The following is a 57,671-nucleotide window of genomic DNA, read 5'->3' as shown; positions in this document are numbered from 1 at the left end:
TTGAACAGATTGTACAGCCTGAACCCTATGGTTTTGTACCAAATTAGTTATTTCAACTAAAAAGGATTCATATTGGGAAGCTATGATCTGATCGTTAATTTCCATGAAATTTGAAAAATTATTTTTTTAGAGATTCTTTAATAGATGCCATCAATTGGGCCCCGCCATTGTTCAGGATTTCCTGAGCAGCGAAGAAACCTAGTTTTTTCCATTCTGAAATATCAACAGTTTTGTCAATTTCGAGTTTTTGTTTACCATCAACAGAAAGCAAAACACCCTGAAAATGTAAAGTGTCAGCGTCTTCATTATAATTTACCAAAGCCCCGATTGGTGCTGTACAGCCACCTTCCAGTGTTCGTAGAAACTGACGTTCGATATAAGTACAAATTTCAGTTTCGATATGATTCAATTGCGAAAGTGCATCCAGCGTATAATTGTCGTTTTCCATTGCTACAACCAGCATTGCACCTTGAGCTGGTGCCGGAATCATCCAATCTAAATCTATATAATTTCCGGGTTTCAGGTTAATGCGCTCCAAACCTGCAGCGGCAAAAACAGCTCCGTCCCAGTTATTGTCTTGTAGCTTTTGCATACGCGTGTTTACGTTTCCGCGTAAATCAACCACGGTATGATTAGGGTATTTGTTAAACCATTGTGCCTGACGACGTAAACTTCCGGTTGCAATAGTGCTTGGATTAGTAAAATCAGGATTTCCTTTATGTACTAAAATGTCTAAAACATTGGCTCTCTCCAAAACTGCCGCCTGAACAATACCTTTGGGCAAAGCCGTAGGAACATCTTTCATAGAATGAACGGCAATATCAATATCGCCATTAAGCATAGCGATATCAAGTGTTTTAGTAAAAATTCCGGTAATACCAAGTTCGTACAGCGGTTTGTCAAGAATAATATCGCCTTGGGATTTTACGGCAACAATTGAAGTTTTATACCCTAAGTCGTTTAGTTTTTTTTCGACAGTATGTGCTTGCCAAAGTGCTAGTTCGCTATCGCGAGTTCCAATTCTGATTGTTTTTTTAGCCATTTTTTGTTTCTTGAACCATATAAGTTATATAAGTAAATTTAAGCAGTTTGCGTAAAAACATCAGTTTTATTAAATGAACTTATATAACTTATATGGTTTAAAATTTGATTTTATTAAGATGCTTTTATCTTAAAGACTTTCTCAATCCATTCGATGCTTTCATCTACCATGGTGTCGTCGTCTTTTAAGTGATTAGCAAAATGTGTAGTGATTTTCTGGATGATTCTGTTGCTGATGATTTCAGCCTGAGCCTCATTGAAATCTACAATTTTTCTACTTTGAAAATCTAACTCTGATACTTTGATAGCGTTTAGTTTTTCTTTTAAAGCATTAATCGTTGGAGCAAATTTGCGTCCTTTTGTCCAGGTAACAAATTCCTCTTTTACTTCTTCAATAATAGCTTCGGCAGCAGGAATGTGTAATTTTCTGTTTTCAAGAGTTTCATCTGTCAATTGAGACAAATAATCCATGTGGATCAACGTTACGCCTTCTAATTCCTCTACATTTTCATGAACGTTTTTAGGAATCGATAAATCTAAGATCAATAAAGGTTTCTTTAGATTTAGGATGGCTTTATCAACTGTTGGGTTTTGAGCACCTGTAGCGACAACAACAACATCGGCTTTTTGAAGTTCCAGATGTAACTCGGAATAATCTTTAACAATCAAATTTAGTTTTCCGGCTAATTTCTCTGCCTTGTCCTTAGTTCGGTTGATTAAAGTAATATGCTCATTTTTAGTATGTTTTACAAGATTTTCGCAAGTATTTCTTCCAATTTTTCCTGTTCCAAAAAGTAAAATATTTTTATTGCCAATATCTTCTACATTTTTCATAATGTATTGTACGGATGCAAAAGAAACAGATGTTGCGCCTGAGCTAATCTCAGTTTCGTTTTTGATTTTTTTGCTTGCCTGGATTACGGCATTTACCAATCTTTCTAAGAAAGCGTTTGCTAAACCAAAAGATTTTGAATGAGCAAAACTGGTTTTTATTTGGGAAATTATCTCAAAATCGCCTAAGATCTGACTGTCTAAGCCAGTTCCTACACGAAAAAGATGATTTATTGCTTCTTGATTTTTGTAGACAAAACCAACTTTTTGAAAAGCATCGACAGAACCGTTGCTGTTATCACAAATTAGCTTTATTAATTGAAATGGGTGTTCTGCAAAACCATAGATCTCGGTTCTGTTGCAGGTCGAAGTGACAATTAAACTTTCTATTCCTTCACTTTTAGCTTGTTCCAGCAAACGCGTTTTTGCAATTGCATCCAAACTAAATTTACCTCTTACCTCAGCATCAGCTTTTTTATAACTCAGACCAACTGAATAAAAATAAAGGTGTTTCGGTACATTATTGTTTTCCATAAATTCACTTTCATAAGAGTGCAACAAAATTATTACTATAGTCGTTATAAAAGTAACGCTCAAAGTGCTTTTTGTATCGCTACATGTTTTTTTGTTTCTAAACAGCTGTATTTATGCAAAAATAAGTACTTTTGTAGCAAAATCAGCTTGTTAGAAATGATTTGTTTAGAGTGATTCTAAATAAGATTATTCAAATATCCTGATTTTCGATTCAAAAAAATATCGCTATGAGTTCTCAAGAAATTATAAAAATTGAAGACGACTTTACGCTTATTCGTTTTCAAAATGACAGTTCAGAGCCTTTTTCGGCACAGCACGAAGTAGGTAGTGGCTTGATACAGTTTCACTTCGGAATAAAAGGCAATGCCAAATTCTTGTTCAATCAGGGCAGTTATGCTTTAGACTTGAAAGAAGAAAAATCGTTGCTTTTGTACAATCCGCAGAAAGAATTACCATTGAATTTAGAGTTGGCTCCAAATTCCTGGGTAATCTCCGTAATTGTTTCGATCAAGAAATTTCACGCGTTGTTTTCTGCAGAAGCCGACTATATTACTTTTTTAAGTCCCGATAATAAAGACAAAAAGTATTATAACGAAGGAAACATTAGTCCGTCGATGGCAATTGTTTTGAGTCAACTGTTTCATTATAACTTACATCCATCCATAAAAAACCTTTATTATAAAGGAAAAGGATACGAATTATTGAGTTTGTATTTTAACAGAACCGAAGACCCAAATGCAGAACAATGTCCGTTTTTGATCGATGAAGATAACGTTCTGAAAATTCGAAAAGCCAAAGAAATTATTATCGCTAATATGGCTGAACCGCCAGGTTTACAGGAATTGGCAGATGAAATTGGTTTGAATTTGAAGAAACTCAAAATGGGATTCAAACAAATTTACGGTGACACGGTTTATGGTTTTCTATTTGATTACAAAATGGATTTTGCTCGTAAACTATTAGATAGCGGTTCTTATAATGTAAACGAAGTAGGGTTGAAAATAGGCTACAGTACCGGAAGTCACTTTATAGCGGCGTTCAAGAAAAAGTTTGCCACAACTCCTAAAAAGTATTTGATGTCGATAAATACTAATGTTTAGTTTTTTTGCCACCAATTTCACGAATTGACACAAATTAATTATCTGCGAAAATCTGTTAAACCAGTTACATCTGTGTGCCAATATCTGGTAAATCGATTTTCTATATTCAACAATAAATAAAAAATAATAATTATCATATTTCTAAAAAGTTACATACAATACTTTTGACGAAAATTTTAAAAACAAATGCTTAAAGCCCAAAGCTTAAAGCCTAAAGCAATAAAATCATAATGAAAGGCGTATTATTAGTAAACTTAGGATCTCCCGAAAGTCCAACACCAAAAGATGTAAAACCATACTTAGACGAATTTTTAATGGATAAATACGTGATCGATGTTCCGTATTTATTAAGAGCTTTATTGGTTCGTGGTATTATTTTAAGAAAAAGACCAGAAGAATCAGCACATGCTTATGCAAAAATTTGGTGGGACGAAGGTTCTCCGTTGGTGGTGCTTTCTGAAAGAATGCAAAAGAAAGTGCAGCCTTTGGTAAATGTACCGGTTGCTCTGGCAATGCGTTACGGAAGCATGACGATCGAAAAAGGACTTCAGGAATTGCATGATAAAGGAGTTACCGAGGTATTACTTTTTCCTTTATATCCACAATATGCAATGGCTTCGACTTTGACTATTTTAGTAAAAGCCGAAGAAATTCGTAAAAAGAAATTCCCTCAAATGACTTTTACTGATGTTCCTGCGTTTTACAACAAACCGGATTATATCAGGAATCTGGCAGATTCGATTCAGAAACATTTAGTTGGTTATGATTACGATCATTTATTATTCTCGTACCACGGAATCCCGGAACGTCATATTCGTAAAACCGATGTAACAAAATCGCATTGCAAAATCGATGGGTCTTGTTGTAATACACCATCGCCGGCACATGATTTCTGTTACCGTCACCAATGTTACGAAACAACAAGACAAGTAGTAAAATTATTAGGACTTCCTGAAGATAAATACAGCTTAACTTTTCAGTCGCGTTTAGCGGGAGACAAATGGTTGGAGCCTTATACAGATGTTGAGATTGACAAAATGCCAGGAAAAGGAATCAAAAACCTTGCGGTTGTAACGCCAGCTTTTGTTTCAGATTGTTTAGAGACGCTGGAAGAAATCGCCATGCGTGCCAAAGAAGATTTCGAGAAAAACGGTGGTGGGAATTTCTTAGCAATCCCATGTTTGAACGATGATGACGAATGGTGCGAAACAGTAGGGAATTGGATTAACGAGTGGGCGAAATAGAACAAAGAATAAAGAATAAAGAACAAAGAATAAAGAAAATAGAACAAAGAAAATAGAGAGTAAAGAACAAAGACTTTATTAATGGAATATTATAATTATCTAAAATCACTGCACCTTATTTTTGTAATAACCTGGTTTGCCGGATTGTTTTATATCGTGCGTTTGTTTGTGTACCAAATAGAAGCCAACGAAAAACCATCTCCCGAAAAAGAAATTTTACAGGCACAATACAAGATAATGACCTATCGTTTGTGGTACATTATTACGTGGCCATCTGCAATTTTGGCAAGTATTTTTGCTTTTTGGATGTTGTTTTTTACAGATTTAGGAAACGCATGGCTAAAAATGCCGTGGATGCACGTAAAATTATGTTTCGTTTTCTTGTTGTATTTGTATCATGCAAAATGTCATCAAATATTTAAGCAATTACAAAACGACGAGGTAAAATATTCTAACAATTTTATGCGTTTATGGAATGAGGGCGCTACAATTATACTTTTTGCAGTAGTTTTTTTAGTAGTTTTAAAAAGTGCCATCAACTGGATTTTTGGCGTAATTGGAATCTTTTTATTCTCGATTATCATAATGCTTGGTTTTCGTTTTTATAAGCGTATTCGAGAGAAAAAATAAAAAAGGTTGCCACGAATTTCACAAATTAGCACGAATTATTTTGATCTTGTTTTGCCACAGATTGGACAGATTTTAATGATTTGAAAAATAAAAATCATGCTAATCTTTTTAATCTGTGGCAAAAAATAATTAGCGTAAATTCGTGTAATTAGTGGCAAAAACTAAAAAACTATGTTGAACAACTTCAAAATGTCGATGCTTTCATTGCGTGTTAGGATATTCCTTTCGATGATTGTATTGATTGTTGTGGCATCGTTTTTATTGGCTTCCATTTCGATTATTCAGTTCAAGAACGAAGCCAAAGAATACCATCAGGAACGTCTGGAGCGTAAAGAAAATGCCGTAAAAGAACACATTAACTATGTGCTTTCTACCACAACATATCCTCTAAAAACAGCCAATTTAGATTTAATTTTTAAAGATAAAATCCACGAATTGGCTCAGATTCACAAAATCGAAATCAATATTTACAGTCTCGACGGGAAACTATTAAAATCATCAAAAGAATCTTTTGCAGTAGATAAAGTAGCACCGCCAATTCCGGAATATATCCTGAAGCTCGTTCGTTCTTCTATCGAAAAGCGATTTGTAGATATTAAAACCATCGACGGAGTCAAAAACAGATCTTCGTATAGTTTGATAAAAGACGAAAAATTTAAACCACTTGGGATCTTAAATCTTCCGTATCTGGAAGACGACGGTTATTATGACAACGAATTAAACACCTTCCTGATTCGGTTAAGTCAGGTATATTCGTTTATGCTTGTTGTCGCTTTTGCTTTGGCATATTTCCTTTCGACCTATATTACAAAATCCTTAAAAACCATTTCAGATCGTTTAGAAGAAACCAATCTGGATCAGAAAAACGAGAAAATCGTACTAGAAGCCAATAGTAAGGAAGTCAACTTCCTGATAAAGGCGTATAACGGAATGGTCGATAAGCTAGAAACCAGTGCTGTAAAACTAGCCCAAAGTGAGCGTGAAGAAGCCTGGCGCGAAATGGCGAAACAAGTGGCACACGAAATTAAAAACCCGCTTACGCCAATGCGTTTGACGGTACAAAGTTTTCAGCGCAAGTTTGACCCGACAGCTCCGGACGTAAAGCAAAAATTAAACGATTATTCTGAAACGTTGATTCAGCAAATTGATACGATGACAGCTGTAGCATCGGCATTTTCGAATTTTGCCTCCATGCCGGCACAGCAAAACGAGACCCTGAATGTAGTTGAGGTTGTCGAATTGGCACTGGATATCTTCAACGAAGATTATATTGTTTTTGAAAGTGAAGAAGAGGAAATTATCTCAAAAATGGATCGTACACAACTGATCCGTGTCATTACCAACCTCGTTAAAAATGCAACTCAGGCCATCCCCGAAAGCCAATTTCATAAATCTATTTTGGTTACTGTAAAACGTACGAATAATAATGTGGAAATCGATGTAAAAGACAACGGCATCGGAATTCAGAAACTAGACATAAGCCGAATCTTTGAACCAAAATTCACCACCAAAACAAGTGGAATGGGACTTGGACTCGGAATTATAAAAAACATCATCGAAAATTACAAAGGAACAATTACCTTTGAATCAACATACGGAAAAGGAACCACTTTTAGAGTTTCTTTGCCCATAACAAACTCATAAACTAACGTCATGAACTACGAAAATCTTTTAATCTCAATTGAAGAAAAAATTGCAACCGTAAGCATTAACAGACCTACGAAGCTAAATGCTTTAAACAAAGCAACGATTAGCGATTTGAGTAAAGCCATAAAATTATTAGGAAAAAATGAGGAAGTCCGCGTAATTATATTGACAGGATTTGGTGAAAAGGCATTTGTTGCAGGAGCCGATATTTCAGAGTTTGCCAATTATACAATTGTCGAAGGGGCACAATTAGCTGCCGAAGGACAAGAAACCTTATTTGATTATATAGAGAATTTAAAGAAACCCGTAATTGCTGCCGTAAATGGTTTTGCACTAGGTGGCGGATTAGAACTGGCTATGGCGTGTCATTTTAGAGTAGCATCAGACAATGCCAAAATGGGATTGCCCGAAGTGAGTTTAGGATTGATTCCGGGTTACGGAGGAACACAACGTTTGCCACAACTAGTGGGCAAAGGTCGTGCTATGGAAATGATTATGACAGCCGCTATGATTTCTGCCGAAGAAGCCAAACAATACGGTTTAGTAAATCACGTAGTGCCTCAGGCTGAACTTTTGTCTTTTACAACTGTTATCGCTCAAAAAATTATTAAAAACGCCCCATTTGCGATTAGTAAAGCCATAAAAGCGATCAATGCCAATTTTACAGATGGCAAAAACGGATTTGATACCGAAATAAAATCATTCGGAAAATGTTTCGGAACTCAGGATTTTAAAGAAGGAACAACAGCATTTTTAGAAAAAAGAAAAGCTGAATTTACAGGAAAATAAGCTATACCAAAGAGTTGCACAAAGATTTCACAGAGAGTCGCAAAGAAAAAATTTAATACAAAGCATTGTGTAACTTTGTGAGATTTTTGCAGTAAAATAACAATACAGGGATACGAAAGGTAAAAACTTAGAACCTTAGTACCTTACAACCTTAGAACCTTAAAAAAATGTACGAACCAATATTTGCTCTTTTTTGCGAACGCGTTAAAGAAAGCATTCAAGCCGGCACTTTTGCTAAACTGACTTTAGCAAAAACGATCGGCGATACCGAGATCAAAAACATCTATTTTCGTTTGGCGATAAACGAAGACAATACCTGGTCAATTGCCTTAACAACCCGTTACAAAACCGAAGAAATCGAAAGCACCCATGCTTTAGATGAGGCCTTAATGGTATTAGGAACGTATATCAAAAATCCGTTTTTAACGGCTTTGTTGTTTACCACAGATAATGATGTGACATTCAAAGTAAACAAAAAGAACGCCGGAAGTATCATTGAGCAAGAACCAACATTCAAAAATGCTTCTCCGGTAATGCTGGAAATGATCGAGAAAGGAATTGTATAATTCTTATCATTAGTTTTAGGAGCTAATCCCGCTCCCGAAGCCCTCGTTTACTGAATTCGTTGCCATCAACGGATTGAAATCCGTTGCTACAATATAGTTCGTTCCTCCGGAACTTTTGAGAAAGAGCTTTAGGCTCGATTTATATTGTAGGGATGGATTTAATCTATTCAATTTATAATTACAGTTTATAAAATCTTAGTGACTCTCTGTGCAATTCTCTGCGAATCTCCGTGAAATAACCCTAAACTAACTTCACAAACAAATTCGAAGCGATTTTATTCGAGATTGATAATTCTCTGCCATTAACCTTGATTTTTACAGATAAATCAAAAGATTCTTTAGAGATAAATTCGATTTGAGAGCCCAAAGCAATTTCTTGTTTATCCAGATATTGCAGAAATTCAGACGAAGTGTCTTTTACACCCACGCAAACTCCGGTTTGATTTTCTATTAATTCAGAAAGCAAGTGTTTCTCGATTTTTACGATTCTTCCGTTGGCATCCGGAATTGGGTCACCATGCGGATCTTCGGTAGGATTTCCCAGAAAATCATCCAAACGATTAATCAGTTGTTCCGATTTGATATGCTCCAATTGTTCGGCAATATCGTGAACTTCATCCCAGGAGAAATTTAGTTTTTCAACCAAAAACACTTCCCATAAACGATGTTTTCTAACAATCATTTTTGCAGCCAGTTTACCATTTTCGGTCAAAGAAACGCCCTGATACTTTTTATAATGCACCAAATCTTTATCAGATAACTTTTTAAGCATATCCGTAACTGATGAAGCTTTGGTTTCCATCATTTCAGCAATAGCGTTCGTGCTTACTTCTGAATCATTAGAAGTAGTAAGATGATATATCGATTTAAGATAGTTTTCTTCTGAGAAAGTCATTTCTTTTATTTTTTGAGGTTCAAAGCGACAAAGGCGCAAAGGTTCAAAGTTTAAAATCTTTGTCCCTTTGAACCTCTGAACCTTTGTCCCTATTTCTTAACAATCAACAAAGGTATTGAAATTTTATGTCTCAATTTGTCTACGGTTGTACCAAACAAAATATCTTTTAAACCAGTGTGTCCGTGGGTTCCCATAACAAGTATATCAAAATTACCAAGGTTGATAATCTTTGCAATCACAGTGTTAGGTTTTCCAAAACCAAGTTCAGTTTCGATCCTGAATCCTTTTTGCGAAAGCATCTCTTTATATTCTAATAATAATTTTTCGTCGATTGTCGTTTCGTGATCGTCAACATGACCTCCATACATTAATGCACCAACGGTTTCTACGATGTGAATTAAAGTGTATTGCGCGTCGATTCCGCCTAATTCGAAAGCATTGTTAAGTGCAGCTTCATCAGCTTTAGAAAAGTCTACAGAAATCGCTATGTTTTTCTTGCCGTAAGTTTCTTTTGGCGTATAAACCAGTTTTAAATGATGTGGCGAATGATTCTCGATATTTGATTTTGCCCTTGCGATAAAAGGTTTTACAATGATATATAATAATAAGGCAAGAAACCCAAAGGCAAGTGGAACTACTGTTAACCACAAAATCGTTGGATGAGTAGAACTTGCAAGCCAGGAAGTAATTTCGTCATAAACTAACTTTGCATTAAGCGAAACAATGATCAAGGCAATAATCCAGGCTGCAATTTGAGTTGTTCTTGAAATATGAAACCCTTTCATTTTGGTTTTATCACTTACAAAGTGAATTAGCGGGATAATGGCAAAGCCCAATTGCAAACTCAAAATAACCTGACTTAAGATCAAAAGTTTTCCGGTTACACCTTCACCATAAATTAAAATTACGACAACGGCTGGAACAATGGCAATCAAACGGGTTATGATTCGGCGCACCCAAGGCTGAATCCTTAAATTCAGATATCCTTCCATTACAATTTGTCCGGCCAAGGTTCCCGTAACGGTCGAACTTTGTCCGGCAGCGATTAAGGCAACAGCAAATAATATTGGCGCCCATTTAGTTCCCAACAAAGGTTCAAGAAACTGATGTGCATCCTGAATTTCGGCAACTTCAAACATTCCGTTTCTGTAAAAAGTGGCTGCTGCCAAAATCAAAATGGCTGCATTTACAAAAAAGGCAAGATTTAAGGCGATGGTCGAATCAATAAGATTGTATTTCAAAGCCTGTTTGATTCCGGCAGGAGTACGATCGAATTTTCGGGTTTGTACTAAAGACGAATGCAGGTACAAGTTGTGTGGCATTACTGTAGCCCCAATAATCCCGATAGCAATATACAAAGCGGCAGAATTAGGCATTGACGGAATAAGTCCGTAAAGCACTTTGTCCAGTTCCGGTTCTGCAAAAATCATTTCAAAAATAAACGAGAACCCAATGATAGCCACCAGAACAATAATAAAAGCTTCCATTTTTCGGATTCCTTTATTAATTAAGAATAATAATAGAAAGGTATCCAGAACGGTAATTAAAACCCCTTCGATAAGCGGAATATCAAATAACAAATTGATACCAATTGCCATTCCTAAAACTTCGGCAAGATCACAGGCTGCAATAGCAATTTCTGCCAGAAAGTACAAAATATAGTTGATGAACTTAGAATAGGTTTCCCGGGAAGCCTGCGCCAAATCACGCTGTGTTACTATACCAAGACGGGCACTTAAACTTTGAAGCAGCAACGCCATTAAGTTGCTCATTAATAAAACCCAAAGCAATGAATAACCAAATTGGCTACCACCGGCAATATCTGTTGCCCAGTTTCCGGGATCCATATAACCAACGCTTACTAAATAGGCGGGACCTAAAAAGGCTAATATTTTTCTGAATCCTGTTTTTTTATGTTCTGTAGCAACCGATTGGTTTACCTCGTCTAAAGATCTAGTCATTGTAGTAATGTTGTTTTAACAAATATATATAAAAATTGTATTCGTAAAACAATATTTTTAGGCAAGTCTAAATCTTAATTGTTAGAATTTAAACAATTCGGACATAGTCCTGACAATGTAAAGTTTATATCGTTGACTTTATAATTGTGCGGAATAATGTAACTGGGCTTCACATTTTCAAGACAAGTTACTTCTAAACATTTCTCACAACTAAAATGAGCATGGTTATGTATGTGTACTCTTTGAGCATTATGATGACATTTTGCATACTTTACAGTTCCGTCCAGATTTACAATTTTATGAATAATATCGTCATTTACGAGTCGGTCAAGTATCCTGTATATCGTAACGCGATCGCATAAATCATTGATTTTTTTTTGAATTTCAGTATGAGACAAAGCGGTTTTAGATTTCTCAAAAATCTCTATAACCGCTGTCTTTGCTGCGGTGTTTCTTGTTGTTTTCATTTTTATTAAATTAAAAAACATTAACGCAACATTGTTGCGAATAAAATAAAACTATATATTTGCAACATAATTGCATTAAGCAAATGTACTGAAAATGAAGAAAACTACCTCATCCCTTTACGATATTTTAGGAATTTCGAGTGCGACCATTTGTTTGGTGCATTGTTTAGTTTTTCCGCTCTTAACTATCTTGCCTTTGGGTTTAAGTCACAATCCTTTTATCGATTTGCTTTTTGCTTCAATAGGCACATTTGCAATTTTTAAAATTATAAAAAAAACAAATCTTTTAGTAGCAAGTATTCTAATTATTTCGATGTCTTTGATCTGGATTAGTGTTTTATGCGAACTTTTTCTGGACATTCATCTCGATCTGATTTTTATTGGAGGTATCGGTATGATCCTTGGACATTTTTTAAATTATACAAATCACAAACCTTTACAACGATGAAAAAACTACCGGTTACTGTATTGAGCGGATTTCTTGGCGCAGGAAAAACAACGCTTCTCAATCATATTCTACACAATAAAGAAGGATTAAAAGTCGCAGTTATTGTCAATGATATGAGCGAAGTCAATATAGATGCCCAACTTATAAAAAATGAATTTACATTATCACGAACCGAAGAAAAATTGGTTGAAATGACCAATGGTTGCATTTGTTGCACTTTGCGGGAAGACTTAATGCTTGAAGTCGAAAAACTGGCACAAGAAGACAGGTTCGATTATTTGCTTATTGAAAGTACCGGTATTAGCGAACCCATTCCGGTAGCGCAAACTTTTTTGTTTGTAAATGAAGACGAAAACATTGATTTGTCCAGATTTAGCTATATCGATACAATGGTTACAGTTGTGGATAGTTTTAATTTCTTTAAAGATTTTGGCTCCGCTAAAACATTGCAGGAGCAAAACCTTTCAGATATTGAAAATGATAACCGAACAATAGTCAACCTTTTGGTCGATCAGGTAGAATTTGCCAATGTTATTATTTTGAATAAAACAGATCTTATCGCTCGAGAATCATTGAAAATGTTGAAAGCTTCGATTCAAAAGCTAAATCCGGTTGCAAAAATAATCACTTCGGTTTTAGGGAAAGTAAACCCGAACGAAATTATCCATACAGGTTTGTTCAATTATGAAGAAGCCGAAAATTCGGCAGGCTGGATTCGGGAATTAGAAGGTATTCACACACCCGAAACAGAAGAGTACGGAATAAGTTCTTTTGTGTTTCGGGATCCCAGACCTTTTCATCCCAATAGATTATGGAATTATATTTCATCTGATTTTCCGGCAAACATAATTCGAAGCAAAGGATTATTGTGGATGGCATCAAGACCACATCAAGCTATTAATTGGAGTCAGGCTGGGGGATCGATGAAAGCGGAAGGAGCCGGTGTCTGGTGGGCCAGTATGCCGTTAAGCGAGAGAATGACGTTTAATAATTTTGTGGAGTTTCAGGATGTAATAGAAGAACGATGGACTTCCAGGTTTGGCGACAGACTAAATGAATTGGTGTTTATTGGTCAGAAAATAAATGAAACTCAAATTCTTGCAGCACTTAACAAATGCCTTTGCACCGAGGATGAAATTATAGATTATCATAATGGTTTCTTCTCTGCAAAAGATCCTTTTCCTATTCCCGGAAATTAATATAAAACATAAAAACTATGATGTACAACAATACATACGACGTTATAATTATCGGTGGTAGTTACAGCGGACTTTCGGCAGCAATGAGTCTAGGGCGTTCTTTACGACACGTTTTGGTCATTGATAGCGGTTTGCCTTGCAACAGACAAACGCCGCATTCGCATAATTTCATTACGCACGATGGAGAGAAACCCGCTGTAATTTCGGCGAAAGCCAAAACTCAGGTTAAATTTTATGATTCGGTTAAATTCTATAACGGACTCGCTATTAGCGCTATTAAAACGGAATCTGGTTTTGAAATCGAAACCAGTTCCGGAAAAATTTTTACATCCGGAAAACTATTATTTGCAACAGGTGTAAAAGATTTATTGCCAAAAATTTCTGGTTTTGCTGAATGTTGGGGAATTTCGGTTTTGCATTGTCCGTATTGCCATGGTTATGAAGTAAAAAAAGAAAAGACCGAAATCGTAGCCAATGGCGATATGGGTTTTGAATTTTCTAAAATGATATCAAACTGGACTAAAGATTTAAGGTTGTTAACAAACGGAAAATCAACGCTAACAATTGAGCAAACTCAATTATTGAAACAACATAAAGTTGAAATTATTGAGGATGAAATCGAAAGTTTAGAACATGAAAACGGAAATATTCAGCAGATTTTCTTTAAAAATCAAACTAAAACGGTCGTTAAAGCCCTTTATTTTAAAGCTCCTTTTGAACAGCATTGTCCTTTACCCGAATCTTTAGGCTGCCAATTGACCGAAAATGGTTTGTTGAAAGTAGATGCTTTTCAGAAAACGACAATTCCGGGAGTTTTTGCGAGTGGCGATTGCCATATTCAGGCAAGATCTGTTGCATTGGCGGTTTCTTCCGGCTCTTTTGCCGGAGCAATGGTCAATAAAGAATTAATTGATGAGGTATTTGTTTAGCTTTTAAATTTAGGCGAGACATAGTTAATAGTGTCAAGGGTTCAAAAACGTGTTTCATTCTTTATGGGTTAAATCGTTTGGTATGTTTTAGAACCGGAACCATAAAATTCTATTCGTTAAAAATAAATGGTTTCACTCCGCTGGGGTTTAGAAATGGATTTTGGATTTTTCTATAAATATTGTGTCCTTCTGGGACTTTAATTATTAAAACTCCATCGGAGCATTATATTTATACCTAATCAGTATTTAATTTATGTCAAAGCTCCATCGCAGCGATATCAATGTGTCGAGACAAAATAGAAGCTACTTTTTATGGAGTCTTTTTTGTATAGCTCCTGGCTTCAGCTTGGGGAATAAGATTTAAGGTAAAATGGTTTTTGCTAAACCTATAAAAGTTGGCTAAAGCCCTTTTTGCTTCCTTTTATATTTTCATCCAGCTAAAACTGGACGCTATTCCCGGTTAATAAAGAATTTTGCGACTTATTTCTATGTGTTATACTATTCATAAAGCATTGAATTAAAATCAATTTTAAAGTTTTTAGCTTTAGAAACAATATTTATCAAATTTAATTTTTAGTTTTGTCTAAATTTAATTTTACAACGATGAAAAAACTTTTTTTGATATTGCTTTTATTTAGTTTACATATTTCGTTCGCACAAGAAACGACTTCTGTTTCGGGAGTTATTTCCGGCGAAGGCCATCAATTACATTTAGTGAATGTTCATTTAGTGGGCACAAAACAAAAAACGATTACCGATAGTTTAGGGTATTATAAATTTGAAAATGTTGCTTTTGGCAATTATACCATTCAGATTTCTCAAATAGGTTTTCAGACTTTGAAGAAGAAAATAGAAGTCATAAAAGACTCTGTCCAGTCTTATGATTTTGAATTAACCGATAATGAAAATCAACTTAACGAAGTTGTCGTTTCCGGAACTTTAAAAGCCGTAAAACGATTAGAAAGTGCTGTTCCGGTTGAGGTTTATTCACCTGTTTTTTTCAAGAAAAACCCAACTCCCAGTATTTATGAAGCACTTCAAAACATTAATGGCGTTCGGCCTCAACTCAATTGTGGTGTTTGTAACACAGGAGATATTCACATTAACGGACTGGAAGGCCCGTATACTTTGGTTTTAATTGACGGAATGCCAATTGTGAGCAGTCTCTCGACGGTTTATGGATTATCAGGAATCCCAAATTCACTCGTAGAGCGTATTGAAATCGTAAAAGGTCCGGCTTCTTCTCTTTACGGAAGTGAGGCTGTTGGAGGGTTAATCAATATTATAACGAAGAACCCAACAAACGCACCTTTGTTTTCGGCAGATGTTTTTTCGACTTCCTATTTAGAAACGAATGTTGACTTGGGAATGAAATTTAACCCGACTAAAAAAGCAACAACACTTTTGGGAATTAATTACTTCGATTACAATCAGGTGGTAGATAAGGATAAGGATGGTTTTACGGATGTGACACTTTCTCAAAGAATTTCGGTTTTTAATAAATGGAGTTTTCAAAGAGAGAATAATCGCTTATTTACGATTGCAGCACGCGGAATGTACGAAGATCGTTGGGGAGGAGATGTACGTTGGGAGAAAAAGTACCGAGGCGGAAACGAAATTTATGGCGAAAGTATTTATACCAAAAGAGGAGAGTTGATAGGGAGTTATCAATTGCCGTTTGAAGAAAAATTGATGCTTTCCTTTTCCGGAAATGTACATTATCAGGACAGTCGTTACGGAACAACGTCTTATATTGCAAATCAAAAAATAGGTTTCCTGCAACTTACCTGGGATAAAAAGATTGGTCGAAATGATTTTCTTGCCGGAATCGCCAATCGATATTCGTATTATGACGATAATACAACTGCCACAAAGGAAGCCGAAAGTACCTGGTTACCCGGAATATTTGTTCAGGACGAGATTACACTTTCTCCCAAAAGTCAGGTTTTGTTAGGCATGCGTTATGATTATAACTCGATTCATGGCTCGATATATACACCAAGGGTGGCCTATCGATGGAAGAAAAACGAAAATACTATTTTCCGTTTTAATGCCGGAACCGGATTTCGTGTTGTGAATTTATTTACAGAAGATCATGCGGCTCTTACCGGTTCGAGAGATGTTGTACTAAAAAGCAATTTAAAGCCCGAACAATCTGTAAATGCAAATCTGAATTATATTCAGAAAATAAACTTTACCAATGGAACTTTTATCGGCATAGAAACAACTGTTTTTTATACGCGCTTTAGCAATAAAATCATATCTGATTATGAAACCGATCCCAATAAAATTATCTACGACAACATCAACGGTTATGCCATAAGCCAGGGAATCAGCACCAATGTTGATGTTAATTTTCCAACGGGGTTAAAAATGATTTTGGGTGCTACGGTTTTGGATAATAAAAATGTCGAAAACGGAATTTCGCAAACTCCTTTTTTAACCGAGAAATTCACCGCCACCTGGAGTATTTCGTATAAAATAGAATCCCTGAATTTATTGTTGGATTATACCGGAAATGTTTACAGCCCAATGAAGTTGCCTTTGCTAAGTGATCTGGATCCAAGAAGTCCAAAGTCGCCTTGGTACAGCATCCAGAATATTCAGTTTACCTATTTTGGCTGGAAGAATTTTGAATTGTATGGCGGAGTAAAAAACTTATTGAACTTTACGCCAAAGCAAAATAATCCGTTTTTGATTTCCAGAACCAATGACCCTTTTGATAAAAAGGTACAATACGATGCCGCCGGAAAAGTGTTGGTCACTCCTGATAATCCTTACGGTTTAACTTTTGATACGACTTATGTTTACGGACAAAACCAAACAATTCGTGGTTTTTTTGGGTTAAGATATACGTTACGATAAAAGGTTAATGCCACAGATTTTACAGATTAAAATGATTTAAAAAAAAGGAGAAAAAATTTGCCACAAATTACACAAATTATCACGAATTTAATTAGTGTAAATTTGTGCAATTCGTGGCGAAAAAAATCATTTTAATCTGTGCAATCTGTGGCAAAAATGACAACAAATGAAAAAGCCAATTTTACTTATAATCTTCTTCGCATTTACTTCAACAGGATTTTGCCAATTAAAAAGCAGAACCTTTGAAGAAGTTGATAGTTTGCAACACATTCAAAAACGAAAAACAATCATTTTCATCCATACCGATTGGTGCCAATTTTGCCAAAGAATGAAACAAACGACTTTTAGAAATCCTGAAATCATCGAAAAACTGAATTCCAAATTCTATTTTGTAGATTTGAATGCCGAGGAAAAGCGAGATATTGTTTTTAATAATCAGACTTTTAAATACAAGCCTTCAGGAAATAATGTTGGTGTTCATGAATTGGCTTTGCAATTGGGTACAATTAAAAATCAAATTGTATATCCGGTTTTATGTGTTTTAAATGAGAAAAATGAAATCATTTTGCAATACAACAATTATTTAAACATAGAGGATTTTAAAGGTCTTTTAGAAAAATTAGAACAATAAAATTCCTATTTTTGAGAATGAATTCTTCGCAAATCCAACACTTCAATTACATCTTTACCGGATCGGGTTTATCTGCTTTGATGACCGTTTATAAAATGGTTTTGTCCGGAAATTTTTCCGATAAATCAATTTTATTATTAGACCAGGATTCTAAAAAGATAAATGACAGAACCTGGTGTTTTTGGGCGAAAGAAGATACGATTTGGGACTCGGTTATTTCTAAAAAATGGGATTTGGCTTTGTTTGCTAATGAAGATTTCAAACGGGATTTAGATCTCAAACCTTATCAGTACAATCAAATTAACGGATTAGAATTTTACAATTTTGTATTTGAAAAACTTTCAAAGCATCAAAACATCACTTTTTTAAATGAAAAAGTAACGGATATCAATGAGCTTGAAACTCATGTTTTTGTAGGGACGGAAAGTAACAGATATACCTGCGATTATTTATTCAATAGTATTTACACCAAAAATTTTGCTTTAAGTCAGGATAAGTATCCTGTTTTGCAACAGCACTTTACAGGTTGGTTTGTCAAAAGCGATGTTGAGGTATTCGATCTGGAAAAAGCTACTTTCATGGATTTTTCGGTAGAACAAAAAGGCAATACAAGATTTATGTATGTTTTGCCAACTTCTAAAACCGAAGCTTTGGTAGAGTATACCTTGTTTTCTGAGAACCTGCTTATTAAAGAAGAATATGAAAATGAGATTAAAATCTATTTAGAAAAACTCGGAATTAAGCAATATGAAATTGTCGAAAAGGAGCAGGGAAGTATCCCAATGACGTGCTTTCCTTTTTGGAAGAAAAACACTAAAAGAGTTTTAAATATTGGCACTGCCGGCGGATGGACAAAAGCAAGTACAGGGTATACATTTAGAAATTCGGATAAAAAATCAACTAAGTTGGTTGAATTTCTTTCCAATCCTTCGACTTCGCTCAGGATGACATCGTTTTATAATAAAAACAGATTTTGGTTTTACGATCTATTACTTTTAGATATTCTCTATCGTCATAATGAATTGGGAAGTATTATCTTTTCTTCGTTGTTCAAAAAAGGAAATCCGGTTTTAATCTTTAAATTTCTGGACGAAGAAACAACTTTGACCGAAGAACTTAAAGTAATTCTCAAGTGCCCGAAAGCACCATTTATAAAAGCATTGTTTCGGGTTTTATTCAAATAAAAAACGGTTACACAAATTTTACAGTGTACTACAGATTTTTTAAAGGCAAATAGTAAAAAATGGTGCGTTTATTTGCTTAAATTTGTTTGATAAGCCTATAATTGCATTAACGTCATTTTAGGATGATGCCTACCAGCAGATCACAAGAACTACAGAACATTAATGCTTTCTTATATTCCTAAACTTCTAAGCCATATTGTTTTACAGGTAATTTTAGATAGCTTTTCTTTTTATTAAATGTAATTCGTATTCAACTTTCTTCTTTATTATACTTTCCTGAATTAGAAATACTTTCAAAAGTGTTTGTCTGGTTCTTCAATTTATTTTCGTTTATACGTAATACAGCAGTAAATTCTTTTATCGTAAAAAATAGTGAATACCATGAAAATGGTAGTTTTATTGTAAAAACAGAAAACACAGATCATTATTTTTAAGTGTTTTAAGGTTCAAAATTTCATAAAATAAATGTCTTATTCTTTTATTTTAAAAGCTTTTTACGGCATCCGTACAGATGTTTTAACATTTAGCTTTGCTGGATATTAAATAATGTAGAATTCATTATTTATGAAAATGATGTTTTGCATCCTGATGCCGGTAAATGAGCCGGATTTAAAACAAATAGGGAATAAAAAACGTATATAAAAGCAACGAGGTAATATTGTAATCGCTCATTTTCGATAATGCATTAATTGGTAAAATTATGGGAATTATTAAGCACTTAAATTTTGATTTAGAAACAAAAGCAATAGGTTTAATTTGCAAAGCACTTGGACATCCTGCCCGAATTCAGATCATGACCCTTTTATGGAAAAGAGACAACAGGACTTGTGGTGAAATTGTTGAGTTAATTCCGTTGGCGCAGTCAACGGTATCTAAACATTTACTGGAATTAAAAAAAGCACATCTGGTCAATATAAAAAATGAAGGAAAGAAAATAATTTACTCTCTTGAAGTCGATAACATACAAATGCTTAAAAAATATTTTACCACTTATCTTTCAACGATTGAGATTTCAGAACAAAATAAGTCAACGGTTCTGACCACCCGACATAAAACAAATGGTAGAAATAGCCATTTGAAACAATACAACTATCAATTTCCGGATAAAAGAATAAAAGAAGCACTCTAAAAGCTCAGAAATGATCTTAAGCCATTGTTGAAATAGCTTAAAAATACAGAAGACTTTTAGAGACCTATTTGCTTGATTTAAAATCTTATATCGAACTATAACAAAACTTTATACCTGAAGTTAAGTTGTTGCGAGTAAACTTTGTAACTTTGCAGTTCAAAAGTAAAATTTAAAAATAAAGAAATATGTATCCAGAAGAAATGGTAAAACCAATGCAGGCTGAACTTACTGTTGCAGGTTTTCAAGATTTACATAGTGCTGACGCTGTTGATAACGCTATCAAAGCCGAAGGTACCACATTAGTTGTTGTAAACTCTGTTTGTGGTTGTGCTGCAAGAAATGCACGTCCGGGAGCAAAAATGAGTTTAGAAGGAGCTAAAAAACCAGATCACTTAATCACTGTTTTTGCAGGTGTTGACAAAGAAGCGGTTGATGCAGCCAGACAACACATGTTTCCTTTTCCTCCATCATCGCCATCTATGGCTTTGTTCAAAAACGGAGAATTGGTTCACATGTTAGAGCGTCACCATATCGAAGGTCGCCCAGCCGAATTAATTGCTGAGAACTTGCAAGATGCTTTTAATGAATTCTGTTAATTTACGTTCAAAGTAACAAAGGTACAGAGGTACAAAGATTTTTATAAAAGCATCAGCCGCGGCTGATGCTTTTTTGTTTTTATAAAGTACCTCAAAATCTTTGAACCTGACAAAACCTTTGTCCCTTTGAACCTTTTTCTTTACCTTTGCCACTCAAAAAAATAATTTCTCACACTTAAAACTGTTTATAGCATGCAACTGTACAACACTTTGAGCGCAGAAGAAAGAGCCATCATGATCGATGATGCCGGTAAACAACGACTAACGTTGTCTTTCTATGCGTATGCCAAAATTCAAGATCCCAAAAAATTTCGCGATGATTTATTTGTAGCCTGGAATAAGCTTGATGCTTTGGGCCGAATTTATGTTGCCAACGAAGGAATAAATGCTCAAATGAGTATTCCTGAAGAAAATTTGGAGGCTTTTAGAGAAACTCTGGAAGTATATGATTTCATGAAAGGCATTCGTTTGAATGAAGCCGTAGAACACGATGATCATTCCTTTTTAAAACTAACTATTAAAGTTCGTGACAAAATTGTTGCCGACGGTTTAAACGATGAAACTTTTGATGTTACGGATATTGGTGTTCACTTAAAAGCCGCAGCATTCAATGAAATTCTTGATGATCCAAATACCATTGTAGTCGATTTTAGAAACCATTACGAAAGTGAAGTAGGTCATTTTAAAGGCGCTATCACTCCGGATGTTGAAACATTTAGAGAGAGCTTACCAATAATCAACGATCAGCTTCAAAATCATAAAGAAGATAAAAATCTGGTCATGTATTGTACCGGCGGAATTCGTTGCGAAAAAGCAAGTGCTTATTTTAAACATCAGGGTTTTAAAAATGTTTTTCAGTTAGAAGGCGGAATCATCAATTACGCCAAACAAATTGAAGCAGAAGGACTGGAAAGTAAATTCATTGGAAAAAACTTCGTATTTGATAATCGTCTTGGCGAAAGAATTACCGATGATATTATCTCGCAATGTCACCAATGCGGAAAACCTTGTGACAATCACACCAATTGCGAAAATGACGGATGTCATTTGTTATTTATTCAATGTGATGATTGTAAAGCGGCAATGGAAAACTGCTGTTCTACAGAATGTCTTGAGGTTATACACCTGCCATTGGTAGATCAGGTAAGATTAAGAACCGGGAAACAAGTTGGAAATAAGGTTTTTAGAAAAGGAAAATCTGAAAATCTAAAATTCAAACACTCAGGCGAACTATCAAATAATTCTTTGGCTACAGCTAACCCGAACATAAGCGAACAAGAAAAGCAAAAACAAGCAGATATTCGTCAGAAAATAAAAGTAAAAAAAGTACTTCTTGGAAAAGCAGAACATTATTATGTAAAAGCAAAAGTTGGACTTTTTACCATCGAAAATCAAGAGCTGAACGCTGGAGATAAAATCTTAATCTCCGGACCAACGACAGGAAACCAAGAATTGATTTTAGAAAAAATGATCGTCAATGATGCAGAAGCCACTACTGCTAAAATTGGGGATAAAGTTACTTTCGAAATTCCTTTTCGCATTCGTTTGTCAGATAAATTGTATAAAATTGTAAATTAGCAGAAATTTTAAGCTAATTTACATGTCGCATTCTTTTACCAAATTATGGATTCACGCAATTTGGGCAACCAAAAACCGTCAGGAATTAATTGATTATTCAATTGAGGAAAAGGTATTCGATTATATTCGGGGAGAATTAATTGAATTGGGTTGCCCTGTTAGAATCATTAATGGAATGCCAGACCATGTTCATGTTTTGTTTTTACAAAATCCACAAAAAACTATTTCAGACTTGATGAAACAAGTAAAAGGAGGTTCTTCTCATGTTATAAATGGAGAAAATCTAATCCTTGAAAAATTTGCGTGGCAGAATGGTTTTGCGGCATTTTCTGTTAGTGTGTCTCAGCTAGATGTAGTGCATAATTATATTAAAAATCAAAAACGACATCATCTTATGAAAAATGGGCAAGATGAATTTGATGAGTTTGTAAAATTGCATAGACTGGAGAATAAATGAATGCTTGACAAAATTCTCAACGATGTACCCAAGGTTAAAACCTTGGGCTATGGTTGGAAAATTAGCTAAAAATTCGATTCTATAGATATAGCCCAAGGTTTCAACCATGGGTACACAATCAAAATCCCCAAAGATTTCAGCTGTTATAAACAATACCACAAAAAGTATAGACAATTTTTTTTCATCGTTAAGCGATGGGATGTAATTAAAAAAAATTTCCCAACGGTTTCAGGCGCTGGATACAATACCAATAAAAATGACAACAAATAATAAAATTGAACTTATGGCTCCCGCAGGGAGCTTTGAGTCACTTCAGGCTGCGCTCGATAATGGCGCTGATTCAATCTATTTTGGAGTAGAACAACTTAATATGCGTGCACGTTCAACCATAAATTTTACTATGGATGATTTGCAGGAAATTGCGAAGCGCTGTCAGGCTAAAAACGTACGCAGTTATCTGACTTTGAACACCATTATTTACGATCATGATTTGTCTGTCGTAAAAACACTACTCAACAAAGCCAAAGAAGCTGCTATTACTGCCATAATTGCATCTGATCAGGCTGTAATCGCAATGGCAAGGACAATTGGTATGGAAGTTCACATTTCGACACAATTGAATGTAACAAACATCGAAACTATAAAATTCTATAGCTTGTTTGCAGATACTATGGTTTTAAGCCGTGAACTAAGTTTAAGACAAGTAAAAAATATCACAGATCAAATTGAAAAGGAGCAAATAAAGGGGCCTAACGGAAATTTAGTCGAAATAGAAATTTTTGGGCATGGAGCTTTATGTATGGCAGTTTCGGGAAAATGTTATTTGAGTTTGCATTCGCATAACTCCTCTGCAAATCGTGGCGCCTGCAAGCAAAATTGCCGTAAAAAATATACTGTTATCGATCAGGAAACCGGTTTTGAAATTGAACTTGATAACGAATACATGATGTCGCCTAAAGATTTGTGTACAATTGATTTCTTAGATCAGGTGATAGATTCCGGGATTCAGGTTCTTAAAATCGAGGGTCGTGGCCGTGCTCCGGAATATGTGGCAACGGTTATTAAAACCTATCGTGAAGCTATCGATTCGTATTATGATAAAACATTTTCTAAAGAAAAAATCGCAGTTTGGATGGAATCTTTGAATACCGTGTACAATCGTGGGTTCTGGTCGGGTTATTATTTAGGCCAGGAATTAGGGGAGTGGAGTGATATTCCGGGTTCGGCAGCAACGCAAAAGAAAGTATATGTGGGTAAAGGGATACATTATTTTCCGAAAGCAAATGTGGGACAATTTAAGATTGAAGCGTACGACATAAAAATTGGGGATAAAATTTTGGTAACGGGACCAAGTACCGGAGCTCAGGAAATGATTATCGACGAAATGTTTGTAAATGACACGGTATCTGAAAAGGCTACAAAAGGCGACGATTGTACCTTGAAACTTCCGTTCAGGATTAGAATGTCTGATAAACTATATAAAATTGTCGAAGCATAAATGGTCATTATAACATTACAAAGAGACAAATGCATCGGCTGCAATTACTGTGTAGAAATGGATCCGGTGCATTTTCAAATGTCTAAAAAAGACGGAAAATCAGTTTTGATTCATTCCAAAGATGCAAAAGGATTTTTTACGTTAAAATCCCCCAATCATACAATTGCCGAAAGCTGCGAATTGGCTGCAAAAGCCTGTCCGGTAAAAATTATTACAGTAAAAGAAACCTAGTAAGAATTCCTAGTATATATGGTAATTAGTGAACCGGACTTTGTGTACAAGAACAGTTACTGATTCCTCTTAAGAAATCCAGTCCTATAGTAATAACATGTGTTCCGGAATTGTAAGCACCAAGCTGATTCAGAGATGCCTGGTAGGAATATCCAAAATAGAAATCATTTTTTTTAAATCCCGCCATTGGACCTATCATTAAAGGTTCAAAAAACTGATCGTTCAGGAAGCGGTACGAAACCCCAATCCAGAAATAATCTTCATATTTATTATACTGTCGGTACTTAAAATTAAAGTCAGTACTGGAACGTTTATCACTGGCAAACATTTGAAAATAAACAGAGGGCTCAAATTCAATCCTATCCGTTGCACCTTTAAAAACATATCCCGTATACAACTGATAATTTCGAAGTAAAGTAGGTTCTATTCCTGTAAACTGATCAATTTTTTTCTCAAGAATATTACTAATATTTAAACTTACATAGAATCCTTTGTTTCTATACAATGCGCCAACATCAAAATTGCTATTAGAAATAGCACGATTGTTTGTAATCGCAGGATCTAAAGACGGAGTTTCTACAGTAGGTTGAAATTTATTGATGTCAATTTTGAAAGTATTCAGGTTATACGAGATCCCAAATGACAGGTATTGTTTAGAATAATAATCTAAAATAAGATGGTGCGCAAAGGAAACTTTGGCACCCATTTGTTTGGTATATCCATTACTGTCATTATAAAGAGAAATCCCGACTCCTGACCGATCCAGAACTCTGAAATCAGCATATATGGACTGATTGTCAGGAGCGTCCTTAATGCCAACCCATTGCGTTAAGCCATTGGCTCGTATTCTTAGGTTATCACCAATGCCTGCATAAGTCGACGAAATGACAAAAGGATTGTCTGCGAGATATTGTGTAAAAACCGGTAAATTTAACTCCTGACTGTAACCAGATGTTACAGCCATAAACAGTAGTGATATAATTATTTTTTTCATTGTATTATAAATTTTAGCAAACACTATTGGTTTTTGTAATTATCTGTAAAGAGTAAAATGTCCAACAAATTCTCTATTGTCTTTATTGTCATTTAGTTTTAGTACGTACCAGTAATCGCCAGAAGACAACTCTGAACCATTGTATTTTCCGTCCCATTTTTGACCATATCTGTAGCTACCCAATATTCGACCGTATCTGTCAAAAACTGTAAAAGTCAGGTTTTTGTAGATTTCAGTACATCCAGGTCCCCATTCGTCATTTATTCCGTCTCCATTTGGAGTGAAGTTATTGGGTATACAGACATCTATGTATTCAAAATATCTTGATAGCTTTGCACTACATCCATTTTTATCTGTCACGGCAATGGTGTAAATTCCTGATTTGTATATAACAAACTTGTTGTTTGTGCTAAAAGATTCATCATTAAACGAATACAAGTATTGTCCTGTACCACCAGTTGTTGTAGCAATAATTTCGTTCATATCACCATCGGCTAACAACAGTGCCAAAGGTTCAACAGAATTAATTGTGAATTCTTTTGTAGACTGAATACAGCCATTTGTATGTCTTGCCGTTATCATATGAGAGCCGGGTGCAACATTCTTGAAAGTATTTGCAGATTGATAAGGTCCTCCGTCAAGAGAATAATCAATATCAATAAGATCCTTAATGATAGGATTGATTTTTACAGTAACCGAAGTTGTAGGTGCATTGTTTGTACAAACAGAATCAAAATGTACTATTGGGTTGATTTTTATCGAGTTTGGTATGTTTACTTCAAGTTCTGAAGTACAACCCTGTGCATCACTAATATAAACAATATGACTGCCTCCATCCAGATTTATAAAGTCAAATACAGTTTGTCCGGCTATTCCTTGCGAAAAAACACCTGTTGTTTTATCCAGACGATAAGAAAACGGTGCTGTACCACCAGAAATTTCTATACTAAAGGCCCCATCTTTTTCTCCTGAACAGGATTCTGGAGTTAGACTATTGGGTAAAACAAACGACTTTAGTTTAGGACTAACAGTCAAATTCAATACCTTATTTGCTGTACAACCATCATTGCTTACTTTGTAGATTCCCGATGTGTTGTAAACTATATTATTTACCGTCCATTTATAAGTTTCACCTGAACAGATTGACGCTGTTGTTACAACGTCAGCAGGTTTTTTACCCACGGTTAAATTTAACACCTGATCTGCTGTACATCCGTCATTGTTTTTGGTGTAAGTTCCTGAAGTACTGTAGATTTTTCCGTCTGCATCCCAAACAAAAGAATCTCCAGAACAGATGTTTTCATTTTTGGTAACCGTTGCAGGTTTTGTGCCTACAGTTAAATTCAACACCTGATCTGCTGTACATCCGTTATTACTTTGAGTATAAGTTCCTGAAACATTATATATTTTTCCGTCTGCATCCCAAAGGAAAGAATCTCCAGAACAGATGTTTTCATTTTTGGTAACCGTTGCAGGTTTTGTGCCTACAGTTAAATTCAATACCTGATCTGCCGTACATCCGTTATTATTTTGAGTATAAGTTCCTGAAACATTATACGTTTTTCCGTCTGCATCCCAAAGAAAAGAATCTCCGTAACAGATGTTTTCAGTTTTGGTTACCGTTGCAGGTTTAGTCCCAACAGTTAAATTCAATACCTGATCTGCTGTACATCCGTCATTGTTTTTGGTATAAGTTCCTGAAGTACTGTAGGTTTTTCCGTCTGCATCCCAAAGAAAAGAATCTCCAGAACAGATGTTTTCAGTTTTGGTTACCGTTGCTGGTTTAGTCCCAACAGTTAAATTCAATACCTGATCTGCTGTACATCCGTCATTGTTTTTGGTGTAAGTTCCTGAAGTCGTATACGTTTTTCCGTCTGCATCCCAAAGTAAAGATTCCCCAGAACAGATGTTTTCAGTTTTGGTTACCGTTGCCGGTTTATCCCCAACAGTTAAATTCAATACCTGATCTGCTGTACATCCGTCATTGTTTTTGGTGTAAGTTCCTGAAGCCGTATATGTTTTTCCGTCTGCATCCCAAAGGAAAGAATCTCCGTAACAGATGTTTTCAGTTTTGGTAATCGTTGCGGGTTTAGTTCCAACAGTTAAATTCAATACCTGATCTGCTGTACATCCGTTATTGTTCTTGGTGTAAGTTCCCGAAGCATTATAGGTTTTTCCGTCTGCATCCCAAAGGAAAGATTCCCCAGAACAGATGTTTTCAGTTTTGGTTACCGTTGCAGGTTTATCCCCAACAGTTAAATTCAATACCTGATCTGCCGTACATCCGTTATTGTTCTTGGTGTAAGTTCCCGAAGCATTATAGGTTTTTCCGTCTGCATCCCAAAGGAAAGATTCCCCAGAACAGATGTTTTCAGTTTTGGTTACCGTTGCAGGTTTATCCCCAACAGTTAAATTCAATACCTGATCTGCCGTACATCCGTCATTGTTCTTGGTGTAAGTTCCTGAAGTCGTATACGTTTTTCCGTCTGCATCCCAAAGGAAAGAATTTCCGTAACAGATGTTTTCAGTTTTGGTTACCGTTGTTGGTTTTGCAAATACGGTAATAGTTCCTGTAGCGGCCTTAGCACCACAATTATTTCCTGTAACCGGAATGCTGTAATTAAAAGTACCTGATTCTGTTGGTGTACCACTTATAGTGATCGTATTATTGGCAAAACTCGCTATAACTCCGGCAGGTAAATCTTTTGCGATACCCATTGCAGTTACATTGGTTGTTTTATGTGTAATAGATGTAATTGTAGTGTTAATACAAACTTCTGGTGTCGAGGAGGCTTCCCCAACCGTTTTGTCTTCTAATATTTCAAGAGTTGCCGGTACACGTTCAGAACATCCTGTTACATTTCCTGCATAATAGATTGTTTTACCAGAAGTATTGGTATTGGTGATACCGGAACCCGGTGTTGCTGCCGGATTGAGTTGTGCACCCCAGGCAATTGGGTCACCACCTGTAGGAGTAGTGTACCATAAAACAACAGGTTTTCTAAAAAAACCTCCTCCTTCCGGAGGTGTCAGTGTCCATTTATATATACCTGAGAAATTTGGATTATCATATGCATAGATCATAGTAACCAACGTATAGAGTGTGCCCACTTCAAGATGTGCTGTTAAGGTTGGGTTTTTGAAAGAGGATTCATAATCATCATCTCCCGTTACCCATGTTCCTTGTCCGTCTCCTTCTTGCGGGCAGGTGCCCATTGTATAATTTCCTTTATAGATATATCCAGCTCTTATATACTTTGCACTTTCATCTGTCAATGTTAAAGAATAAGTTCCTGTAACATTTACCGAGAAAGGAATAGTAGTATAATTTCCAAAAGCTTCCGTAACAAATCCACAACTTGGGATAGTATAGTCAGTTCTACGTTCTGGCATAAAAGATTTCGGATCTGTTGCGAAATTCCATGTATCATTAAATCCAATTTCTGGAGAAGGAGTTTCACCGTTGCCTAAAGTAGCGGTCAATATACCGGCATCACCTTTACATATTGTAGCACCCTTAGTTACAATTTTTTCCTGTTCAGGAGTTACATTTACTTTAACCGCTTTTCTGTCTTCTGGTTTATTTTCGCAATAATTATCTCCGCTTACCGCAATATAATAGGTTTTGGTAGCCTGAAGAGGTCCCGTTGATAAGGAAGGAGCATTGCTTAAAAGTTTTGCATTAGCGGTAGGGGCGTCATACCAGTAAAAAGTAGTTCCTACTGTTGATGACGGGGTTAATGTTATTTCAGAATTATAACAAATCGGAAATTCAGATGCAATAGCTATAGCCGTAGCTGTAGCTGTTGGCAACTGAGCAGCGTAAATAAAAGGTAAAGATTTTGCCGAGGTACAACTTAGAGCACCAGAAGTCACTGTATATTGTTGTTCAACTTCCATTCCTGTTATAAGCCCCGTTGCATCTGTTACAGGTCCTGTTGGGTTAAAGGTATAGAAACCACCAGGGACATAATTTTTTATTGTATGGGTACTTCCTGCTGTACAAGTAGCCGTTGTAGAAGTTATAACGGGAACTTCGGCTATTGGCAACTGTGGGGTATAAGAAAAAAAAGCAGATTTATCAGAGATGCAATTAAGATCACCAGAGGTCACTGTATATTGTTTTCCAATTGCCATTCCTGTTATAAACCCTGCTGCATCAACTGCAGGTCCCGTTGGATTAAAGATATAGGAACCACCAGGAACATAATTATTTATTTTACTAGTACTTGCTGCTGCGCAGGTTGCTGGTGCAGTAGTAATAACCGGAATAGGTTCTGCAAATACGGTAATAGTTCCTGTAGCGGCCTTGGCACCACAAGTATTCCCTGTAACCGGAATACTGTAATTAAAAGTACCTGATTCTGTTGGTGTACCACTTATAGTGATCGTATTATTAGCAAAACTCGCTGTAACTCCGGCAGGTAAACCTGCTGCGATACCCATTGCAGTTACTTTGGTAGTTGTATGTGTAATAGATGTGATTGCTGTGTTAATACAAACTTCCGGTGTCGAGGAGGCTTCTCCAACTACTGTATCTTCTAATATTTCAAGAGTTGCCGGTACCCGGTCAGAACATCCTGTTACATTTCCTGCATAATAGGTTGTTTTACCCGGAGTATTGGTATTGGTGATACCGGAACCCGGTGTTGCTGCCGGATTGAGTTGTGCACCCCAGGCAATTGGGTCGCCACCTGTAGGGGTAGTGTACCATAAAGTTAGCGGGTCTGTAAAGAAACCTCCTCCTTCCGGAGGCGTCAGGGTCCAGTTATAGTCACCTGAAAAATTTGGATCTTCAAATGCATTAATAAGAGATACTAAGGTATATAGCGTACCCACTTCAAGATGGGCTGTTAAGGTTGGATTTTTTGCACCCATAAGACCATAATCATCGTCTCCGGTTATCCATGTTCCTTGTCCGTCTCCTTCTTGCGGGCAGGTGCCCAGTGTATAATTTCCTTTGTAAATATATCCTGCTCTGTAAAATGTATTACTACCGTCTAGTATTAAGGTGTAGGTACCCGAAACATTCACAGAAAAAAGTTTAGTAGTATAACTTCCGTATGTATTAGAATAAAATACACATCTGGGAATATTGTCATTTCTGCGATCTGGCATTAAAGATTTAGGATCTGTAGCAGCGTTAAAGGTTCCTGAAAAATTTATTACAGCAGTTGGAGTTTCACCTGTGCCTAAAGTAGCGGTCAATATACCGGTACCACCTTTGCATATTGTAGCATCCTGAGTTACAATTTTTTCCTGCTCAGGAGTTACATTTACTTTAACCGCTTTTCTGTCTTCTGGTTTGTTTTCGCAATGATCATCCCCTCTTGCTGCAATATAATAGGTTTTGGTAGCCTGAAGAGGACCGGTCGAGTAGCTGGAAGCCATACTTAGAAGCTTTGCATTAGCGGTAGGGGCGTCATACCAGTAAAAAGTAGTTCCTACAGTTGATGACGGGGTTAATGTTATTTCAGAATTATAACAAATCGGAAATTCAGATGCAATCGTTATATCAGTTGCTTTTACATACGGAAAAACTACTATCGAAACTTCTTTGTTTCCGGAGCATTTTAAATTATTGTTGTTGGTAATGTCAATACCAGTTTGCGCATAACGTATTCTATAATTGGTAGTTTTACTTATAGCAGGAGTTACATATTGCAATGATGTAGCTCCCGGGATATCAATCCAGTTTGTTTCGTCAAATCGTTGCCATTGGTAACTTGTAGATGTTGCCGGATTTTTATTTTCTGCAATTATAGTGGCAAAAGTACTGCCACATGTTTTGGGATCAGTAAACGAAAGTGTTAATGTAGGTACACAAATACTAAATGATGCATCATCATTGCCTGTAACATTTGTATCAGCTTGTCCGTTGCTTACCCTTACTGTTACCTGGTCCAGTCCTGCGGGAACAGAAAAAGACATCGATAATTCTTTCCAGTGAAGCGCAGTGGGATCACTTAATTCTAACTGGTCAGAGGTAAAAGATTGTAAAACAGCATTGTTGAGCGGGTTTATTAACTCTATTTTTACTATTGGCTTAACGCTAACCTGTGCATAAGAGGTTGTTACAAGATTTGCCGCGTAGATAGAAAAAGTGCATAAACTTCCCGAACATAAACCGGTGTATTTTTTTTCGTAAAAAACACTTCCCAGAGTGGTATTGGCATCAAATACGAGCATGTAGCCATCTCCGCCTTTGCCGCTGGTATGATCTCCATCATTTGCCCATGAACTATTTGCCGGATGGGCATTTTTCATGATACTATATCCATTTACACCTACACCGCCCGTAGCCGAAAAATTGTAAGTAGTATAAAAGTCTGTTGCAGAAGGTCGGGGACCTCTGTCTGAGATTCCGGAACCAAAATCATCATTTATAAGGGTTTGCAACTCTCCGTTACAGACTAAAGCACTAATAACAACTTTTACCGGTTTAATTATAAAACAACCCTGTTCTGTAGTGTTTTTGATATAATAAGTGCCTGATATGCTTACTGCAGCTGGGTTTGCGACACCTTTTGTCGCAGCTGCATCTGTATAATACGTCAAGGTACCCGCCGTACGGTCTGCAGCTACTGTAGTTGCAAGATCTATAGTATTAGGTAAGCTTACGGGTACTGGATCAATAATGTCTAAAACTATTTTTTTTGCTGCTGCAACAGGTAAAGCTGTTGCACAACCTGCTGGATTAGTGCAATTTGCCAGTGTTGGCGGTGTTAAATAGACCATAGCGCCAGAACCAATTCCTACCATTGTCAGGTCGGCTGATACCGGAACAGGAGGAAGTGATACTTGTATTTCTACTCCATCAATGTAAATTCTTCCTATGGTTTTAATTTCATCAACAGCAGTCAGGTCACAATCTGCTTTTACGGTAATTTTAATGCCGGGCAGGGAACTATTACGGATATCAAATAAATAAGGATAATCTGAATTACCGGGAAGAAAAGTAATTTGATTTGTTGTACCACTTTCTAAAGTTGTATGAGAAGGCAGGTCAATAGAACCTGTAACATTTTTAAGCGTTACATGAGCAGGATCAATATTTACCATTCTTAATGTGTACGTCAGGATTTCTCCGGGTTCTACTATTCCGTTTCCATTAGCATCTTTTACAGTAAGCCATGCTGTAATTTTTGGAGAATTTATGGTGACTTCTGTACTGGTTGTGTTACTGCAAGCTCCATTTGTAGCCGTGTAGGTTACGGTATATGAATTTTCTAAACTTAATTTGGGGTTAATTTCTCCGGTATTTTTATCAATGCTTAATCCTTCAGGAGTTGCCGTATAGATACCTCCGGCAGTACCTGTTCTGGTTACTGCGGTTTTTGCGTCTGTTGTAGCATACGAAGTTGCAGCATAGGCTATTGTTGCTGTTGGTTTTGCATATACGGTAATAATTCCTGTAGCAGCTGTAGCGCCACATTTATTTCCTGTAACAGGAATACTATAATTAAAAATACCCGCTACTGTTGGTTTACCACTTATAGTGATCGTATTATTAGCAAAACTGGCTGTAACTCCGGCAGGTAAACCTGCTGCTATACCCATTGCAGTTACGTTAGAGGTTGCATGCGTAATAGAGGTAATTGCTGTATTAATACAAACTTCTGGTTTCAGGGATGCTGCTCCGATAGTTGTGTCTTCTAAAATTTCAAGGGTTGCCTTTGCCCGTGCAGAAGTTCCTGTTACCTCTCCGGCATAATAGGTATAGGTGCCGGGAGTGTTGGTATTGGTAATTCCGGAGCCCGGTGTTACTGCCGGATTCAATTCTGGTCCCCAGGCTATTGGGTTACCACCCGTAGGAGTAGTATACCATAAAATTGCAGGATCTGTAAAGAAACCTCCTCCGGGTGGAGGTGTTAGTGTCCAGGTATAGTCACCAATAAAATAAGGATCTCCCATTGTATAAGCAAGAGATACCAGAGTATATAGTGTGCCTGTTTCCAGATGTCCCGTTAAGGTTGGGATTTTTTCACCTATAAGACCATAATCATCATCGCCCATTATCCACGCGCCCTGTCCATCCCCTTCTTGTGGACAGGTGCCTAATGTGTAATTTCCTTTGTAAATGTATCCTGCTCTCGTATTGAAATTAGAACCAGTCAGTTTTAGCGTATAGGTACCTGTAACATTTACAGAAAATGGGGTCGTGGTGTAACTACCAAGAGCAGTAGGATTAGAATTAAAGATACATCTGGGTATATTGTCAAATCTTTTTTCGGGCATTATAGATTTAGGATCAGTAGCGGCATTCCAAATTCCGTCAAACTGTACTTTAGCAGTTGGAATTTCACCATTGCCTATGGTAGCGGTCAATACACCTGTGCTGCCTTTGCAGATAGTGTTATCTTTGGCTACGATGGTTTTATCACTCATTTCGACAGCAAAAGTCAGCGTACTACTTTCGCAATTTGAGGTATTTTTTTGTTTAACCTTGTATTTAGTATCATTAAAGAGTATAGGGGTCGTGAATACGGGGCCTTCGTTGATTGCGGTTGTTTCTGTTTCATCGAGCCATGTAAATACAGCATTAGAAACCCCTGTAACCTCTAAGGTGGCTGCTGTTCCTGTGTGAATAGATTTTGTAGAGCTGCCTGTTAGCACAGGAGGATCGATCGTTGCCGTAAAATTTATAGCATCGAGAAAATTGCCAATGCTTAAATCGCCGGTAGCAGTTGAGACTGCTTCAAAAATAAATCGGGTTCTGGACTGACCTTGTGGCACTCTGTACGTTCCTTCATACAAGACCCATGCTTTGCCTGTTTGAGCTGTTTGAATATCAACATAAGGACCTCCCGGAGGACCTGCTTTCAGTACCATTTTGTCTATACCTTCTCTGCCCATATGAGCAAATGAGTAATTAAAATATGTTGCTGTCGAGGTATCATAATCCTGATAGAGTCCGGAAGTCTGAGTGGCGTTAAGTTCGACAAACTGATTTCCGGAATAAGCTACTGCTTTATAGGAATTCCCGTTTCTCCAAAATTCTATCAAACCGTCTGTAGCAGTTGTTTTCCAGCCTAATTGGTCAGGGTTGCTAGTCTGTTTTACATTTGCAGATCTTGTTAGAACAGGAAATTCAAAGTCACTATTGATAGTTTCGACCTTGCACTGACTGTGTAGAACAGCGGATAACAAAAAAAAGCCGAGCGCTATTGTTGATTTTACAAGAGTATTTATGTCAATTGAATTACTAGTTTTTTTAGGATCTGAACCTGTAGCAGGTATAGATCGAATAAAAAACAACTTAAAATAATTATAGACTTTAGGAGTAAAATTTTGCATAATCGAACGTAACTGAAATTAATACTATGGTTTTTGTTTCTGCAATAACCATGTTTTATAATTTGGGTATAAAACAAAAAAACTGTTTATTTAATAGACAAACAGGAGTTGTGATGTGGATGAAAATCCGAAGAAATTTCAATTTGCAAAATTCTTTGATTTAATCGCATTGTCTTATAGGTAAAAGGCATAAGAGTATCAGAATAGGGCAACTTGTAGGTTTGTTAAAATTCTTGTGTGTTAAAAATGAACGTTTTACATATTTGGCAGGCCTTAACAATAATCCTTAAGAGCAAACTAAAAAAAATACTATCTTTACCAATTGAATGTTTATGAACTTAAGTTGCTTTTTTGCAACACTACATATATAATTATGGCATGTACAAGTTGTTCAACCTCAGATGGTGGTGCACCAAAAGGTTGTAAAAATAATGGGACTTGCGGCACCGATAGCTGCAATAAATTGACGGTTTTTGACTGGCTTGCCAACATGAGCCCGTCTAATGGAGAAGCTATTTTTGACTGCGTCGAAGTACGTTTTAAAAACGGACGTAAGGAATTCTTTAGAAATTCAGAAAAATTAACTTTAAGTATTGGTGATATTGTAGCAACTGTTGCATCACCGGGACATGATATTGGGATTGTAACTTTGACAGGCGAATTGGTAAAAATTCAAATGAAGAAAAAAGGAGTCAATCACGAAAGTAATGATGTCCCTAAAATTTACCGAAAAGCATCTCAAAAAGATATCGACATTTGGTCTGTAGCGCGTGATCGCGAAGAACCAATGAAAGTGAGAGCCCGCGAATTGGCAATTCAGCATAAATTAGAAATGAAAATTTCTGATATTGAATTTCAAGGAGACGGATCAAAAGCTACATTTTACTATACAGCAAATGACAGGGTCGATTTTAGACTTTTGATTAAAGATTTTGCCAAAGAATTTAGTACCAGAGTCGAGATGAAACAAGTTGGTTTCCGTCAGGAAGCAGCTCGTCTGGGCGGAATTGGTTCTTGTGGACGAGAACTTTGCTGTTCGACCTGGCTTACAGATTTTAGAAGTGTCAATACATCTGCGGCTCGTTACCAACAGCTATCGCTAAATCCTCAGAAACTAGCCGGACAATGTGGGAAATTAAAGTGTTGCTTAAATTATGAGCTGGACACTTACATGGATGCCTTGAAAGATTTTCCGGATTATGACACTAAATTAGTGACCGAAAAAGGCGATGCAATTTGCCAGAAACAAGATATTTTTAAAGGATTAATGTGGTTTGCTTACACCAATAACTTTGCAAACTGGCATGTTTTAAAAATAGATCAGGTAAAAGAGATTATTGCTGAGAATAAACTGAAAAATAAAGTTTCCTCTTTAGAAGATTTTGCTATCGAAGAAATTTCAGAGCCTGAAAAAGACTTCAATAACGCAATGGGGCAGGAAAGTTTAACCCGTTTTGATCAGCCAAAAAGAAAGAAAAAACCAAATCGCAAACGCAAACCAAATGCAGAAGCAGAAGTGGTGGCTGTACCAAAGAAACCACAATCCAATCAAAACCAAAACAAACCTGCAGGAGGAAATCCAAATAAAGGGAGTAAACCGAATAATAACAAGCCGAACAATTCGAATAAGCCGAACAACTCGAATGATAATAAACCGGCTGAACCTAGAAAACCTATAATTATTACTAAAAATGAGAATAAAAAATAGCGGGATTCTTCTTTTGGTGGCAATACTTTTTTTTTCCTGCGATAAAAAAAGAGTATTTGATGAGTACAAATCTGTTGGAAGTGCTTGGAACAAAGACAGTATTGTAACCTTTGATCTGCCAGTTTTAGATTCAACCAAAAAATACAATTTATTTATAAATTTGAGGGACAATAACAATTATCCATTCAAGAATTTGTTTTTAATTGTGGCTATTGAAACACCAAGTGGTTTCACCAAAGTAGATACTTTAGAATATGAAATGGCAAAACCGGACGGAACTTTGCTCGGTAATGGTTTTACAGATATCAAAGAAAGTAAATTGTATTACAAAGAAGATGTAAAATTTAGAGGTAAATACAAAGTACACATCAAGCAAGCTGTTAGAGAATCAGGAAAGATACCTGGTGTTCAGGCTTTAGAAGGTATTACAGATGTAGGTTTTAGAATAGAACAAAAAGATTAGAAAAATAGTTATATGGCCACCAAAAAAAACAATCAACCTAGTAGTGCTAAAGATATTAACTACTATAAAAAGAAATTCTGGAGAATTTTTGCGTATACCTTATTGGGTATTTTAGCCTTTTTCTTATTTGCATCCTGGGGATTATTCGGATCGATGCCTTCTTTTGAAGATTTAGAAAATCCGGATTCTAATTTGGCTACAGAAATCATTTCGTCTGATGGAGTGGTTATTGGTAAGTATTTTAAAACTAACAGGTCACAACTTAAATACTCAGATTTGCCAAAAAGTTTAGTCGAAGCTTTGGTTGCCACCGAAGATGCTCGTTTTTATGATCACTCAGGAATTGACGGACGCGGAACTTTAAGAGCCGTTTTTACACTGGGAACCAATGGAGGAGCCAGTACTCTGACACAACAATTAGCCAAACAATTATTTCACGGAGAAGGATCTAAGTTTCTTCCGTTCAGGATTGTACAAAAAATAAAAGAATGGATTATTGCTATTCGTCTCGAAAGGCAATATACCAAAAACGAAATTCTGGCAATGTATTGCAACGTTTACGATTTTGGTAATTATTCTGTTGGAGTAAGTTCTGCCGCGCAAACGTATTTCTCTAAAGATCCAAAAGATTTAACCATGGACGAATCGGCTATTTTGGTTGGTATGTTCAAAAATTCAGGATTATACAATCCGGTTCGCAATCCCGAAGGCGTAAAAAACCGTCGTAACGTAGTGCTTTCTCAAATGGAAAAAGCAAAAATGATTACCACTTCAGAGAAATTAAAATTACAGGCATTACCAATTGCTTTGCACTTTAAATTAGAAAGTCACCGCGAAGGTACCGCTACTTATTTTAGAGAATATCTTCGTGACTACATGAAAAAATGGGTTGCCGAAAATAAAAAACCGGACGGATCAGATTATGACATCTACAAAGATGGTTTGAAAATCTATACCACTATCGATTCAAGAATGCAATTGCATGCCGAAGAAGCAGTTTCTGAACATATGAAAAACTTGCAACAGCAATTTTTTATTGAAATGAAAACCAATAAAAATGCACCTTTCGTAAACATTACACAAGCCGAAACGGAAAGAATCATGATGCAAGCCATGAAAAATTCTACACGTTGGGCAATCATGAAAGAATCAGATAAAAGCGATGATGATATCATTGCTTCGTTCAAAGTAAAAACAAAAATGCGCATCTTTACCTGGAAAGGCGAACGCGATACCATAATGACACCGCTTGATTCGATTCGTTATTTCAAACACTTCTTGCAATCGGGTATGATGGCCATGGAGCCACAAACCGGAAACATTAAAGCATGGGTTGGGGGAATTAATTATAAATATTTTCAATACGATCACGTTGGACAGGGAGCAAGACAGGTGGGTTCTACCTTTAAACCGTTTGTTTATGCAACAGCCATTGAGCAATTGAACATGTCGCCTTGCGATTCTATTCTTGACGGACCATTCATGATCCATAAAGGGCGCCATAATGTTACGGCAGATTGGGAACCAAGAAACTCTGATAACAGATACCGCGGAATGGTAACCTTAAAACAAGGTTTGGCGAATTCTATCAATACGGTTTCAGCTAAATTAATAGATCGCGTTGGTCCGGAAGCGGTTGTAGAGTTAACGCATAAATTAGGTGTAAAAACCGAAATTCCTGCACAACCTTCTATCGCTTTAGGAGCTGTAGATATCACAGTTGAAGATATGGTTGCAGCTTACAGTACATTTGCCAATCAGGGTGTTTACGTAAAACCACAGTTTTTAACCCGTATTGAGAATAAAAGCGGAGAAGTTATTTATGAGCCTATCCCGGAATCTCACGACGTTTTGAACAAAGATATTGCCTTTGCAGTAATCAAATTATTAGAAGGAGTTACAGAGACCGGTTCAGGTGCACGTTTGCGTACCGAAGGCGGAGGAAGTGGCGACAACCGCTGGACAGGATATCCATATATGTTTAGAAACCCTATTGCCGGAAAAACAGGAACGACACAAAACCAGTCTGACGGTTGGTTTATGGGAATGGTTCCAAACCTGGTAACCGGAGTTTGGGTAGGTTGCGAAGACCGTTCAGCACGTTTCAAAAGTTTAACTTACGGACAAGGAGCTACAGCAGCATTACCAATCTGGGGTTATTTTATGAAACTTTGTTATGCAGATCCGGGGCTTCAGGTTTCTAAATCAGAATTTGAAAGACCTGCAAACCTTTCTATAAAAGTAGATTGTTACAGCAGACCTGCAGTTGTAAAAGATACTACCGCAACAGAACAAAATACAGACGAATTTGAACTGTAATTTTTAGTCGCAGTTCATACAATCGCAGTTTTCAGTTCGCGGTCGCAGTTGCAAAATATAAATAGTAATTAATAAAAAACCTTTTGTGCTTTCTGAAATTCGGAAGATGCAAAAGGATTTTTTTTTGGAATAGATTGAATAGCCCAAGGTTTCAACCTTGGGAAACGAATCGCGATCATGTAATGTGACCCAACGGTTGAAACCGCTGGTAATGTTTAAAATGGTCAAAATAAAACCTATTAGAATATACTCCGCTAGGAGTTAAATGTTGGTAGAAATATTGGTAACAAGTAATGATAGAACATTCACAATGTCCCGTAGGGACTACACCTTTTGAGAATCGTGATGAATTCCAGATATAGTCCCTACGGGACAAAATATTACGAACAATAAATTTTTTACCAATATTTAATCTCTACGAGATATATTTAGGTGTACTTGAATATTGATCGCAAATAAAATCATTACGAAATCGTTATAATTCAATCTAAAAATCTTATTTTTATCAAAAATATACAGTAATAAAGACCATTTATTATGATTACAAAAAAAGTAAATAACGTTCAGGAAGCCATATCAGGTATAGAAGGCGGAATGATTATTATGTTTGGTGGATTCGGTTTATGCGGAATTCCTGAAAATACGATTGCAGCATTAGTAAACACATCGATTTCTGATTTGACCTGTATTTCAAACAATGCCGGAGTAGATGATTTTGGTTTAGGATTGCTCTTGCAGAAAAAACAAATCAAAAAAATGATTTCGTCCTATGTTGGCGAGAATGCAGAGTTCGAACGTCAGATGCTTTCCGGAGAGCTTGAGGTTGAATTAACGCCACAAGGAACTTTGGCAGAACGTTGTCGTGCAGCCCAAGCCGGAATCCCCGCTTTTTTTACACCTGCAGGTTTTGGTACAGAGGTTGCCGAAGGTAAAGAGGTTCGCGAGTTCAACGGAAAAATGCATATCATGGAACAAGCTTTCAAAGCCGATTTTGCAATTGTAAAAGCATGGAAAGGGGATGCAGCCGGAAATCTGATTTTTAAAGGAACTGCCAGAAACTTTAATGCTTGTATGGCAGGAGCTGCAAAAATTACTATTGCCGAAGTCGAAGAATTAGTTCCCGTTGGGACTTTAGATCCCAATCAAATTCATATTCCCGGAATTATGGTGCAACGTATCTTCCAGGGCGAAAAATTCGAAAAACGTATTGAGCAAAGAACAGTAAGACAAAGAGGGTAATTAGATAATTAGAAAATGTGATAATTAGATAATTCGTTAGATTGTGCTGAAGATGGTATTGTCTAATTATCTAATTTCCAAATTGACACATTGAATTTATGTTAACAAAAGAAGATATTGCAAAACGAATTGCAAAAGAAGTAAAAGACAGGTATTTTGTAAACTTAGGAATTGGTATTCCAACTTTGGTGGCCAATTATGTCAGAGAAGATATTGCAGTTGAGTTTCAAAGCGAAAACGGTGTTCTGGGTATGGGACCATTTCCTTTTGCCGGAGAAGAAGACGCAGATATTATCAATGCAGGGAAACAAACCATTACAACATTGCCGGGAGCTAGTTTCTTTGATTCGGCTTTTAGTTTTGGAATGATCCGCAGCCAGAAAGTAGATTTAACCATTCTGGGCGCGATGGAAGTTTCAGAGAACGGCGATATTGCCAATTGGAAAATTCCGGGAAAAATGGTAAAAGGTATGGGCGGAGCAATGGATTTAGTAGCTTCTGCCGAAAATATCATCGTAGCCATGATGCATGTCAACAAAGCAGGTGAATCTAAGATATTAAAAAAATGCACTTTACCATTAACAGGTGTAGGATGCGTAAAAAAGGTAGTAACAGAATTAGCAGTTCTCGAAGTAACCCAAAAGGGTTTTAAGCTTTTAGAACGTGCGCCAGGTGTTTCTGTCGAACATATTATAGCTTCAACAGAAGCCAATCTGATTATTGAAGGAGATATTCCGGAAATGGACCTCAGATAAAAGTCTCTTTTATTCCAAAAATTTGCGAAGGCCAGCTTTTTATAAGGCTGGCTTTTTTTGTAGGAATATTTTAAGAATCACAAACCGTCCAAAAATCTAGTAAAATTGGCATCTCAGCGGTTTTTGTGTTTATAATGCATTAAAAATCAATAGAATAATTAATTTTAGCCCCTTCTTTTTGTGAAATCTTCACTGTTTGTTAAATAAAAGTAAATTTAAAGTAAAAAACGCTGCACTTTATCGATTAACGGCAAATTTTATCGATTATCTGATAGAAATAAAATACTTTTATCTCAAAATAAAGTATTTACTTACATTAAATATTTTATTTGTAATCCTTTAACCAAACTCAAATACCACTTATTATGGAAAGAAAATTACCAAAGATTATGGCGTCGACCGTCGTTATTCTTACATTTTCAGTAGCAGGATTTGCCCAAACCACAGACAAACGGGTAAGCCAGAAAAATGTTTCAGAAAACGGACAACCTAGTTTAATCACCTTCAGTGATAAATCTACTTACAAAGGAACAGATTACAATACCGTCTTTAAAGAGCAATTAGGCCTTAAAGACAATCAATCTTTTTCGAAAGTAAAAGTAGAATCAGACAAAGAAGGTTTTACACACGAAAAATTTCAGTTGTATGAACAAGGTGTTAAAGTCGAATTTGCCAATTACACCTTACATTCAAAAGCAGGAAAATTAACTTCGATGAACGGAGAGTATTACAATCTTGAAAATGTAAAAACAACTCCTAAATTATCAAGTCAGGCAGCTTTTGCCAAAGCAGTTGCTCATACAGGGGCAAAGCAATATTTATGGGAAACTCCTGAAGATGCTGCTGCAATAGGGTACCAAAAACCAAAAGGCGAACTTGTTCTGTTGCCGGCAATGGAAGAACAAGGACAGGAAAGAAAAAGCGATAAAGTACGATTGGCATATAAATTTGATATTTATGCAACGAATCCGGTAAGTCGTGGTGATCTTTATATCGATGCCGAAAACGGTAAAGTTTTGTTTTACAATGCCACTATAAAACACCTTGGAGAATACAGCCACGGAGGTAAATCTAAATTGGCAAAAGCAAATCTAAGCAATCAAAAAGAGGAATTTAATTCTAAAAAAGCCTTTGTTGCAGCAAATGCAGCAACACGCTATAGTGGAACTCAGGTAATACAAACCACTTTGAGCGGATCATCTTACAGATTGGCAGATGCTACAAGAGGTTCAGGTATAAACACGTTCAACATGCAAAAAGGGACAAGTTATACAGCGGCTGTACAATTTACAGATGCTGATAATAACTGGACTGCTGCTGAGTATAACAATACCAATAAAGACAATGGTGCATTAGATGCGCATTGGGGAGCTGAAAAAACATACGATTATTGGTCAACAGTACACGGCAGAAATAGTTATGATAACGCGGGAGCAATCATAAAAAGTTATGTACACTACAGTAATGCATACGATAATGCTTACTGGGATGGTAGCGTAATGACTTATGGCGACGGAAGCGGAACTTACTTTGATATCCTGACAGCTATAGATGTTGCTGGACACGAAATAGGACATGCCGTTTGTACGTATACTGCAAACTTAGCCTATCAAAAAGAATCCGGAGCGATGAATGAAGCGTTATCAGATATTTGGGGAGCTTGTATCGAGTATGCTGCAGCGCCTACAAAATCGACGTGGTTAATAGGTGAAGATATTGAAAGAAGATCCGGACACCTTTCTTTGCGCTCTATGAGTAATCCAAATGCCGAAGGTCAGCCGGATACTTACGGAGGAACATATTGGGTTAATGTAAGTTGTACACCAACAAGCAGCAATGATTATTGTGGAGTTCATACTAATTCAGGAGTTTTGAACCACTGGTTTTATATTTTATCAGTAGGTAAATCAGGAACAAATGATATTGGAAGTGTTTTTAACGTAACCGGAATCACAATCGAGAAAGCGGCAAAAATTGCGTACCGTTTAGAAAGCGTATATCTGACTTCAAACTCTACTTATGCTAATGCAAGAACTTCAGGAATACAATCTGCTATCGATTTATACGGAGCAGGATCTGCAGAAGTTATTGCAACTACCAATGCATTTTATGCGGTTGGTATAGGTGCAGCATACGTAGGATCATCAGATACTGTTGCGCCAACAGCTCCAACAAGTCTTGCTGCTACCGGAACAACGGGTTCGACAACGAATTTAACATGGACAGCTTCTACAGATAATGTTGCCGTAACAGGATACAACATCTACGAAGGAACAACTCTTAAAGGATCTTCGACTACAACAAGTTATACCGTAACAGGATTAACAGCACTTACAGCTTATGCTTTTACTGTAAAAGCCAAAGATGCTGCAGGAAATCTTTCAGCGGCAAGTAATACTGTAAATGTTACTACTACAGCAGCAAGTATATCGTATTGTACTTCTCAGGGAAACAGTACTGCCGATGAAAAAATTGGTAAAGTCGTATTCGGAACCATCAATAATACATCTACAGGAACAGCAGGATATGAAAATTATACTTCTATTTCTACAAATGCAGCAAGAGGAACAGCTTATACCATCACAATTACGCCAAGCTGGACTTCTACTGTTTACAGCGAAGGATATGCTGTTTTTATAGATTATAACCAGGATGGTGATTTTGCAGATTCTGGCGAAATAGTTTATACCAAAGCAACATCTACAGGAACTACTGCAACAGGAACAATTACAATTCCTGCAACAGCAACTCTTGGTACAACAAGACTTAGAGTTTCTATGAAATACAACGCAATCCCAACATCTTGTGAGTCTTTTTCTTATGGACAAGTCGAAGATTATTCGATAAACATCACAGCTGCTGGAGCAATTGTTCCTCAGGAAATTGCTACAGGATTAGTTGAAACTACCGAAACTTCAAGCTTTGCCTTATATCCAAACCCGGTTGCAGATGAACTAAATGTTTCATTCTTAAACAATACAGGATATACTTTTAGAATCGTAAATACTTTAGGGCAACAAATTAGTACTGGAGAACTTTCAGGAAACCCTATTGATGTAAGTGCATTAAATACGGGAGTTTATATCATCGAATTAAATAACGGAAGTAAAAGAATCGTTAAGAAATTTGCTAAAAAATAGATTTAATTTGAATTAGTAAAAACGAAAAGCCTCGCAATTTGCGAGGCTTTTTTATGAAAATATAATCTCGTAAAATCGCAAAGTTTTTTTCATTTTATGTCAAACTAAACATCTAATGATTGACTTTAAACAAAAAACGTCTAGACTTTGTGTCTTCGTGGCAAGAAACAGCCCTTACAATGTAAAACTGATTCGGCCAAAGTAGTAAGCTCCCGTAGTTCCCATTTGAACTGGAGCATATTTGAATACGCCGTAATAACTGTTTTCATAAATTTGTCTGTCCGGGAAAATATCGAATAAGTTATTTGCTCCCAAAGCAACCTGAATTTTTGGTGTTATTTTATAAGCAACGGTTAAATCAGTAACCACTTTTCCGGCATGTTTCTGGATTCCTCCAAAAGGGAAACCATCCCTAATTATTTCTCCAAAATAAGTATTTCTCAATAAGAAATTCCATTTTGACAAGCTGTAATTAATTGCAAAAGTACCTTTGTGTTTTGGGGTATTTGTTTCGATCAGACTTCTTTCCTGAGGACCATAATATACATCTTCCTGACCAACAAATAAAGCCGGGATATTGTTTAGTTGCTCATCGACTTTGTTGTTATTGTAGTTGTATAATAACGAAAGATTCATTTTTCCGGGCCCAACATTCAGATCATAATCAATCACGACATCAAGTCCGTTGGTAGTAGTATTAATTGCATTGGTAAAAAAACGACCTGTTTGCGCGCCATATTGGGCAAACAAATTACGAAGTTCCGGTACAGGTTCTCCATAAGCATCATTTCCTAAATTTCCCGTTAAGATAATTCTGTTGTCAATCCTTATGTGGTAATAATCAGCTGTAATGTGTAATTTTTTTGTTGGAGAAAAAACAACCCCAAAGCTGTAGTTTCTGGAAGTTTCCTCTTTTAGTTTAGGGATTCCAAGTTGTTTTGCCACATCGCTGTCATTTCTAAAAATACCTGAATTCAGGATTTGTCCGTCGACAACATCAGTTGCAATATTATTAAAGTATTGTTGGTGTAAAGACGGTGCTCTAAAGCCGGAACTAATGGCTCCACGAACAAAAAGGTTGTCGAGAATCTTGTATCTGGCAGACAATTTTCCGTTAATAGTATTTCCAAAATCCGTAAAATCTTCATAACGACCGGCAATTCCAATCAATAGCTTATCGCTAACATCCGCTTCAACATCGGCATAAACACCTACGCTGTTTCTACTTTCATTTACAGCATTTAGAGGAGAAAATCCAGGAAACGATTGTGCTCCGCCATCGATATAAGAGTTTTCTTCGCCCGGAACAATTTTATATTTTTCAAAACGATATTCACCTCCAAAAGCAACATTCAAACCCTTAAAAATGTCTTTGTACAATCTTGTAATGTCAGCATTTACAGTGTTTTGCAAAAAAGAATGATTTCCGGCTTTAAAATCAGTCGGACTATTATCGCCTAACGAAACATTGTTGGTATTCGATACCTCATAAACAAATTTGTTCTCTCCAATTGTATTGCTTACATCCAGTTTCCATTCGCCAAATTTAAATTTAAAACCTACAGAAGAAGAGAGATCCGTTACAACAGAATTTAATTCAGGCTGAAATCCAAAAGGAAAAATAGACGCGACAACATTCTCCGTTTCGCTTGGCAAACGTCGAAAACCATAACCAGTTCCTTCTCTATGGCTTACTCCACCGGAGGCATAAAACTCGATTTGATCGTTTAGCGGAATCGAAGCATTAAAGAAACCCTGAAGATTCTGGATTTTTGCATCTCCAATCTGAAAATTAAAAGCATCGCGTGTCAATCCGTTTTGAGCCAGTAAATTATCATCAATCTGGCGGGATTGTGCCGGATTATCTGCAAAATCATACGCAAAGAAATTACCCTGGGACGATTGATCAAAAATAATCAGGTTATTGTTTTGAGAACGATTGGTTTTTTCGCGGTTATTAAATTCTGCCGAAAGGTTTATAAAACCACCTTTGTTACCAATTTTTGTCCCATAATTTAAGTTAACATTTGTGGTTTGACCATCGTTTCGGGAAGTACCGCCATAAGTAGCATTTACTTCCAGACCGGTATTGTCTTTTAGAACCAAATTGATTACACCTGCAATCGCATCAGAACCATATTGAGCGGCAGCACCATCACGTAAAACCTCAATGCGTTTAATTGCCGAAGCCGGAATGGCACTTAAATCTGTACCAACAGAACCGTTTCCTACTGTGTTTTGATAATTTACCAGCGAAGTGGTATGTCTTCGTTTTCCGTTGACCAGAACCAAAACCTGATCAGGCCCCAAACCTCTTAACGAAGCCGGATCAATATGTTCTGTTCCATCTGCAGAGGATTGACGATTGGAATTAAAAGAAGGAATCAAATACGTCAAAATATCATTTGTAGTAGTTTGCGGAGTTGTATTTCTGATTTTTGCCAAATTTACAACATCAACTGGAACCGCAGTTTCCAATTTGCTTTTGTTAGGATTTCTGCTCCCTACAACTACAATTTCATCCAGACTATTGTTTTCTAAAACCAACTGAACTTCGATAATAGGCTCTCTTGCCACGATTTCTTTAGTTTGATAGCCAAATAGCGATATAAGAAGCGCTGGATTGTTTTTCGAAGATTTTATCGTAAACTTTCCTAAAGCATCGCTTGTTGCATTGTTTTGTGTTCCTTTGATCAGGATTGTGGCAAATTCCAGCGGATTTCCGTTTTCATTTGTAATCGTTCCTTTTATTTCCTGACTTTGTGCAAAAAATAAAGTACTTGATAAAGTTAGAAGTGCTGTTATGACAATTTTTAGTTTTTTTCTCATTGGTAACTTTGGTTTTGTGTCGATGTATTAAATATTCAAATAAAAGGCCAATAACCTACTATTTATATAGGATAATGAATAAAATGCAAATGTAATTGTAAATAATCGAAATTGATTTATAAAATTGTATTATTTCTTAGTTAGGCGTGTCATTTTTTGGTTTTAATGAAATATCTTTGCTAAAAATTTAAAAAGATAAAAAATGAAATTACGTTTATTACTTTTTTTGTGTGCCCTTACATTGAATGGTTTTGCACAAAATAATGTATTAGTTTTTCAATCAGATTTTGGATTGAAAGATGGAGCAGTATCTGCGATGAAAGGAGTTGCAATGGGCGTTTCGACCGATATTAAAATATTTGATTTAACGCACGAAATACCGGCATTCAATATTTGGGAGGCAGCATATCGTTTGTCGCAAACCGCACAATATTATCCTGCGGGAACTGTTTTTGTATCTGTTTGTGATCCGGGAGTAGGAACCTCAAGACATTCTGTAGTTTTATTGACTAAATCCGGTCATTATTTTGTAACTCCGGATAACGGAACTTTAACTTTGATTGCAGAACAATTAGGGATTCAGGAAATCCGCGAGATTGATGAAGTAAAAAACCGTCGTCAGAATTCGAACGAATCCTATACTTTTCATGGTCGTGATGTTTATGCTTTTACCGGAGCGCGTTTAGCATCAAAAACAATAACATTTGAAGAAGTGGGACCAAAATTACCAAATGAGGTTGTAAAAATTGAGTACCAAAAGCCGGTTTTCGAAAATGGAATTATCAAAGGCGGAATTCCAATTTTAGATATTCAATACGGAAATGTCTGGACGAATATCGACAAGAAAACTTTTGCCAACCTGGATTTAAAAGCAGGAGATTTGGTTAAAATTCAAATTTTTAACGGAACTAAAAAAGCTTACGAAGGAAAATTGAAATTGGTAAATACGTTTGGTCAGGTTTCAGTAGGTACAGATGTTTGCTATTTTAATAGCCTGTTAAACTTTTCATTGGCTGTAAACCAGGGTAGTTTCTCAGAAAAATATAAAATCTACAGCGGAGCTGATTGGACTATTTTACTTAGTAAATAAAAATATTCTGAGATATAATAAACTAAACCTGCTTTACGAGCAGGTTTTTTTGTTGTCAGGCTGAACGAAGTCGAAGCCCCGTTACAATTGGCAAGCCTTCGACTTCGCTCAGGATGACACTTGAATTCATTAGAACAAAAAAACCGCCCAATCAGGCGGTTTTTATTATTTAAAAAGCTTTGCGTCTCTGCGACTTTGCGAGAAATACATTGCGAACTTTGCGTAAAACTCCGCGTACTTTGCGGTTAAAAAATCTTATAAATTAAAAGAAGCTCCTAAACTAAAAGTAGTCTGATTGTTTAAATTATCAAATAGGTTATTGCTGCTGCTGTATTTTGCGATTGGAAATCCAATTTCAGTAAAAACACCAAATCCGTCAGTAAAAAAGTAACGACCACCAACATGACCACCAAAATTGTGTAATCCTAAGCTTAAACCTGGATAAACATCTAATTCTTTTACACCAATAACGCTGCTTAAATTAGCATTAATTCTAGCCTTAGCGTCAAAACGTTCGCTAAAATCTGGTTTGTTTGAGTAAGATTGATTGTTGATCGGGTTATAGTAAGAATAATCATCTACACCTAATAAATAATTAGCAACAAAACCAAAAGAGAAATTTTCTCCTAAACCAAAATCAACAGAACCCTGAACTCCTGAACCACCATTTTGTATGTTAGCACCCACGTTTACCTTAACATCTCCTTTTCCTTTAAAAGCTTGTTGCGCTTGTGTGAATCCAAATGATACTAAGAACAAAAATGTAATAATCTTTTTCATAAACTTAAATATTAATTTTTTTTAAAGTGCAAAAATAGTTTTTTATGGACTAATTCCTACCTTTTTCGTTAGAATACAATTCATTTAACGGATCACTTTGCCAGAATTCCTTAGTGTCAACATTCATAATGGTCAAAGGACCTCTAAACGCAGCGCCGGTATCGACGTTCCAGACACAGGCTTTTTGAACCGGAACAGTTTTTCCTATTCGGGTAACCGGAGTATGGCCAATAAATATTTCTTTGTAGATCGTGAAACGTTTAGGATAATATAAATCATCCGGTTTTAATTTCGGGTCTAATGCAAGAGCAGATTCCCAAAGTGTTCTGTCCCAATAAAATAGTTTTGGAAAGTATTCCCAAACAACACCACTTAAATTTGTAAAACCCGCATGAACAAAAAGTCGGTTTTCAGTATCAAGATAATAATCCTGCAAAGATTCTAAAAAGGCAATATGAGTTTTCTTTTTTTCTGCCGAAAGTTTGGAGTACCCTTCAACAGTAGCACGTCCGCCATGTTTGTACCACATTTCTTCGTCAAAATCTTCATGTCTGTTCTCCAGCCAATCCAGTGCCAGTTGATCGTGATTTCCTCTAATACAAATGCAGTTTTGCTTGTTTTTTAAGTCAATTAAATAATCGATTACCTCGGCAGACTGGCTCCATCCATCAACATAATCACCCAAAAATATAAGGGTGTCTTTTGTAGTTACTTCGGCTTTATTCAACACTTGCTCAAGTGCGAGTAATCCCCCGTGTATGTCGCCTATAACAAATGTTCGCATTTTAGTTTATTTGGTGTAGCCTACAAAAATAAAGAAAATGATTTGTTTGATACCATTAAGTTGATAATCTTTAAAAATTGATACTATTTATAACTATTACGACGCTCTTTTTTATTGCTTTACTGTTTAAATTTGCATAATGTCAGATGCGCCAACATATCGAAAAATAATCCATGTAGATATGGATGCTTTTTATGCCTCGGTAGAGCAAATGGATAATCCTGCTTTGCGCGGAAAACCTATTGCTGTTGGTGGTTCCGAGAATAGAGGAGTAGTTTCGGCGGCAAGTTACGAAGCACGTAAATTTGGTGTACGAAGTGCTTTAAGCGGCGCTTTGGCTAAAAAATATTGTCCCGAAATTATTTTTGTACGTCCACGTTTTGATCGTTACAAAGAGATTTCCAATAAAATTCATGAAATCTTTCATGACTATACAGACCTGGTCGAGCCACTTTCGCTTGATGAGGCTTATCTGGATGTAACGCAGAATAAAAAAGGAAACCCAAGTGCCAGTTTACTCGCTCAGGAAATTAGACTTCGAATTTTAAATGAGGTCGGAATTTCGGCTTCAGCAGGAATTTCGATTAATAAATTTGTAGCAAAGATTGCCAGTGATGTCAATAAACCTAACGGGCAAAAAACAGTGAACCCTGACGAAGTTGAAGCTTTTCTGGAAGAACTACCTATTCGGAAATTTTATGGAGTAGGAAAAGTAACGACCGAAAAAATGTATCAATTGGGTATTTTTACCGGTCTTGATCTTAAAAGTAAATCAGTAGAGTTTCTGGAGAAGCATTTTGGCAAATCGGGTACTTTTTATTATCACGTTGTTCGCGGAATTCATAATAGCGAAGTAAAACCGCATCGGATCACCAAATCCGTTGCGGCAGAAAACACGTTTGATGTCAATTTAACATCAGAAATTTTTATGCTCGAACAACTGGATAAAATTGCCACTTCGCTTGAAAGAAGATTAAAAAAACACAATATCTCCGGCAAAACCGTTACCCTTAAAATTAAATATAGTGATTTTACGCAGCAAACCCGCAGTAAAACCTTGCCCTATTTTATATCGGACAAAAGTCTGATTCTCGAAACAGTAGAAGAATTATTGTATCAGGAGCGTATGAAAGATTCCGTTCGATTACTCGGAATTGCCCTTAACAATTTGAATACAGAAGAAAAAAAAGCTGTCGTTGTACAATTAAAATTCTCGTTCTAAATTAGCCTTAAACAATCGTTAAATAGGATAAAATTTACATTTATGATCAATTTTCCCGCTACCTTTGGGTAAAAAGATTTATATATTAAATTGTTTGAAATGAAAAAAGCTAATTCTGATGATATTTTACATCGTAATTCGGTTCCTATTCTGGCATGGGATTTTCATTATGAATACATAAATGAACTGAAAGCTATTTTTGCTGATTTGAAAAAAGTAAATAAAATTTCGAATCAGTTTACCTGGAATGAAAAAGATCTGGAAATAGAAGAACGCCTTAAAGACGAAGTTGTAGTGATTACAGATCTTGATTTAAAGATTGTTTTTGCGTCAAACGGAATTAAGAGAATGACAGGTTATTCGGAATTTGAAGTATTAGGTAAATCGCCAAGAATGTTTCAGGGTCCGGAAACCTCTAAAACTGTTCTGGAAGAAATTAAAGCAGCCATCAAATTGCAGATTCCCTTTGAAAAAACACTGCAAAACTATCGAAAAGACGGCCGAAGCTATAAATGCAAAATTAATGGAGCTCCGGTTTTTAACTTAAAAGGAAAACTAACACATTTTATTGCCTTCGAGAAAGAAGTCGCTTAAGATTAACTACAACGGTTTTGCCGTAAAGGCACAAATACATAAAGGTTTTATTCTCATATTTAATTTATATAAAAAAGGCGCAAAGAAAATAATCTTTGCGCCTTTGTGCCTTTCTGGCTAGAGCTTTTTATAGGTTTTCAAAGAAATCATTTCCTTTGTCATCTGTGATGATAAAAGCAGGGAAATCCTTAACGGTAATTTTACGAACAGCTTCCATTCCCAGTTCTTCAAAATCAACGACTTCTACTTTCAGGATATTGTCCTGCGCTAAAATTGCAGCGGGACCTCCAATAGAACCTAAGTAAAATCCGCCGTATTTGTTACATGCATCGGTAACTTGTTTGGTACGGTTTCCTTTTGCCAGCATAATCATGCTTCCGCCATGTTTCTGGAATTCATCAACATAAACATCCATACGCCCCGCGGTTGTTGGTCCAAAACTTCCTGAAGCCATTCCTTCCGGAGTTTTAGCAGGTCCTGCATAATAAACAGGGTGATTTTTAAAGTATTCCGGCATTGGTTTACCGGCTTCCAGCAGTTCCATTATTTTTGCGTGTGCAATATCACGGGCTACAATTACAGTACCGTTCAGTTTTAAACGGGTTTTGATTGGATATTGCGTCAATTTAGCCAAAATATCAGCCATTGGCATGTCCAGGTCAATTTCTACCGGAGCTTCAAGATGTGGAGCTGTTTCAGGTAAAAACTGTTTAGGATTTACTTCCAGTTGCTCAACGAAAATTCCGTCTTTATTAATTTTACCTTTTATATTTCTGTCAGCAGAACAGGAAACCCCTAATCCAACCGGACAAGAAGCTGCGTGACGTGGCAAACGAATTACACGAACATCATGTGTAAAGTATTTTCCGCCAAACTGAGCGCCAATGGCACTTTCCTGACATATTTTCTGAACTTTTTCTTCCCACTCTAAATCACGAAATGCCTGACCGGACATATTTCCCGAAGTAGGCAAGTGGTCATAGTATCCCGCAGATGCTTTTTTAACAGCACTTAGATTCGCTTCAGCAGAAGTTCCTCCAATTACTAAAGCCAAATGATACGGAGGACAAGCCGAAGTTCCTAAATCTTTTATTTTTGTTCGAATGAAAGCATCCATAGCTTTTTCATTCAATAATGATTTTGTTTGTTGGTATAAGTATGTTTTATTGGCAGATCCACCGCCTTTTGCCATGAATAAAAACTCATAAGACGCTCCTTTTTTAGCATAAATATCAATTTGTGCCGGAAGATTTGATCCTGAATTTTTTTCTTCAAACATCGAAATCGGTACAATTTGCGAATAACGTAAATTACGTTTTTGGTACGTATTAAAAATCCCTCTGCTCAGCCACTCGGCATCATCAACACCGGTAAAGATGCTTTCGCCCTTTTTTGCCATTACGATTGCCGTTCCGGTATCCTGGCAGCTAGGCAATTGACCTTCGGCAGCAACAGAAGCATTTTGTAATAAATTATAAGCCACAAAACGATCGTTATCTGTAGCTTCAGGATCATCAAGGATCTTTCTTAATTTTTGCAAATGTGTTGTTCTTAACATGAACGAAACATCTGTCAAGGCTTCTTCTGCCAATAATTCGAGTCCTTTTGGGTCAACGGTCAAAACTTCACGCTCACCAAATTGTTCTACTTTCACAAAATCAGACGTAATTTTGCGGTACTGTGTATCATCCTTTAAAATAGGATAAGGGTCTTGGTATATAAAATCAATCATTGCTTTGTTTTTTACAAAGTTAGAAATTATTTACCTAAGAAAGAATTTGAATAAGACCTGTTTTTGGGGAGATTATTTAATATTATGAAATGCATCAAAACTCATTTTTTTCTCGAAATAAGTCTTGTCTTTTGCCGAGAGCAACTGTTTTTTCCAGTGATTTCCGCTTAAGCGAAATAGAATAGAATCGGAATGTTTGACTGTTCCCATATTCTCGTCGTTATCATCCGGTTCAAAAACAACTGTCTTGCAGTAAAAAGATTCAGGATTAGCTTTTGGTGTTGGATTTTCGAACTCAACCCAATTTCCCCAACCACTATCAGACATTGTATACCATTCATAAACCAATTGCAAATCATTGTTTTTTAAATAATACAGATAGTTGCTTTGGTTGTAACCACAAGCAGGATATCCAAAACTAATTTGAATAAAGGGAGAATTTTTTACACTTTCTCTGCCTAATCCGCATATTCCGCCCCATTCTGATCCTTTCTCTACTCCTGTAATTGTAATTTTTGAAGAACTGGTTTTGCTTTTATTCAAATAAAAATCAAGTTGGTATTTTGCAGTTACGATACTGTCTTTATCTGCTTTTTGATTGACAAGATGTGCCAAAACAAAATTATCTTTCGATATTTCGCCATCTCCGGCAATAGAAATAGTGTCTGTTTTTAAGAAACTTTCTTTAACCGCAATGACTTCCGTTTTGCTATCCGGAGCCGCAGTAATAACTTGATTTACAGGTTTTGGTTTTTGACAACCAATTAAAACAAATAAAATAAAAAGAGTTTGTGGTTTCATGGTCTTTAAAATTGACAATTGATATGGTTATAAAATCTAAATTTAATATGTATCGTTCCTACGGAACTTTAAAATTTGGGATTAATATTTTCAACGGATTAAAATCCGTTGCTACAAAATAAAGCATTCCTCCGGAATTTTATAAAGAATTTTAAAAAAGAGCTGTTGGCTTTGCACATATTGTAGAGCTATATTTTAGTGTGAACAAGTTTTTTTCATGATTTTAAAATTTGTTTTACATGCATTTAATACAAAATCTAAATTTAATATGTTTCGTTCCTCCGGAACTTTAAAATCGGGATTAATATTTTTAACGGATTAAAATCCGTTGCTACAAAATAAAGCATTCCTCCGGAATTTTATAAAAATCTTTAAAGAAGAGCCATAGGCTTGGCATATATTGTAAGGCCGGATTTTAATCCGGTTTGCATAAAAGGAATTAAGATAAAGAGCCGTAGGCTTATCACATATTGTAAGGCCGGATTTTGATCCGGTTTACATAAAAAGTATTAAGATAAAGAGCTGTAGGCTTGGCAAATATTGTAGAGCAAGATTTTAGTGAGAACAAGGTTTTTTCATGATTTTACAATTTTTTGTATATGCATTTAATACAAAATCTAAATTTAATATGTTTCGTTCCTCCGGAACTTTAAAATCAGGATTAATATTTTTAACGTATTAAAATCCGTTGCTACAAAATAAAGCATTCCTCCGGAATTTTATAAAGAATTTTAAAAAAGAGCCGTAGGCTTATCACATATTGTAGGGCCGGATTTTAATCCGGTTTACATAAAAAGTATTAAGATAAAGAGCTGTAGGCTTGGCACATATTGTAGAGCAAGATTTTAGTGAGAACAAGGTTTTTTCATGATTTTGCAATTTTTTGTATATGCATTTAATACAAAATCTAAATTTAATATGTTTCGTTCCTCCGGAACTTTAAAATCAGGATTAATATTTTTAACGGATTAAAATCCGTTGCTACAAAATAAAGCATTCCTACGGAATTTTATAAAGAATTTTAAAAAAGACCCGTAGGCTTATCACATATTGTAGGGCCGGATTTTAATCCGGTCTTCATAAAAGGAATTAAGATAAAGAGCTGTAGGCTTGGCACATATTGTAGAGCTATATTTTAATGTGAACAAGGTCTTTTCATGATTTTAAAATTTGCTTTATATGCATTTAATACAAAATCTAAATTTAATATGTTTCTTTCCTCCGGAACTTTAAAATCGGGATTAATATTTTCAACGGATTAAAATCCGTTGCTACAAAATAAAGCATTCCTACGGAATTTTATAAAGAATTTTAAAAAAGAGCCGTTGGCTTGGCATATATTGTAAGGCCGGATTTTAATCCGGTTTACATAAAAAGAATTAAGATAAAGAGCCGTTGGCTTGACACATATTGTAGGGCCGGATTTTAATCCGGTTTGCATAAAAGGAATTAAGATAAAGAGCCGTAGGCTTATCACATATTGTAGGGCCGGATTTTAATCCGGTTTACATAAAAAGAATTAAGATAAAGAGCTGTAGGCTCGATTTATATTGGAGAGCTTTTCTATAATATGTTACATTAGATTTTGAAAAATATATCTTTCGTCAAAGGAAACGTTGAATTTCTCCAAAATAGATAAATATTCCTCTTTGAAATTATGCTTTTTATGATGCTCTTCTTGATTTTGAATGTATTTATAAACAGCATTGATATGAGATTTACTATAAGAAAAAGCCCCAAATCCCTCTTGCCATTCAAATCTGTGTTTTGTTAATCGATGATCATTAATGTATTTTGATGATTTTGATTTTACAATTTTCATTAAGTCAGAGATAGAAATGGAAGGTTTTAATGCTAAAAAGCAATGAATATGGTCTTCAGTCCCATTTATGATTATCGTTTTACAACCAGTCTCATTTATTAAATTTCCAATTACACCCAATATTTTAGATTTAAACTCATCAGTAATAATTGCTTCTCTATATTTTACAGCAAAAATTGCCTGAATATAAATTTGATGATATGTATTTGCCATATTTTGTTTATTTGTAATGATTTAATGGATTACAATAATACAAAATATTCTTACAAAATATTGAATTTATTCTTACGTTTAAACCGAATTAAAATCCGGTTAACATAAAATGAATTCGTATTTTAATAGGGTTTAAATTATATAATGATTTAAAAAAACCATGTTGCCACAAAAATTGCTGTGATCACACAAATAAGATCTACCAAAAGCATTGTTCCCAAAGCATAACGGGTATTTTTGATATTGATTGAACCAAAATAAACGGCAATTACATAAAAAGTACTTTCGGCGCTACACTGAAAAATACTGCTTAGTCTGGCAGTCAAAGAATCTGCTCCAAAGGTATTCATTGAATCTATCAAAAATCCGCGGGATCCGGCAGAGCTAAAAGGGCGAAGCATCGCTACAGGTAACGCATTTGTGATTTCTTTACTCACTCCCATATTCGAGAAAACAAATGCAATTCCGTTACTTATAATTTCAAATAAACCACTGTTTCTAAAAAGAGAGATCGCTACCAACATTCCAAGGACATAAGGAAAAATAGTAACCCCTGTTTTAAGCCCATTATTTGCTCCAACCACAAAGGTGTCGAAAGGAGTTGTATTTGCCTCAATGAATTTCTTTTCATTTTTAAAAGCAAAAATCAATGTAAAGGCAATAATTCCAATCAATATCAATCCTGAAAGATTCGAAGTAAAATAATTTTTACCAATTAGATCCAAATGGTTTACATACATCAGCAGACCAACAATGGCGGCAATTAATCCCATTAATACGATGAGAAGAGAAGCACTTTTAAAATTGATTTTTTGTTTAATTCCCACAATTAAAAAAGCAGCAATAGTACCAATGAAAGAAGTGATGATACACGGCAGCATAACATCGGCAGGATTACTGGCATTTGCAGCAGCACGATATCCAATAATAGAGGTTGCAATCAAGGTCAGACCAGAAGCGTGAAGACACATAAACATAATTTGGGCATCACTCGCTTTGTCTTTGTCGGGGTTTATTTCCTGTAAACTTTCCATAGCTTTAAGTCCAAATGGGGTTGCAGCCGAATCTAATCCTAAGAAATTAGCAGCAAAGTTTAAGGTCATGTACGATATTGAAGGATGGTTTTCAGGAATACTCGGAAAGACCTTTACAAATACCGGACTCAATATTTTTGCCAATTTTCCAGATGCTCCGGAAATAATCAGAAGTTCCATTAATCCGCAGAAAAAAGCCAGATAGGCAATAAGCGGCAGGATAAGATCGACTAAAGTACTCTTGCAAGTAGGCAATAAACCATCAGATTTTTGAAGACCGCTGAAAATTTTTACGGTTTTATTTTTATAAACATAAGTAGTATCAGCATTAAGCGTATCACGATTAATGATCATGCTTTGATCCGGTGCTTTTTTTATACTGTCTTTGATAAAAGCAGGAAGTTG

The 57,671-nt window shown here is 36.1% G+C and carries 42 protein-coding genes (2 of these 42 cut by a window edge); 27 read left to right on the top strand and 15 right to left on the bottom strand.

Annotation, left to right across the window (positions count from 1 at the left end):
- From B0A64_RS12820 to hemA, 3 genes are all read right to left on the bottom strand, one after another.
- Positions 1-105, bottom strand: the beginning of a protein-coding gene (locus tag B0A64_RS12820) for a PDDEXK nuclease domain-containing protein (RefSeq protein ID WP_089479914.1). It extends 945 nt beyond the left edge of the window; 105 of the gene's 1,050 nt are visible here — the first part of the coding sequence; it begins with the start codon at positions 103-105; its stop codon lies beyond the left edge, outside the window.
- Positions 106-118: 13 nt separating this feature from the next.
- The gene (gene hemC / locus B0A64_RS12815; RefSeq protein ID WP_089479913.1) at positions 119-1,042 is read right to left on the bottom strand and encodes a hydroxymethylbilane synthase; all 924 of its coding nucleotides are present in this window, start codon (positions 1,040-1,042) and stop codon (positions 119-121) included.
- A gap of 113 nt (positions 1,043-1,155) precedes the next feature.
- Positions 1,156-2,406, bottom strand: a complete 1,251-nt coding sequence (hemA, locus tag B0A64_RS12810; RefSeq protein ID WP_089479912.1) for a glutamyl-tRNA reductase — start codon at positions 2,404-2,406, stop codon at positions 1,156-1,158.
- Positions 2,407-2,633: 227 nt separating this feature from the next.
- On the opposite strand from hemA, the gene B0A64_RS12805 reads away from it, so the two are divergent.
- The 6 genes from B0A64_RS12805 to B0A64_RS12780 all read left to right on the top strand — a co-directional run bounded on the left by B0A64_RS12805 (position 2,634) and on the right by B0A64_RS12780 (position 8,382).
- On the top strand, positions 2,634-3,506 hold the full coding sequence (locus tag B0A64_RS12805) for a helix-turn-helix domain-containing protein (protein ID WP_089479911.1): 873 nt from the start codon (positions 2,634-2,636) through the stop codon (positions 3,504-3,506).
- A 230-nt stretch (positions 3,507-3,736) separates the two neighbouring features.
- Positions 3,737-4,750: a ferrochelatase gene (gene hemH / locus B0A64_RS12800; RefSeq protein WP_089479910.1), complete on the top strand. Its 1,014-nt coding sequence runs from the start codon at positions 3,737-3,739 to the stop codon at positions 4,748-4,750.
- 81 nt (positions 4,751-4,831) lie between these two features.
- The gene (locus B0A64_RS12795) at positions 4,832-5,380 is read left to right on the top strand and encodes a CopD family protein (protein ID WP_089479909.1); all 549 of its coding nucleotides are present in this window, start codon (positions 4,832-4,834) and stop codon (positions 5,378-5,380) included.
- A gap of 228 nt (positions 5,381-5,608) precedes the next feature.
- Positions 5,609-7,024 (top strand): ATP-binding protein, encoded by a 1,416-nt coding sequence (locus tag B0A64_RS12790; protein WP_089479908.1) that lies wholly within the window; start codon positions 5,609-5,611, stop codon positions 7,022-7,024.
- Positions 7,025-7,033: 9 nt separating this feature from the next.
- Complete coding sequence (locus B0A64_RS12785) at positions 7,034-7,816, top strand: enoyl-CoA hydratase/isomerase family protein (protein ID WP_089479907.1); 783 nt, start codon at positions 7,034-7,036, stop codon at positions 7,814-7,816.
- 167 nt (positions 7,817-7,983) lie between these two features.
- Complete coding sequence (locus B0A64_RS12780) at positions 7,984-8,382, top strand: hypothetical protein (RefSeq protein WP_089479906.1); 399 nt, start codon at positions 7,984-7,986, stop codon at positions 8,380-8,382.
- Positions 8,383-8,623: 241 nt separating this feature from the next.
- Here the strand turns inward: B0A64_RS12780 and B0A64_RS12775 are convergent, their stop codons facing one another.
- The 3 genes from B0A64_RS12775 to B0A64_RS12765 form a co-directional block, all read right to left on the bottom strand.
- Entirely contained in the window at positions 8,624-9,277 is a 654-nt protein-coding gene (locus B0A64_RS12775; protein ID WP_089479905.1) for a metal-dependent transcriptional regulator, read from the bottom strand.
- Positions 9,278-9,366: 89 nt separating this feature from the next.
- Positions 9,367-11,238: an Nramp family divalent metal transporter gene (locus tag B0A64_RS12770; RefSeq protein ID WP_089479904.1), complete on the bottom strand. Its 1,872-nt coding sequence runs from the start codon at positions 11,236-11,238 to the stop codon at positions 9,367-9,369.
- A gap of 74 nt (positions 11,239-11,312) precedes the next feature.
- Positions 11,313-11,705 (bottom strand): Fur family transcriptional regulator, encoded by a 393-nt coding sequence (locus B0A64_RS12765; RefSeq protein ID WP_089479976.1) that lies wholly within the window; start codon positions 11,703-11,705, stop codon positions 11,313-11,315.
- Positions 11,706-11,799: 94 nt separating this feature from the next.
- Between B0A64_RS12765 and B0A64_RS12760 the strand changes: the two genes are divergently transcribed.
- The 12 genes from B0A64_RS12760 to B0A64_RS12705 all read left to right on the top strand — a co-directional run bounded on the left by B0A64_RS12760 (position 11,800) and on the right by B0A64_RS12705 (position 24,450).
- Positions 11,800-12,153: a MerC domain-containing protein gene (locus B0A64_RS12760; RefSeq protein ID WP_089479903.1), complete on the top strand. Its 354-nt coding sequence runs from the start codon at positions 11,800-11,802 to the stop codon at positions 12,151-12,153.
- A complete protein-coding gene (locus tag B0A64_RS12755; RefSeq protein ID WP_089479902.1) occupies positions 12,150-13,352 on the top strand; it encodes a GTP-binding protein in 1,203 nt (400 codons plus the stop codon). Before B0A64_RS12760 ends, B0A64_RS12755 begins: the two co-directional genes overlap by 4 nt.
- A gap of 20 nt (positions 13,353-13,372) precedes the next feature.
- Positions 13,373-14,281 (top strand): NAD(P)/FAD-dependent oxidoreductase, encoded by a 909-nt coding sequence (locus B0A64_RS12750; protein ID WP_208863536.1) that lies wholly within the window; start codon positions 13,373-13,375, stop codon positions 14,279-14,281.
- Positions 14,282-14,884: 603 nt separating this feature from the next.
- Positions 14,885-17,146 carry a TonB-dependent receptor gene (locus B0A64_RS12745; protein ID WP_089479900.1) on the top strand — a complete coding sequence of 754 codons (2,262 nt, stop codon included), beginning with the start codon at positions 14,885-14,887 and terminating at the stop codon, positions 17,144-17,146.
- 166 nt (positions 17,147-17,312) lie between these two features.
- Positions 17,313-17,777: a thioredoxin family protein gene (locus B0A64_RS12740; RefSeq protein ID WP_089479899.1), complete on the top strand. Its 465-nt coding sequence runs from the start codon at positions 17,313-17,315 to the stop codon at positions 17,775-17,777.
- 17 nt (positions 17,778-17,794) lie between these two features.
- On the top strand, positions 17,795-18,961 hold the full coding sequence (locus B0A64_RS12735; protein ID WP_089479898.1) for a lycopene cyclase family protein: 1,167 nt from the start codon (positions 17,795-17,797) through the stop codon (positions 18,959-18,961).
- A gap of 700 nt (positions 18,962-19,661) precedes the next feature.
- Positions 19,662-20,090: an ArsR/SmtB family transcription factor gene (locus tag B0A64_RS12730; protein ID WP_089479897.1), complete on the top strand. Its 429-nt coding sequence runs from the start codon at positions 19,662-19,664 to the stop codon at positions 20,088-20,090.
- 185 nt (positions 20,091-20,275) lie between these two features.
- A complete protein-coding gene (locus B0A64_RS12725; protein ID WP_056247939.1) occupies positions 20,276-20,686 on the top strand; it encodes a BrxA/BrxB family bacilliredoxin in 411 nt (136 codons plus the stop codon).
- A 192-nt stretch (positions 20,687-20,878) separates the two neighbouring features.
- A complete protein-coding gene (trhO, locus tag B0A64_RS12720; RefSeq protein ID WP_089479896.1) occupies positions 20,879-22,264 on the top strand; it encodes an oxygen-dependent tRNA uridine(34) hydroxylase TrhO in 1,386 nt (461 codons plus the stop codon).
- Between the two features lie 22 nt (positions 22,265-22,286).
- Entirely contained in the window at positions 22,287-22,721 is a 435-nt protein-coding gene (gene tnpA, locus B0A64_RS12715) for an IS200/IS605 family transposase (protein ID WP_089479895.1), read from the top strand.
- A gap of 256 nt (positions 22,722-22,977) precedes the next feature.
- Positions 22,978-24,219: a peptidase U32 family protein gene (locus B0A64_RS12710; protein WP_089479894.1), complete on the top strand. Its 1,242-nt coding sequence runs from the start codon at positions 22,978-22,980 to the stop codon at positions 24,217-24,219.
- Complete coding sequence (locus B0A64_RS12705) at positions 24,220-24,450, top strand: ferredoxin (RefSeq protein WP_089479893.1); 231 nt, start codon at positions 24,220-24,222, stop codon at positions 24,448-24,450.
- A 25-nt stretch (positions 24,451-24,475) separates the two neighbouring features.
- On the opposite strand, the gene B0A64_RS12700 is transcribed toward B0A64_RS12705, so the two are convergent.
- Both B0A64_RS12700 and B0A64_RS12695 read right to left on the bottom strand, forming a co-directional pair.
- On the bottom strand, positions 24,476-25,444 hold the full coding sequence (locus B0A64_RS12700; RefSeq protein WP_089479892.1) for a PorP/SprF family type IX secretion system membrane protein: 969 nt from the start codon (positions 25,442-25,444) through the stop codon (positions 24,476-24,478).
- A gap of 39 nt (positions 25,445-25,483) precedes the next feature.
- Positions 25,484-34,741 carry a T9SS type B sorting domain-containing protein gene (locus B0A64_RS12695; protein ID WP_089479891.1) on the bottom strand — a complete coding sequence of 3,086 codons (9,258 nt, stop codon included), beginning with the start codon at positions 34,739-34,741 and terminating at the stop codon, positions 25,484-25,486.
- A 373-nt stretch (positions 34,742-35,114) separates the two neighbouring features.
- On the opposite strand from B0A64_RS12695, the gene B0A64_RS12690 reads away from it, so the two are divergent.
- From B0A64_RS12690 to B0A64_RS12665, 6 genes are all read left to right on the top strand, one after another.
- A complete protein-coding gene (locus B0A64_RS12690; RefSeq protein ID WP_089479890.1) occupies positions 35,115-36,449 on the top strand; it encodes a PSP1 domain-containing protein in 1,335 nt (444 codons plus the stop codon).
- Entirely contained in the window at positions 36,433-36,912 is a 480-nt protein-coding gene (locus B0A64_RS12685) for a gliding motility lipoprotein GldH (protein ID WP_089479889.1), read from the top strand. Before B0A64_RS12690 ends, B0A64_RS12685 begins: the two co-directional genes overlap by 17 nt.
- 12 nt (positions 36,913-36,924) lie before the next feature.
- Complete coding sequence (locus tag B0A64_RS12680; protein ID WP_089479888.1) at positions 36,925-39,231, top strand: penicillin-binding protein 1A; 2,307 nt, start codon at positions 36,925-36,927, stop codon at positions 39,229-39,231.
- 537 nt (positions 39,232-39,768) lie between these two features.
- Complete coding sequence (locus B0A64_RS12675; RefSeq protein WP_089479887.1) at positions 39,769-40,470, top strand: CoA transferase subunit A; 702 nt, start codon at positions 39,769-39,771, stop codon at positions 40,468-40,470.
- A gap of 98 nt (positions 40,471-40,568) precedes the next feature.
- Positions 40,569-41,225: a CoA transferase subunit B gene (locus B0A64_RS12670; protein WP_089479886.1), complete on the top strand. Its 657-nt coding sequence runs from the start codon at positions 40,569-40,571 to the stop codon at positions 41,223-41,225.
- 365 nt (positions 41,226-41,590) lie between these two features.
- Positions 41,591-44,365 (top strand): M4 family metallopeptidase, encoded by a 2,775-nt coding sequence (locus B0A64_RS12665; RefSeq protein ID WP_089479885.1) that lies wholly within the window; start codon positions 41,591-41,593, stop codon positions 44,363-44,365.
- Positions 44,366-44,539: 174 nt separating this feature from the next.
- Here the strand turns inward: B0A64_RS12665 and B0A64_RS12660 are convergent, their stop codons facing one another.
- Positions 44,540-47,194, bottom strand: coding sequence for a TonB-dependent receptor (locus tag B0A64_RS12660; protein WP_089479884.1), 2,655 nt, complete (start codon positions 47,192-47,194; stop codon positions 44,540-44,542).
- 202 nt (positions 47,195-47,396) lie between these two features.
- On the opposite strand from B0A64_RS12660, the gene B0A64_RS12655 reads away from it, so the two are divergent.
- Positions 47,397-48,284 carry an SAM hydrolase/SAM-dependent halogenase family protein gene (locus tag B0A64_RS12655; RefSeq protein WP_089479883.1) on the top strand — a complete coding sequence of 296 codons (888 nt, stop codon included), beginning with the start codon at positions 47,397-47,399 and terminating at the stop codon, positions 48,282-48,284.
- A 255-nt stretch (positions 48,285-48,539) separates the two neighbouring features.
- On the opposite strand, the gene B0A64_RS12650 is transcribed toward B0A64_RS12655, so the two are convergent.
- Entirely contained in the window at positions 48,540-49,064 is a 525-nt protein-coding gene (locus tag B0A64_RS12650) for a DUF6646 family protein (RefSeq protein WP_089479882.1), read from the bottom strand.
- A 49-nt stretch (positions 49,065-49,113) separates the two neighbouring features.
- On the bottom strand, positions 49,114-49,848 hold the full coding sequence (locus tag B0A64_RS12645) for a metallophosphoesterase family protein (RefSeq protein WP_089479881.1): 735 nt from the start codon (positions 49,846-49,848) through the stop codon (positions 49,114-49,116).
- Positions 49,849-49,987: 139 nt separating this feature from the next.
- Between B0A64_RS12645 and dinB the strand changes: the two genes are divergently transcribed.
- Both dinB and B0A64_RS12635 read left to right on the top strand, forming a co-directional pair.
- On the top strand, positions 49,988-51,070 hold the full coding sequence (gene dinB, locus B0A64_RS12640) for a DNA polymerase IV (protein WP_089479880.1): 1,083 nt from the start codon (positions 49,988-49,990) through the stop codon (positions 51,068-51,070).
- A 99-nt stretch (positions 51,071-51,169) separates the two neighbouring features.
- On the top strand, positions 51,170-51,664 hold the full coding sequence (locus B0A64_RS12635) for a PAS domain-containing protein (protein WP_089479879.1): 495 nt from the start codon (positions 51,170-51,172) through the stop codon (positions 51,662-51,664).
- Positions 51,665-51,791: 127 nt separating this feature from the next.
- Here B0A64_RS12635 and B0A64_RS12630 read toward each other — a convergent pair whose 3' ends face one another.
- The 4 genes from B0A64_RS12630 to B0A64_RS12615 form a co-directional block, all read right to left on the bottom strand.
- Entirely contained in the window at positions 51,792-53,396 is a 1,605-nt protein-coding gene (locus B0A64_RS12630) for a fumarate hydratase (protein WP_089479878.1), read from the bottom strand.
- A gap of 72 nt (positions 53,397-53,468) precedes the next feature.
- Positions 53,469-54,197 carry a hypothetical protein gene (locus B0A64_RS12625; RefSeq protein WP_089479877.1) on the bottom strand — a complete coding sequence of 243 codons (729 nt, stop codon included), beginning with the start codon at positions 54,195-54,197 and terminating at the stop codon, positions 53,469-53,471.
- A gap of 1,573 nt (positions 54,198-55,770) precedes the next feature.
- Entirely contained in the window at positions 55,771-56,232 is a 462-nt protein-coding gene (gene tnpA, locus B0A64_RS12620; RefSeq protein ID WP_089479876.1) for an IS200/IS605 family transposase, read from the bottom strand.
- Between the two features lie 149 nt (positions 56,233-56,381).
- Positions 56,382-57,671, bottom strand: the 3' portion of a protein-coding gene (locus B0A64_RS12615) for a nucleoside recognition domain-containing protein (RefSeq protein WP_089479875.1). 150 nt of this gene lie beyond the right edge of the window; 1,290 of the gene's 1,440 nt are visible here — the last part of the coding sequence; its start codon lies beyond the right edge, outside the window; its stop codon occupies positions 56,382-56,384.

It is taken from the genome of Flavobacterium araucananum (genome assembly GCF_002222055.1).
Taxonomy (GTDB): domain Bacteria; phylum Bacteroidota; class Bacteroidia; order Flavobacteriales; family Flavobacteriaceae; genus Flavobacterium; species Flavobacterium araucananum.
Note: the sequence above shows the minus strand (reverse complement) of the source record. Positions and strands in the feature narration are given on the sequence as shown.

What these genes read in the sequence shown, in the direction of transcription:
- hemC (WP_089479913.1), bottom strand. Translation starts at nt 1,042, where the DNA reads ATGGCTAAAAAAACAATCAGAATTGGAACTCGCGATAGCGAACTAGCA.
- hemA (WP_089479912.1), bottom strand. Translation starts at nt 2,406, where the DNA reads ATGGAAAACAATAATGTACCGAAACACCTTTATTTTTATTCAGTTGGT.
- B0A64_RS12805 (WP_089479911.1), top strand. Translation starts at nt 2,634, where the DNA reads ATGAGTTCTCAAGAAATTATAAAAATTGAAGACGACTTTACGCTTATT.
- hemH (WP_089479910.1), top strand. Translation starts at nt 3,737, where the DNA reads ATGAAAGGCGTATTATTAGTAAACTTAGGATCTCCCGAAAGTCCAACA.
- B0A64_RS12795 (WP_089479909.1), top strand. Translation starts at nt 4,832, where the DNA reads ATGGAATATTATAATTATCTAAAATCACTGCACCTTATTTTTGTAATA.
- B0A64_RS12790 (WP_089479908.1), top strand. Translation starts at nt 5,609, where the DNA reads ATGATTGTATTGATTGTTGTGGCATCGTTTTTATTGGCTTCCATTTCG.
- B0A64_RS12785 (WP_089479907.1), top strand. Translation starts at nt 7,034, where the DNA reads ATGAACTACGAAAATCTTTTAATCTCAATTGAAGAAAAAATTGCAACC.
- B0A64_RS12780 (WP_089479906.1), top strand. Translation starts at nt 7,984, where the DNA reads ATGTACGAACCAATATTTGCTCTTTTTTGCGAACGCGTTAAAGAAAGC.
- B0A64_RS12775 (WP_089479905.1), bottom strand. Translation starts at nt 9,277, where the DNA reads ATGACTTTCTCAGAAGAAAACTATCTTAAATCGATATATCATCTTACT.
- B0A64_RS12770 (WP_089479904.1), bottom strand. Translation starts at nt 11,238, where the DNA reads ATGACTAGATCTTTAGACGAGGTAAACCAATCGGTTGCTACAGAACAT.
- B0A64_RS12765 (WP_089479976.1), bottom strand. Translation starts at nt 11,705, where the DNA reads ATGAAAACAACAAGAAACACCGCAGCAAAGACAGCGGTTATAGAGATT.
- B0A64_RS12760 (WP_089479903.1), top strand. Translation starts at nt 11,800, where the DNA reads ATGAAGAAAACTACCTCATCCCTTTACGATATTTTAGGAATTTCGAGT.
- B0A64_RS12755 (WP_089479902.1), top strand. Translation starts at nt 12,150, where the DNA reads ATGAAAAAACTACCGGTTACTGTATTGAGCGGATTTCTTGGCGCAGGA.
- B0A64_RS12750 (WP_208863536.1), top strand. Translation starts at nt 13,373, where the DNA reads ATGTACAACAATACATACGACGTTATAATTATCGGTGGTAGTTACAGC.
- B0A64_RS12745 (WP_089479900.1), top strand. Translation starts at nt 14,885, where the DNA reads ATGAAAAAACTTTTTTTGATATTGCTTTTATTTAGTTTACATATTTCG.
- B0A64_RS12740 (WP_089479899.1), top strand. Translation starts at nt 17,313, where the DNA reads ATGAAAAAGCCAATTTTACTTATAATCTTCTTCGCATTTACTTCAACA.
- B0A64_RS12735 (WP_089479898.1), top strand. Translation starts at nt 17,795, where the DNA reads ATGAATTCTTCGCAAATCCAACACTTCAATTACATCTTTACCGGATCG.
- B0A64_RS12730 (WP_089479897.1), top strand. Translation starts at nt 19,662, where the DNA reads ATGGGAATTATTAAGCACTTAAATTTTGATTTAGAAACAAAAGCAATA.
- B0A64_RS12725 (WP_056247939.1), top strand. Translation starts at nt 20,276, where the DNA reads ATGTATCCAGAAGAAATGGTAAAACCAATGCAGGCTGAACTTACTGTT.
- trhO (WP_089479896.1), top strand. Translation starts at nt 20,879, where the DNA reads ATGCAACTGTACAACACTTTGAGCGCAGAAGAAAGAGCCATCATGATC.
- tnpA (WP_089479895.1), top strand. Translation starts at nt 22,287, where the DNA reads ATGTCGCATTCTTTTACCAAATTATGGATTCACGCAATTTGGGCAACC.
- B0A64_RS12710 (WP_089479894.1), top strand. Translation starts at nt 22,978, where the DNA reads ATGACAACAAATAATAAAATTGAACTTATGGCTCCCGCAGGGAGCTTT.
- B0A64_RS12705 (WP_089479893.1), top strand. Translation starts at nt 24,220, where the DNA reads ATGGTCATTATAACATTACAAAGAGACAAATGCATCGGCTGCAATTAC.
- B0A64_RS12700 (WP_089479892.1), bottom strand. Translation starts at nt 25,444, where the DNA reads ATGAAAAAAATAATTATATCACTACTGTTTATGGCTGTAACATCTGGT.
- B0A64_RS12695 (WP_089479891.1), bottom strand. Translation starts at nt 34,741, where the DNA reads ATGCAAAATTTTACTCCTAAAGTCTATAATTATTTTAAGTTGTTTTTT.
- B0A64_RS12690 (WP_089479890.1), top strand. Translation starts at nt 35,115, where the DNA reads ATGGCATGTACAAGTTGTTCAACCTCAGATGGTGGTGCACCAAAAGGT.
- B0A64_RS12685 (WP_089479889.1), top strand. Translation starts at nt 36,433, where the DNA reads ATGAGAATAAAAAATAGCGGGATTCTTCTTTTGGTGGCAATACTTTTT.
- B0A64_RS12680 (WP_089479888.1), top strand. Translation starts at nt 36,925, where the DNA reads ATGGCCACCAAAAAAAACAATCAACCTAGTAGTGCTAAAGATATTAAC.
- B0A64_RS12675 (WP_089479887.1), top strand. Translation starts at nt 39,769, where the DNA reads ATGATTACAAAAAAAGTAAATAACGTTCAGGAAGCCATATCAGGTATA.
- B0A64_RS12670 (WP_089479886.1), top strand. Translation starts at nt 40,569, where the DNA reads ATGTTAACAAAAGAAGATATTGCAAAACGAATTGCAAAAGAAGTAAAA.
- B0A64_RS12665 (WP_089479885.1), top strand. Translation starts at nt 41,591, where the DNA reads ATGGAAAGAAAATTACCAAAGATTATGGCGTCGACCGTCGTTATTCTT.
- B0A64_RS12660 (WP_089479884.1), bottom strand. Translation starts at nt 47,194, where the DNA reads ATGAGAAAAAAACTAAAAATTGTCATAACAGCACTTCTAACTTTATCA.
- B0A64_RS12655 (WP_089479883.1), top strand. Translation starts at nt 47,397, where the DNA reads ATGAAATTACGTTTATTACTTTTTTTGTGTGCCCTTACATTGAATGGT.
- B0A64_RS12650 (WP_089479882.1), bottom strand. Translation starts at nt 49,064, where the DNA reads ATGAAAAAGATTATTACATTTTTGTTCTTAGTATCATTTGGATTCACA.
- B0A64_RS12645 (WP_089479881.1), bottom strand. Translation starts at nt 49,848, where the DNA reads ATGCGAACATTTGTTATAGGCGACATACACGGGGGATTACTCGCACTT.
- dinB (WP_089479880.1), top strand. Translation starts at nt 49,988, where the DNA reads ATGTCAGATGCGCCAACATATCGAAAAATAATCCATGTAGATATGGAT.
- B0A64_RS12635 (WP_089479879.1), top strand. Translation starts at nt 51,170, where the DNA reads ATGAAAAAAGCTAATTCTGATGATATTTTACATCGTAATTCGGTTCCT.
- B0A64_RS12630 (WP_089479878.1), bottom strand. Translation starts at nt 53,396, where the DNA reads ATGATTGATTTTATATACCAAGACCCTTATCCTATTTTAAAGGATGAT.
- B0A64_RS12625 (WP_089479877.1), bottom strand. Translation starts at nt 54,197, where the DNA reads ATGAAACCACAAACTCTTTTTATTTTATTTGTTTTAATTGGTTGTCAA.
- tnpA (WP_089479876.1), bottom strand. Translation starts at nt 56,232, where the DNA reads ATGGCAAATACATATCATCAAATTTATATTCAGGCAATTTTTGCTGTA.